The following is a 57671-nucleotide window of genomic DNA, read 5'->3' on the forward strand; positions in this document are numbered from 1 at the left end:
GTACCCTCGGGCACCTGCGTGCACGGCCTCCACCACGAGCCGGTCGTCGAGGAACATCGTCAGCACCAGCAGCCCGATTCCGTTGTGCGCCTTGGCCAGCTGTGCACACAGCGCAAGCCCCTCGTAGTCCGAGCTGGCCGAGAGCTTGAGATCCATCAACACGATGTCGGGCTCGACCCGCGCGACGACGGCCAAACCCTCTTCCCGGGTGGACGCCTCCCCCACGATCGTCAGATCCGACTCGCGTTCGAGCACCGAACGCAGGCCGTCGCGCAGAATCGCGTGGTCGTCGACCAGAACGATGCGGACAGTGGGTGCCGCCACCTGCCCTGCGCCTGTGTGAACCGTCGGAACGCTCACTGTGTTTCGCCCTTCTCGGATTGTTCTCGAAGTGGAATACGCACCGCCACACGCAGTCCCCCAGTTCGGGCGCGGCGGATCTCGAGGACCCCGCCGTGTTCGCGGGTGCGGGCCGCCATGTTCGCCAATCCGCGGTGACGGCCGTCGACGTCGGTAGATTCGGCCATGTGCAGCATCATGCGCAAGTGAGCCGGATCGCCGTCGCCGTCGTCGGCAATCGACAGTTGCACCTGATCGAGCGAATAGGTCAAACGCAGAATTGCTCGCGAGGCATGCGCGTGCACCGCGGTGTTGAACAATGCTTCGCCTGCAATGCGAAGCAAAGCGTGCTCGCACTCGCTGCTCAATTCGACTGGAGTTCCCTCCACACGCAGCGAGACCTGTAACTCGTCGGGCATGTGAACCACGGAGAGCTGTTCGAGCATTTCGGGAAGCGACGTACGGTCGGCGTCCTGTGGGTGATTGAGGGCGTAGATTGCCGACCGCAGCTGGTCCACCGCCCGACGCGTCAGGTCCTTGGCCAAATCCAGCCTGTCACTACGTTCTTCGGCCGAGATGTCACTTCGACACACTTCGATCTGCATCCCCGCGGACAGCACGGCCTGAGTGACGCTGTCGTGCAATTCGCGAGCGATGCGATGCCGTTCGTCGTCGAGCACCTGATGCCGATGCGCGGCACCCAGTTGTCTTTGCGTCAGCAGCAGTTCGGCATTACGGGCTGCGAGGTCGGCTGCCGTTCGATTGGCCTCGGCGTAGGCACTCTCGGTTCGCTCGAGGAGTTGTCTTCGGCTCTGGAAGAGAGCCGAATTCTGCAGGGCCACTGCAGTTTGGCTGGCAAGGATGCTGAGCACCGCGGCGTCGGTGGCGTCCAGCACGCGTTGCTCACCGGTCCACGCTGCAAAAGCGCCCACGACACCTCCGTCGTACGCGATCGGTACGAAGGCGTGATGAGCGGAGATCACCGGAGTCAGCCCGTCGCCGCACGTCGACTGTCGGATCGACTCGAGGCAGTCGACGACGTCGTCCGGCAACGGTGGCCCTTCGACGTTGTCGACCAGAAACGGTGTGGCGTCGGGTCCGAGCACCAATCGACGAGGACCGGCGTCCGGGAACGCACCATCGGCGAGGGCGAAGACGACCCAGCGTGCACTCAGGTGCGCGCGAGCGGCCTCGGCCACAGCGCACACCAATGTTTCCGGACCGTCGACGGTGCGCACCAGTGCCCGTGAGATGAGTTCCAGTGCGTAGACAACACGTTCCAGACGTTCTGCGGCGCCGCGATACTGGGGGTAGAACGTGTTCTTGCCCGAACGCAGCCCCGTCAGCAACGAGAGGTCGGGTCCGGACGTCACAGCGCACTCCGGAACAGTTCGACCATCTCGCGGTGCGTCGCCGAACGCGGGTTGGTGGACATGCAGGCATCACGTAAGGCATTGGTGGCCAACACATCGAGATCGGACTCGCTGACGCCGATCTCGGCCAGGCCGGTAGGAACACCGACCTGACGCGCGAGGCGGTCGACCCGATCGGCCACGGCCATCGCCGCCTCCTCCGGCCTGGCTCTACCCTCGGGCAGTCCGAGGCTCGTCGCGATGGCCACGTACGGCAACGGATCCTCCGCAGCGTTGAAGCGAATGACGTGCGGTAGCAGCACCCCGTTGATCACGCCGTGCGGGAGGTCGAGCAGGCCGCCAACCTGGTGGCTCATTGCGTGCGTTGCACCGAGGATCGCGTTGGTGAAGGCCAGTCCCGCTTCCAGACTCGCCTGGGCCATCGATCCGCGCGCAACCATGTCGGTGGGCTCGTCGATGGTGCGAGCCAACTGTGACATCACCATGGTGATGGCGCGTAGGGCATGGTGATCGGTGAGCTGGTTGTGGCCCAGCGAGACGAATGCCTCGATTCCGTGCGTCAGCGCATCCAAACCGGTTGCAGCGTTGAGCCATTCGGGCATCGTGGTCAGCAACATCGGATCGATCACGGTGATGTCCGGAACGAGCGCCCGGCCGAGGATGGTGATCTTGGTAGAGCGTGCAGTGTCGGTGACGATGCAGAACTGCGAGACGTCGGCTCCGGTGCCGGATGTCGTCGGCACCATCACCAGCGGCGGGATCGGTCGAGTGGCCTGATCGACGCCCTCGTAGTCGAGAATTCTGCCGCCGTTGCCCGCAAGGACGGCAATCCCCTTGGCCGCATCCATGACCGATCCTCCGCCGATGGCCACCAACACGTCACAGCCGAAGTCTGCGTAGTAACCGTGCCCGGCCTCGATCTCGACATCCTTGGGATTGGGTGTCAACGCACTCCAGATCTGGGGCTCCAGTCCCTGCGCAACCAGTAGGTCGACCAGCTGCCCTGCCCAGCCACTGTCGATCAACCCCGAGTCCGTGACGAGCATCGGCCGTACCCCACCCAGGCGGCGCGTCGCGTGCGCTACCTCGCCCAGCGAATCCGGACCGAACACGATCTCGGGCGCATGGAACTTGAGGACTCGTGGTGTCTCGGCTCTGCTGCGCTGCGCATCGAGGTCGTGCAGCGCCTTACCGACGTTCGCCGTAGCTGCCTGGTCCACCGTTCACACCCTCGCTGTCTTCGGCCCACACTATCCAGACCTGTGATTCAGGTTACAACCTTACGAGCGTGACTGGTGCGATCCCACCAGCGCCGGGCCAGGTTCGTACCTACCCGATCGGGTAGGTACCGGTGCGATCAGGTCAGGACAGCGCATGCCCCAGTTCGGCCGCCTGCGCCGTCAACTGCTCCCCGTCCCGCGCGACCACAACCCGGTCGCAGATCTGCTCGTAGTCCTCCATCGAGCACGCGGCCTGCGCCCAGTAACGGCGGGCCTCGGGGGTGATCCACGCGATGCGGTGCACCTTGGACCGAACCTTCTCCAACGCGTCGAGTCCGGACGGCCGTCCGTTGCACCGGCCGTCCCCCACGATGATCACAGCAGTGCGCTTGTTCAGTACATCCCCGTGCGAGTCGAGAAGATCGGTGAAGGTCTTGCCGTAATCGCTGCTGGCTTCGAGGTCCAGTCGGGCATCCGCGAGTACCGCAGCCAGTGCACCATCGCCGGTGCTACCGAGCAAGGTGGTCGTCACGTCCACCGGCGAGTCCACGAATCCCATCACCGTGCACCGGTGCGCGTGCGAATGCATGGCTTGCGCAAGTCTGAGCGTGAATGCGGTGATCGGCCGCACCGAGAGCGAAACATCAGCCAGTACGAGCAGTCGGACCTTGTCGGGTACAGGCGTTTTCGTGACCAGACGGAAAGGGATACCGTCGGTACGCAGACTCGACCGGACGGTGCGTCGCATGTCGAGCGGTCCACGTGAATGCTCGCGTGGCCGCGGGCGCGGAGTACCCCGCATGTGCCGCAACACCTCGTGGCTCGCACGCTCGATCTCGGCATGCCGGCCGATCGCCTGCACCGCACCGTCGACCGGCACCGGCGACGACATCGTCCCGGTCACATCCCCCAGCGCCGCAACGAATGCCTCGACGGCATCGGTGATCCGATCCAACATTGCGGCACTCAGCTCGCCGGAATCGCCGCCGTCACCGTAGACGCTGCTCGGATCGTACGCGTCGAACCAGGCCAGGATTCCGGCCGGATCCTCCCAGTTCAGCTGTCCTGCAACGGCTCCACTCGTGCTCGACGCCAACTCCCCGGCCGCCGTCGACCCGGAACGCTCGAGGTCCACTGTGTAGGTGACGCCCCGTCGGCCCATGTCGCCGTCGGTGTCGATGGACAGATCGTGATCCTCGGACGACAGACTGATGTCGTCGTCGTCCTTGTGCGGGTTGAAACCCTTGTCCGCCTCGGGAGCGTCCAGCAGATCGCCGATCTCGACGGCACGCTCGTTGTACTCGGCGTACTTCGCCGCCTCTTGGTCCGCTCCCACGTCCAGGTCCGTGGGAAGTCCGCCGGCCACTTGCGCGCCGACCGACGAACGATGCTCGTCCACAACGCTTTCTGCCGTGTCCCGAAACATCGACTCGAACGCGAGATCGAAGCCATGCTGTTCATGGTCGTACTTCGCACACGTCGCGCGTAGAGCCGCTCGCAGAACCGTCAGATCACGGGCCCCGAGAAGACCGAGGACACGCCGTACCTCGATGACCTCGGCCGGCGACGCCGCCACTCCGAAGCGCCTGAGCGTCCGCCCGAAGACCGCTGCCAACACATCGAGCACCACCGATACCGAGAACGGTTGGTGCCCGGTCATCGTCGTATTCCGATGCCGCCCTTGTCGCGTCCACCGTGCCCTCGGAAGGCCGTCGCGGTCGTGTTGACGACCGTTCCGAGTGATGTTGCTGCAGAGGGCTTTTCTGCTACCGGTCCGGCCAGCGCGATCTTCATGTCCGACGAGTATTTGACCAGCGCAGCGAGCAGGTACTTGCGCGTCTCGTCGGTGTGGCCGAGGACCGACGCGATACGAGCCGCGTCGATCACTTCCGAGATCGACGGGCTCTTGCGTAGCGGTAGCTCACGCAATTCCGTCGCCAGTGCGACGATCTCGGACACGATGTGTGCGGGCACCTCGGGAGCGCGAGCGGTGACGATCTCTCGTTCGCGCGCCGCGGTCGGGTAGTCGAGGTGGAAGTGCAGGCAGCGCCGCTTGAGGGCCGAGGACAACTCACGAGTGTCGTTGGAGGTCAATATCACCCACGGATCGCTGCGTGCGGTGAACGTGCCGACCTCGGGAATGGTCACCTGCTTCTCGGCAAGAACTTCGAGCAGCAACGCCTCCATCGACTCCTCGGTGCGATCGACCTCGTCGACGAGCAGAACCACCGGCTCCTCGGACAGAACCGATTCCAGTAGGGGACGCACCGACAGGAACGGTTCGGAGTACAAACCGAAGTCTTTGGCCGCAAGCATCTTCGAGGCGTCGTCGATGTCGGTGACGTGCTGGGTGAGCGCGCCGATGTGTTCGCGCAGCATCTGCACGTGCAGGAGCTGTTTGGCGTAATCCCACTCGTACAGCGCCCGGTTGTCGTCGAGACCCTCGTAGCACTGCAACCTCACGAGCTTCCGACCACTCGCCGCAGCCAGGGATTTCGCCAGCTCCGTCTTGCCCACGCCCGCAGGGCCTTCGAGCAGAAGCGGGCGATCGAGCGCTGTCGCCAGATGCACCACGGTGGCGAGGTCGTCGTCGGCGATGTAGTCCTGCTCCCCGAGTGCGCGCTGCAGATCGGCGGCGTCGGTGAATCGAACGGTGCCGGTGTCGTCGCTACGCACTGTCGACAGCGAGGTCATGTGTTTCCCTTCGTAGTGCGGTGGAGCCGCAGTGGTGCGGTTATGCGCCGCCTGAGGCACATAACCGCACCACTGCGCAGCATCAGTACGACTCGTTGATCGCGTGCGAGACGACGGGAATCATCGACTCGACGGTGACCTGACGGGGGTTGCCCGGGGTGCACCAGTCTTCCTGGATGTGCTCGGAGATCTTCAGAACCGACTTCTCGTCGCCCTTGATCACGTCACCCTTGCCTGCGTACTTGCCGGTGTTCATCCGGTTCTTGTCGTAGGTCGCGGAACGGATCGATCCGAAGTTGTCGGGAATGCCGACGTCCTTCGCGAGCCTGATGGCAGCTTCGACGGCCGCGTCGGCCGCCTGGACGGTCGTCATGTTCTTTGTGTCGACACCCATGGCGACGGCGATCTCCGCATAGCGCTCGTAGCGTGAGGGCAGGTTGTATTCCCACACGCGCGGCAATGCGATGGCGTTGTTGAGGCCGTGAGCGCTGTCGTAGAACGCACTGATCGCATGGGAAATCGAGTGGATGACACCGAGTCCGCCGGAGTTGAACGCCTGCGTGGCGATGTACTGGGCGTTCATCATGCCCTCGCGAGCCTTCAGATTGCCCGGGTCGTACACGGCCTCGCGAAGATGCTTGGACACCAGGCCGATCGAGTAGATCGCGTTACCCAGCGACGGCGCGAAATCGAGACGCGAGACGTACGGCTCGGCACCGTGGGCAAGAACGTCGAAGCCACAGAACGCGGTCCACTGCTGGGGGCAGGTGTAGTAGAGCAGCGGATCGTCCAGTGCCAGAGTCGGTGTCGACGCCTCGTCGAAGGCGAGCCACTTGTGCGGCTTCTCCATGTCCGAGGTATCGGTGATGACGTAGGCCCAGGACGTTTCCGAACCTGTTCCGGCAGTGGTCGATACAGCGATGTGCGGCGGGTTCTGCTTGTTCGTCGACTTGGAGAAGCCCTCGAACTCGTTGATGTTGCGGCCGTCATGGGCAACAACGACGCGGATGCCCTTTGCTGCGTCGTGGCTCGAGCCACCACCGACGGAGATGACGCTGTCGCACTTCTCCTTCTGGTAGAGCGCGGCACCGTCCATGACGTTGTAGTCCTTGGGGTTGGACTCGACCTTGTCGTAGAGGACCACCTCGACGCCCTGGTACTCGATCTTGCCGATCAGTTCCTCGATGATGCCCGATCCACGCAGACCGGTCGTCACGAGTAGCGAGCGCTTGAACCCGAGCTCCTTGGCCTCGACACCGATCATGTCGTGGGCACCGACTCCCAGCTTGGCGCGCGGCAGCGGGTGAAACTCCTTGATGGGAAATTCCCAGATCTGATTGAGCTCGATAACCATCGGTGTCTCCTCGGTGAGTGTGAGTCGAAGACGCCTGCCTCTGTGATCGGCGTCTCACTGGTGACCACACTGACCGCCCGGCACCGCAATGGGAACACCCCGCCGGGCGAACTCTGCCAACGACGCACCGAACTACCCGATCGGGTAGGGCTCCCCGCTCATCCTCGGTAGGGGTCACTCCACCGAGATTGCTGCACTAGCGATCTCGACGCTGAGCCATGGAAAACCCGAGAACCGAGATCAGCGCGAGCGTGATGACGAATCCTCCGTACAGTTCCACCGTCGTGCTGAGCCCCAACCGGTGGACGGCCAGTCCTGCGACCACCGCCGGCAGGCTGAACGCGAGATAGCTCATGACGAAGGTCGTGGCGAACACTCCGCCTCGCTCCGCTGCGGGGACCAGCGCGCCGAGCGTGCGCATCGCGCCGAGAAAAGTTGCTCCCCAACCCGACCCGGCAATCACGGCCCCGACGAAATACAACACGATCGAGCCGATCTGTACCGAAACCAGAGTGAGTGCGACGCCGGCCGCCAGCACCGTGGCCCCGATCATCATCACCGAGCGGGGAAATCCGTTGCGCACCACGGCAGCTGCCACTGCTCCCGAGGCGAACAGCGCGAAGATCTCGAGTCCACCGACGATGTGGTTGTCGACGCCGAACACTGTGCCGATGATCGACGGACCGAGCGAAAGGTGAAACCCGCCGAGTGACCAGGTCGCGAAGAGACCGGGAGCGATGAGTAAGAACGGTGCTCTCACGGACTTCGGAATCGACGCTCGCGGCAGCAACGTCGACGCGAGGTGGCGTCGGGAATCGAAGCCGCGCATCGCCGACGTCTCCGGCACGAACAGCAGCGCCACTGCGAGTACGAGCGCCGCGGCGATCAACAGCGCGAACACGAGGATGTCGGGCGCAGGTGCCAGTTGCACCAGCAGCCCGGCACCGAGTGCACCGCCCGCCATCCCAAGGGAGGGCGCGATGCTGTTGAGCAACGGCCCGGTGGATACGTTCGGCTGCAGATCGATGACCGCCGCGCTCATCGCCCCCGTGGCCGCGCCTGCTGCTATTCCCTGCACGATGCGTGCCGCGATGAGGAGCGGCACGCTGTCGGCAACGATGAACAGCACCAGGCTGACAACCAGCAACAGCAGCGACGCAATCAGAATCGGCTTGCGTCCGATGTGATCCGACAGGCTGCCGATGGTGAGCAACGTCGACAACAGTGCGACCGCGTAGACGGCGAAGATGACCGTGAGCGTGATCGCGCTGAATCCCCAGGACTGCTGGTAGACCGGGTACAACGGTGACGGTGCTGCCGAGGACGCCATCAGCACGATGAAGGCGACACCGACCACCCAGAAGGCGTACCGGTGCGGCATCCTCACCGCAGCCCTTCCGGTACTCCCCCGCGTTTCCATGTCGACCATGTGTTGTCCCTCCACTGCAGCGATTGTTACCTCAGTGAAAGACAACGCGTAGGACGGTCTCGCATTCCCGGCGACTCAGAATCGGCGTGCGCCTGCGCCGTCGAGCAGGAGCTGTCCTTCGCGGTAACGCTGCGCACTCGCGGGCAAGTCGCCCTCGACCCCGCTGAGCCACACCGACAGGCGACCGGTTCCGGAGACAGCCGAACCGACCTCGTCGACGCGTCGTACTGTCTGGTTGGCCACGGCCTCGGCGCTGTCGAACATCGTCACCCGGGTGGGCAGCTGCGCCACGATTTCGTCGAGCACCAGCGGATAGTGCGTGCACCCCATCACGATGGACTCGACGTCATCCGGAGTGGACGCCACCGCAGCGGTGATCGCTGCGCTGATACCAGGCGCGTCTCCGCGGTCGATCGCGTCGGCAAGACCGTGGCAGGCCACACTCGTCACCGTCCGATGCGACGCGAACTCCTCGATCAAGCGCGCTTGGTACGCACTTGCCGTCGTTGCTGCCGTCGCCCAGATCGCAATCCGATCACTTACCGCCGCAGCAGGTTTGATCGCCGGTACGGTCCCCACCACCGGCACGGAATCGCCGAGCGCGGCCCGCACGTGGCTCAGCGCAGTCACACTGGCGGTGTTGCACGGGAGCACCACCACCTCGGCACCGAGGTCGACGGCCTGCTGGGCGGTACCGACCACCCGGTCGATGACCCATCGGTCCGGCTTGGGCCCCCATGGGGCGTTGTCGGGGTCCATCATCAGCACCAGATCGAGCTCGGGACGCAGGCTGCGCAGCCGTGCAGAAGTCGGGACCATTCCCAGGCCCGAGTCGATCAGTGCGACGATCATGCCAGCGCTTGCTCGACGTCACCGACCAGATCGGCACCGTCCTCGATACCGACCGACAGCCGCACCAGGTCGTCGGGAACTTCGAGCAACGAACCGGCCGTCGACGCGTGGGTCATTGCGCCGGGGTGTTCGATCAACGATTCCACGCCACCCAAAGACTCTGCGAGCGTGAAGATTTCGGTCTTCGCGCAGAAGTCGAGTGCGGCCTGCTTACCGCCGGCCAGGCGCACCGAGACCATGCCACCGAAGCGTCGCATCTGCTTCGCGGCGACCGCGTGAGACGGGTGCGATTCGAGTCCTGGATAGATGACCTGGGAGATGGCCGGGTGTCCTTCGAGAAATTGAACGATCTTCTCGGCATTGTCGCTGTGCCGTTCCATCCGCAGCGCGAGGGTCTTGATGCCGCGCAAGGTCAGGAACGCGTCGAACGGCCCGGGAACTCCGCCCGCTCCGTTCTGCAGGAACGCGAACGCCGTATCGAGTTCTTCGCTGTCGGTCACCAACGCGCCGCCGACCACATCGGAGTGCCCGCCGATGTACTTGGTAGTCGAGTGCAGCACCACGTCGGCACCGAGGCTCAGGGGCTGCTGCAGGTACGGCGACGCGAACGTGTTGTCGACGACGAGCTTGGCCCCACCCTCGTGCGCGACGCCCGAGAGCGCCTCGATGTCGCCGACATTGAGCAACGGGTTGGTCGGCGTCTCGACCCAGACCAGCTTGGTGTTCGGGCGCATCGCTGCGCGCACCTCGTCGACGTCCGACACCGCGGCCACCGAGTATTCGATGCCCCACTGTGTGAAGACCTTGTCGATCAATCGGTACGTGCCGCCGTAGGCGTCGTTGGGGATGACGAGGTGGTCACCGGGACGCAGCGCCGAACGCAACAGGCAATCCGTCGCCGCCATACCCGAGGAGAACGCTCGCCCGTAGCTGCCGGACTCGATGGCCGCGAGATTGGCTTCGAGCGGCCGACGCGTCGGGTTGCCGGTGCGCGCGTACTCGAATCCGCTGCGCATGCCGCCGACGCCGTCCTGGGCGAAGGTGGAGCTGGCATAGATCGGCACGTTCACTGCGCCGGTCAGCGGATCCGGCTCGTAGCCGGCGTGGACCGCTTTGGTGGAAAAGCCCTGCCAGGACGTGTTGTCTGCCTTGCTGCGCTGCTCACTCATGGCCTCCACCCTAATCGGCCTGCGTCGCCCGGCGGGGGCGTGGGTAACCTGCGAAGACAACCCCCAGCGGAAAGAGGCACCGTGGCCAACTCCCAGAGCGTCGACGAACTGTTCGCGATCGATTCACTCCTCGACGACGAGGAACGCCAGATCCGGGACACCGTGCGCAAGTTCGGCAACGAGCGCATCCGCCCGCACATCGCCGACTGGTTCGACGAGGGCACCGTGCCGGCGCGAGAGCTCGCCAAGGAACTCGGCTCGCTCGGCCTGCTCGGCATGCACCTCGAGGGCTACGGCTGCGCCGGTACATCCGCCACGGCGTACGGCCTGGCCTGCCTCGAACTCGAAGCCATCGACTCCGGCATCCGTTCGCTGGTTTCGGTGCAGGGCTCGCTGGCGATGTTCGCGATCTGGAAGTACGGCTCCGAGGAGCAGAAGCAGCAGTGGCTCCCGGGAATGGCCGAGGGATCGCTGATCGGCTGCTTCGGTCTCACCGAAGCCGATTTCGGATCCAACCCCGGCGGCATGCTCACCCGCGCAAAGCGCGACGGTGACGACTGGATCCTCAACGGCAGCAAGATGTGGATCACCAACGGACCGGTCGCCGACGTCGCCGTCGTATGGGCGCAGACCGACGACAAGATCCGTGGGTTCGTCGTACCGACCGACACACCGGGATTCACCGCGAACACGGTCAAGAAGAAGCTCTCGCTGCGCGCCTCGATCACCGGCGAGCTGGTTTTCGACGACGTACGACTGCCCGCCGACGCGATGCTGCCCGAGGCCCGCGGCCTGAGCGGACCGTTGAGCTGCCTCAACGAGGCCCGCTTCGGCATCGTCTTCGGCGCGATGGGCGCAGCTCGGGACTGCATCGAATCGGCCATCGAGTACTCGAAGACCCGCGCAGTGTTCGACAAGCCGCTCGCCGGATATCAGATCACCCAGGCCAAGCTCGCGAACATGGCCCTCGAACTCGGTAAGGGGCAGCTACTCGCACTGCACCTGGGCCGACTCAAGGACAAGGGCGAACTGCCCGGCGAGCGGGTGTCCCTCGGCAAGCTCAACAACGTGCGTGAGGCCATCAAAATTGCGCGCGAATGCCGAACGATCTTGGGGGCCAACGGAATCACGCTCGAATACCCGGTACTCCGCCACGCCAACAACCTCGAATCCGTCCTCACCTACGAGGGCACATCCGAGGTGCATCAACTCGTGATCGGCCAGGCGCTGACCGGCTCGAGCGCGGTGCGCTGACACGCAATGGTGTGGTTGAGTGCCCCCTGGGGGACTCAACCACACTACTGCCGCTAGGCACCCTTGCTGAGGAATCCGAGCAGGTCGTGGCGAGTGATGACGCCGACGGGCTTGCCTTCTTCTACGACCATCAGCGCATCGGACTCGCCGAGTGCCTTGGTGGCGTCGGAGACGGTTTCGCCCGCACCGATCAGTGGGAACGGCTCGCTCATGTGCTTGGCGACGGGGTCGGCCAACGCTGCGCGACCCTCGAACACGGCGCTGAGCAGATCCCGCTCGGTGACGCTGCCGGCAACCTCGCCTGCCATGACGGGTGGCTCGGCTCCGACAACCGGCATCTGCGAGACGCCGTACTCGCGCAGGATTTCGATGGCGTCACGCACGGTCTCGGACGGGTGAGTGTGCACCAGATCCGGCAGGGCACCGGACTTTCCGCGTAGCACCTCGCCCACCGAGGTCTCGTGAGTCTTGCCATCGAGGCGTGAGCGCAGGAATCCGTACGACGACATCCACGAGTCGTTGAAGATCTTCGCCAGGTAGCCGCGTCCGCCGTCGGGCAGCAGTACGACGACCAACGCGTCGGGACCTTCGCGCTCGGCAACCTGGATCGCAGCAACGGCAGCCATGCCGCACGAGCCGCCGACCAACAGGCCTTCCTCGCGGGCGAGGCGACGGGTCATGTCGAAGGAGTCGGCATCCGAGACGGCGATGATCTCGTCCGGGATGGACGGGTCGTAGGCCGTCGGCCAGAAGTCCTCGCCGACACCTTCGACGAGGTAGGGGCGTCCCGTGCCGCCGGAGTAGACCGAGCCCTCGGGGTCGACGCCGATGACCTTGACCTTGCCGCCGGAGACCTCCTTGAGGTACTTGCCGGTGCCGGAGATGGTGCCGCCGGTGCCGACGCCTGCGACAAAGTGGGTGATCTTGCCATCGGTGTCGGCCCAGATCTCGGGGCCGGTGGTCTCGTAATGGCTGGCCGGTCCGGCCGGGTTGGAGTACTGGTTGGGCTTCCAGGCTCCCTCGATCTCGCGAACGAGTCGATCGGAGACGCTGTAGTAGCTGTTGGGGTCCTCGGGTGCGACAGCCGTCGGGCAGACGACGACCTCTGCTCCGTATGCGCGCAGCACGTTGCGCTTGTCCTCGCCGACCTTGTCGGGGCACACGAACACACACTTGTAGCCACGCTGCTGTGCGACGAGCGCGAGACCGACGCCGGTGTTGCCGGACGTGGGTTCGACGATGGTTCCGCCGGGCTTCAGTTCGCCGGACGCCTCGGCCGCGTCGATCATCTTCACGGCGATGCGGTCCTTGGACGAACCACCCGGGTTGAGGTACTCGATCTTGGCTGCGACCGTGCCGCCGCCGTCGCCGATGACGGTGGACAACTTCACCAACGGGGTGTTGCCGATGAGTTCGGTGATGTGCTGAGCGATGCGCATTCCACCATCTTCCCAGATGCAGGTATTCGACTCTCGGCCACGGCCGTCGACGCCCGCCTACGATGGTGTCGACGGCGCGACGAGAGGGATCGATCTGTGACGGCGAGCGGATGGCGCACCGCTGCGAAAGCGAGCGCCGCGACGGTACTGGCGGGCTCTGGAGCAGGGACTGCGTCCTGGGCCGCCTACCGACATCTCATGGGGCAGGCCGCTGCGGCACGCGGCGTCATCGGGCGCACCACCGCCAAGCCACCGGAGGCCGACGGCGTCTACACAGCGGGCTGCGCAGCCCCCGAACGGTGGCGATTGGGAAGTTCAGCAGATATTCATCTGATGATCTTCGGCGACTCCACGGCCGCGGGAGTGGGCTGCGTCGTTGCCGACGAAGTCCCGGGGGTTCTACTCGCCCGCGGCCTGGCCGAAGAGACAGGGCAGCGAATCCGCTTGAGTACCAAAGCAATTGCCGGCGCCACCTCGAAAGGCCTCGAAGGCCAGGTCGATGCGATGTTCGTCGCCGGACCGCCGCCCGATGCGGCAGTGATCTTCGTCGGCGCGAACGACGTCACCAAGAAGTTCTCCATTCCCGCATCGGCGGCTCGACTCGGCGACGCGGTCGAGCGGTTGACGGCCAAGGGGTGTGTGGTCGCCGTAGGGACGTGCCCCGATCTCGGTGTCGTGACGGCCATTCCGCAGCCGCTGCGCACCGTCGTCCGCAATTGGGGTCGACGCCTCGCGAACGCGCAGACGTCCCGCACCCTCAGCGCCGGCGGACATCCGGTGGCTCTTGCGGACCTGCTGTCCCCCGAGTTTCTCGCCGCCCCCGACACCATGTTCTCGGCGGATCGCTTTCACCCGTCGGCCGCGGGCTACGAACTCGCCGCCCAACAAATTCTGCCGGTACTCGCGTCCGCGCTGGGCGTGTGGCACGGCGGCCCACTGCCCGAGCTACCGACGGTCTCGGCTGCCGCCGAATCACGCAAGGCCATCCCCCGCGCCACAGCCGCACTCGACCGCTTCCTGCGCAGGAGGACCGCCGAGCTCGACGCCGAGATCAGCACTGCGTCGGACGATCTCGTACGTCGTGCCGGCGGTGGATCGGCGGGGTTGTAAGTTCGATCGGGAGACATCGCCTACCCGGCGGTAACACGGCAGTTCCGCAGTATCGATCTAAAGGAGATCTCATGCCAGAGGCAGTCATCGTCGCCACCGCGCGCTCACCGATCGGCAGGGCGATGAAGGGGTCGCTCAAGGACATTCGTCCAGACGACCTCACCGCTCAGATGGTCGCCGCCGCGCTGGCCAAGGTGCCCTCGCTCGACCCGAAGGACATCGACGATCTGCTCCTGGGCTGCGGTCTGCCCGGCGGCATGCAGGGCAACAACCTCGCCCGCATCGTCGCGGTGCAGCTCGGCTACGACTCGCTCCCCGGAACGACGATCACGCGCTACTGTTCGTCCTCGCTGCAGACCACCCGGATGGCCCTGCACGCGATCAAGGCGGGCGAAGGTGACGTGTTCATCTCCGCCGGCGTCGAGAGCGTGTCCAGCTTCATCCATGGCAGCTCCGACTCGCTGCCCGAGAGCCACAACCCGATCTTCGCCGACGCCGAAGCCCGCACCAAGAAGGCGCAGGAAGAAGGCGCGGACAGCTGGACCGATCCCCGTGAGAACGGCGAGCTTCCCGACGCGTACATCGCGATGGGCCAGACCGCCGAGAACGTCGCGCTGCTCACCGGCATCACCCGCGAAGATCAGGACCACTGGGGCGTCCGCAGTCAGAACCGCGCCGAAGAGGCCATCAACGCCGGCTTCTTCGAGCGGGAGATCACCCCGGTGACCCTGCCCGACGGCACCGTCGTCAACACCGACGACGGCCCTCGCGCCGGCACCACGTACGAGAAGATCAGCCAGCTCAAGCCGGTCTTCCGCCCCAACGGCACCATCACCGCCGGTAACGCGTGCCCGCTCAACGACGGTGCCGCAGCGCTCGTCATCATGAGCGACACCAAGGCCAAGGAACTGGGCCTGACGCCGTTGGCTCGCATCGTTTCCACCGGAGTCACCGGCACGTCCCCCGAGATCATGGGTCTCGGCCCGATCGAGGCCACCCGTAAGGCGCTGAAGATCGCAGGCATGTCGATCTCCGACATCGACCTGTTCGAGATCAACGAGGCCTTCGCCGTGCAGGTCCTCGGATCCGCGCGCGACCTCGGCATCGAGGAGGACAAGCTCAACATCTCCGGTGGTGCCATCGCGATCGGCCACCCCTTCGGCATGACCGGTGCGCGCATCACCACCACGCTGCTGAACAACCTGACGACACAGGACAAGACGTTCGGCGTCGAGACCATGTGCGTCGGCGGCGGTATGGGTATGGCCATGGTGCTCGAACGCCTCAGCTGACCTGACTGCTGCAGACGAAAAAAGCCCCGCCCTCCGAAAGGAGTGGCGGGGCTTTTCGCGTGCGTGCTAGTCGTTGTTGAAGTAGCTCAGCAGACGCAAGATCTCGATGTACAGCCACACCAGGGTGATGGTCAGACCGAGGGCGACGCCCCAGGCTGCCTTCTCCGGAGCCTGTGCACGGATCAGCTGATCGGCCTGGTCGAAATCCAGCAGGAAGCTGAACGCCGCGATGCCGATGCAGACGAGGCTGAAGATGATGGCGATGGGTCCGCCGTCACGCAGCCCCAATCCACCGTCCATGAAGAAGCCGGCGACCAGATTGCCGAGCATCAGGACGACGACACCGATGAGGGCACCGACGACCATGCGGGTCAGACGCGGGGTGACGCGGATGGCACCGGTCTTGTAAACGATCAGCATGCCGAAGAACACGCCGAACGTGCCGAGGACGGCCTGGGAGATGAGTGTCCCGGCTCCGACCCCCTGGATGGGGAAGGTGAACAGGAAGGACAGGGCTCCGAGGAAGATGCCTTCGGCGGCGGCGTATGCGAGAACGATCGCCTTGTTGTCCATCTTGCGACCGAACGTGGCGAACATGACCAGACCGAAGCCGATCAGGCCACCGCCGATGACGAACGGCACGGCCAGGTCGTTGTTGTTCTGGACGAGCAGGTACGAGAGGATCGCCGTGACGGTCAGCACACCGAGGGTGATGCCGGTCTTGGTGACGACGTCGTCGATGGTCATGGCCCGCTGCGCGGGCTGCGTGGTGTACGGATCGGCCTGCGTTCCGGGATGCTGGCCGAAGGTTGCGGCCTGCGAGGCTCCAGCCGTCGCAGATCCGAATGTGGCGTATCCGCCGCCCTGCTGCTTGGGCAGGTTGCGGAACACCGGGTTGCTGGAGGTGCGCACCGTGTCTCTTCCCTTCGTAAGTTCTGATCCCCACCGGGGATCTCCCCGCCGGTCATCAGTAGAACGTCTGATATCCGGACAAAAGTTCCCCAACCGAGAACTTCTACGACGGACAAAACGGACTCTACCGGGTACGGCCTCCATACGCGGAGACGACCGCGTGTGTGACACCGAATCGAAACGGGCACTATGAGGAAATGGCAATCGAAGACGGACCCGACCAGACCTTGGACCCCAGCGAAAGCGTCGACTCCGACGAGGTGCGCAACGATGACGGCGACACCGTCGTCGATCCCCCCGACCACTGGAGCGAGGCCAACAGCTTCGGCACCACAGCCCGCGAGGCCGCCGAGGGCGAGAGCCTGGATCTCAAGCTCAGCGAGGAAGAACCCGACATCGCGGTCGAAGAGGATCTCGACCGACCGATCACCGAGACCCCCGACGACGAGTTGACCGAGGAACTGGTCGACCATGTCGTCGAGGAATCCGACGAAGATCCCGACATCGATTACGCGGAGGGCCAGCGTCAGGCCGAGATCGTGGAAGGCACTCTCGTCGAGGACCGCGGACGCAACCGCGGCCAGATCGACGGCTCCCCCGAAGACGGCGGCCCGGTCACCTGACACTCACCGTTGCTCGCTCGGTCGCACCGAGCGAGCGACGGTGAACTTGCCGTTGCGCCCCATCAGGTCGGTGGGGCCCACGGCGTCCGCCAGCTCGCGCCGGTAGTTCAGGTGAGTGTTGAACACCGTCCACAGTTGTCCGCCGGGCCGCAGCACTCGACCGGCGGCAGCGAACAGTTTGCTCGCCCCGCCCGTATGCACGGCAGCACCTTCGTGAAACGGCGGATTGCAGACCACCAGATCGACCGACTCCGATTCGAAGGTGGACATCGCATCGTCCGCGATCACCGCGATCCGAGTCCCGTTCGCCTCCGCCGTCGCCGCTGCCGACGCAATTGCTGCAGCCGAACGATCGGTAGCGATCACTTCTAGATCCGGCCTGGTTCGAGCCAGCTCTGCTGCGAGAATTCCTGTGCCGCAGCCCAAGTCGACGGCTGTGCGAGCACGCGGCAACATCTTCGGAACGAACTCGAGCAGAAACCGCGTTCCGATGTCCAGGCCTGCCCCGGCAAAAACAGCGCCGTGGGCCACGACCGTCATGTCGATGTCCGCGAGACGTTTGCTCACCGGATACGTCATACCCGACGCCACCGCCCCGGCCGCGGTGAGCACCCGAGCTTTCTGCCGGCCGCGTCCGGCCGTGACCGTCGTGAAGGACCGTCGCAGCACGTCGTTCATGGCGGGGGTCATGTGTTTGTCTCGCCCGCCGGCCAGCACCACCACGTCCGCGGTCGCGTGCGCCGCGATGTGCTCGGCGATCTCGGTGAGCTCGGCCAAACCTCGCGGCAACTGCATCAGTACCGTGCCGACGCCGTCGAGCAGTCCTGCACCGAGCGCGTGCTGGGTGTACGTACCCGTCATCGACACCCGTGCGGCGTTCAGCTCGAGCGCCCGCACGCCGGTGACGGCGTCCTGATGGACCCGCACATTCGTGAAGCCCAGCGCCACGGCACCGAGCGTGAGGGCACCGTAACGATCACCGATCACCGCGATCGGTGCCGTCCTGTCGACTCCTGGACGCTCGTCGACGGTATCGAGTACGAGACGGTCTGCAGCGTCGACGGAATGGAGGTTGGGTGCCTCCGCATCGGGCTCGCGGCGCAAGGCGTCGAACAGAGTTTCATGGGGCACCCGAGCAGTATCCCACCCTGGCAGCTGTGCCCTGACCGGTCGTTTCGGCGGTTCACCGGCCCATTTCCGCGCGGCGAGTGGCTATTGCGGTCGATCAGGGGCATGCTCGGGGAATGGAACACAAAGACAAGAACGAGGCGCTCTTCAGCCATCCCGACGACGCCTCGACCGATGCGCACGCCGAGACTTCGAAGCCTGCCGTCTACACCGCCCTCTTCAGCGGCGCGAACGAATAGCCCTCACGACAGGTAGCGCAGGTACTCCAGAGCCTTGGTGGCATGGACATGACCGCGTTCGCTCTGCACCACCATCCGCACCACTCGGTGCCGATCTATCACGAATGTCGTCCGCTTCACGGACAGTAACTGCCGCAGGTAACCACGGTGTGCCGCATGCGCCCGTCCGCGTTCGAGCTCACGAAGCCGCCGCCGCCGGGTGAACCACCCACCTCGCCGCACTCCGAATTGCTCGGCCACCGCGCCGTCGGAATCGGACAGCAACGGAAAGTCGAAGGATCGCTGCAGAGCGAAATGCTGATTCTTGTCGCGGGTGTCGGTGCTGATCCCGACGCGCTGCGCACCGAATCTGCTGAATTCTGTTCCCAGGTCCCGGAAATGGCACGCCTCGGCGGTGCAGATGGGGCTGTTGGCCGCAGGATAGAAGAACAGCACCACTGGGCCCGACGCCGTCAGCTCGGAGAGCGCACGGGATTCACCAGAATGATCGGGAAGCTCGAAATCCGGGGCCGTCTGTCCGATTCGCATGACGCAGAGGCTACCGCTCAGTCCTCGACCAATTCGGCGACGAGCCGTCCGCGCAGATGTTCATCGATACCCAGGTGACTCAGATAGGCCTCGAACGATCCGTGATTGGACGTCACAGACGCCATTCCGCGCTCCAGATAGGACTCACGGACTCCCAACAACGCCTCCCCCGGCATTTCGGCGTCGTCGATACCCGCCCACGTCCGGCGCACATGGGCGAGCAGCGGCTCCACCGCAGCATTGCTGACGAGGTAGTCGGCAAGGATCTCGTCCTCACTCACCCCGACCGCCCGCAGCACAGTCGCGACGGTCCACCCGGCCCGATCCTTACCTGCGGCGCAGTGCACCAGAACTCCGCCTCGGCCGGCTGCGATGGCCTCGGCCACATGCTTGATGGCGTACGCAGCCCCGTCCAGCACCGGAAACGACGCGTACGCGCGCAGGAGGTAGTCGACCTGACTCTGTTCTTCGTGGGTCGGGGCCTCGTGCGGAGCGCGCTCACCGCTGTCGTTGTGGAACGGCACCGAGATCGACTGCACGCCGTCCGGAACTCTGTCGATCCCACTTCGTGCGATCTCGGAGTCACTGCGGAAATCGAACACCGTACGTATCCCGAGATCGACGACGGCGCGTTGTCCGCTCTCGGTGAGAGCACTCAATTCCGATGCGCGATAGAGCTTTCCAGGCCGAATCTTCGCGCCGCCGGCAGTGCGAAGACCGCCGAGGTCTCGAAAGTTCCAGGCCCCGTCGAGAGCGAACTGGTTGTGCACACGCGCGTCGGGCATGATCTCGACTGTATAGAAGCGAGGCTGCGTACCAGCGAGGCCGGGCTCAGGCGCGCGGTACGAGCCACTTCCGCAGCCGGGCGGTGACGAACGGCATCACCACGTAGACCATCAACGGCGTGCACATCATCACCACGACCGCCGTTCGCAGGGCCACGTTCAACCCCGCCAAATGCGGTGTGAGGACGATGTTGACCAGCAAGCTGACGGCATAGAACGCCACACCGATCGAGATCGCCTGCTTCCACCGGGGCGGCGGGCCGCCGATCACTCGAACCGCGTCGGTCAGGTGGGACTGCGGCTCGAACCATCCCTCCACGCCGGAAAGACGATGTGTCACAACGTCGTCGGCGATGGGCCGGCCGCTGCTGAGCCAGCGGCGTCGAGAGTCCGAGTGCAGCCATGCGTCGAGGTTGTCGTGGGTCTCGAACCGGTACACCACGTGGTAGTCGTTGGATCCGCCGGAACTGCGCAACCAACCACCACCGAGGAAACCAGGGAAAGTGCGGACGAGATCGATACCGCGATCGGTCCATTCGACGAAATCTGCTTCGTATCCCTCGCGAACGCGCCGTGCGACCGAGGTCGTGACGTGATCGAGCGTGTCCGTCGTGGTCATGCGGTACCCCCTCTGCACGTGTTCGTCTCGGCTTTCTGTTCTACACAGAGTGCGGTCCGATGGACCAGCTTTCAAATCAGGGGCTCAAATGTAGATCGATGGCCCTCGAGTGCGCCTGATGTGGCATTCTGTCCATACAGACCTCTCGTGAACGACCTGGAGTGGACGGATGGCACAGACCGAGTACGAGCTCGACGACGTGGATCGGCGCATCGTCACCGAGCTGAGCCGAGACGGCCGAATGTCCATGCGTGCCTTGGCAGAGGCAACCCATATCTCCCGGGCACACGCCTACGTACGCGTCGACCGCCTCCTCGACGAAGGCGTCATCGAGGGGTTCACCGCACGCATCGCCTACGAGAAGGCCGGAGTCGGCGCATCCGCTTACGTGGCACTGTCCATCCGGCAGGATTCGTGGCGCGCCGTCGCCGACGACCTGAGTACCTTTCCGTTCGTCGAGCACGTCAGCTTGATGGGCGGCGATTTCGATGCGCTCGTTCTGGTCCGCGCTCCCGACACATCGGCGCTGCGACACCTGGTGCTCGACAAGTTGCAGGGACTCGACGGGATACTGTCGACCCGAACCTGGCTGATCTTCGACGAGGCGGTCGGCCCCGGAGCTCAGTGGACCGCCCAGCCGAGAATCAACCAGCCGAAGAACGGGAGAACTCGATGAGCACGTCCGTTCGAGACGCGCCTACCACCGATGTCATTGTTGTCGGCGGCGGAATCGGGGGTGTCTCGCTCGGATACGAACTCGCGAGCGATCACCGAGTCACCCTGCTCGAACGCGAGGATACCCTGGCCTTCCACACCACCGGACGCTCGGCCGCTCTGTTTCTGGAAACGTACGGCAACAACACGATTCGCGCTCTGACGACGGCCAGCCGAGACTTCCTGGAGAACCCGCCGGAGCACTTTCGATCCGAACTGCTCGCCCCGCGCCCCCTGCTGCAGTTCGCGTCCACCGGGCGAGGCGACGCGCTCGAAGCGATGTACGCGGACGTCAGCCGATTGACGCCCGAAGCACAACTGGTCTCGCCGACCGACGCGCGCACGTTCTTTCCGCCGCTGCGCCCCGAATTGATCGATTGCGCTCTGTACGAGCCGCATTCGATGGAAGTCGACGTGCACGCGCTGCATCAGGGGTTCGTGCGAGGGCTGCGCGATCGAGGTGGACGAGTCCACACCGGGGCAGGTGTGACACATCTGCGACGCATCGACGGACTGTGGCACGTGCACACCACCGACGGGTCTGTCCACACTGCTCCACTCGTCGTCGACGCCGCGGGCGCATGGGCGGATGTCCTCGGTGCGATGGCGGGTGCCGAGCCTATCGGACTCGTGCCCATGCGACGCTCGGTGTTCATGGTGGCCGCACCCGACGACCTCGATACCGCGCACCTGGCGACATTGAGCGACATCGACGAGAAGTTCTACATCAAACCCGAAGGCGCACAACTATTGTGCTCGCCTGCGGACGAGACGCCCATCGAGCCGAGTGATGCCCGCCCGGACGAGTTGGAGATCGCCCGAGCATTCGACGACATTGCCGAGGCGACCACCTTGACGGCCCGGCATGTGCGGTCGTCCTGGGCCGGCCTGCGCAGCTTCGTGCCCGACCGAACTCCGGTCGTCGGATTCGATCCGAACATCGAGGGTTTCTTCTGGTGCGCCGGTCAGGGCGGGTACGGAATCCAGACGTGCGCGGCGCTGGCCAGAGTCGGCGCGGCTCTGCTACGGCGGCAACCACTTCCGATCGATGTAACCGAGCGCGGACTGCGGGCAGGCGACGTGACTCCGCACCGATTCGGGTGAGAGGCGCTTCGCGCCACGTGCACGAGAACTCGACCCCTGCTACGAAGTTCCGCGCACGACGAGAAGCTCAGCCGGCGACGACGCGTCGCAGATCGCTCAGCGTGGTTCGGTAGATATCTACCAGGTCGGCGTCCTGCCCGGCGTCGATGCGCTCGGCCCAGTCGTCGAAGGCGATTCGCATGGCCATCCCGGCCCCCTCGACCAACAACCGCGCATATGAACGTGATTCGTGATCACCTAGCTTGGCGGCCACCGAATCGGTGACGCGGCACAGCGTCATGGCGTCGGCCGTGAAGGCGGCGGCCCGCAGATGGTCGTCGCGACCGATCAACCGCCGGGTACGCAGGAGACGATCCCTGGCCTCGTACGGTGCAGCGGAAAATCGTTCGACGGATCGCTCGTAAAGCGCTTCGATCGCCGTGAGGGTGATGCCTTCCGGTGCCGTCGATGCCAGCCAGGCGTCGATGTCGAGCTCGAACTCCGGGGCGAGGCCGAGAACCGATTCCTCCTTGGATGCAAAGCTACGAAAGAACGTACTCGGCGATACTCCGGCCCGGCGTGCGATCTGGTCGACCGTCGTGGTGGCGCAGCCCTGCGTCTCGAACAGATCGAGCGCAGCACGGGTGATCTCGAGGAGGGTTTCTCGACGACGTCGCTCGCGCAGATCCGGTACTCGATCGTTCATCGTCCTCCATCCATCGTCGACTCCCCTTCGTCTCGCTGTCAACATACCAGCAAAGTTCAAGTTGACAGTCACTGTCACTATGATTCAAGCTGTCTACATACGAATTGCTCCACACCTTGAACCCATACGCGAAAGTTCTCGACACATGACCACATCTGAGACCGACCACAAACCCGACGCGCAACTCGCGCCGGGCAGCAAGTTACTGATCGGCATCCTCGTCATCGCGGCGTTCGTCATGATCCTCAACGAAACGATCATGAGCGTGGCGCTGCCCACCCTGATGGTCGACCTCGACATCTCCGCGACGACGGCGCAGTGGCTCACCACCGGATTTCTGCTGACGATGGCGGTGGTCATTCCCATCACCGGCTTCCTGTTCCAGCGCTTCACTCTGCGTCAGGTGTTCGTGGCGGCCATGACGCTGTTCACTGTCGGCACTCTGTTCGCTGCCTCCGCTCCGGGATTCGAGCTGCTCCTGCTCGGACGCGTCACCCAGGCCAGCGGCACGGCGATCATGTTGCCGCTGTTGATGACAACGGTGCTCACCGTGGTTCCGGCGCACAAGCGCGGCGCGATGATGGGCGTGATCTCCATCGTCATCGCTGTGGCACCCGCGGTCGGTCCGACGATCTCGGGGATCATCCTCGATTCGCTCGACTGGCGTTGGATGTTCTGGCTCGTCCTTCCCATCGCCCTCATCGCGTTCGCCATCGGGACCACTCTGGTGAAGAACGTGACCCAGACCAGTCGGCCGTCCTTCGATCCCGTGTCGGTCGTGTTGTCCGCGTTGGCTTTCGGCGGCATCGTCTACGGCCTGAGCAGCCTGGGACATTCGGCCGAGGAGTCCGTGGTGCCGGTGTGGCTGCCGCTGGTCGTCGGTGCGCTCGCCCTCGTGGTGTTCGTTCTCCGGCAGATCTCGCGTCAGGAGCGCGGCGGCGCACTTCTGGATATGCGTCCGTTCCGCACTCCCACCTTCAGTATCGGACTCGGCATGATCGCGATTTCGATGATGGCCCTGTTCGGCGCACTGATCCTGCTACCGATGTATCTGCAGAACGTCCGCGGCCTCGACACTCTCGACACCGGACTGATGCTGCTCCCCGGCGGACTCTTGATGGGTCTGCTGGCCCCGTTCGTCGGTCGCATCTTCGATCGAATCGGCCCGCGCCCGTTGGTCATTCCCGGTGCCGTCGTGGTGAGCGCTGCACTGTGGTCGATGACCGTGCTCGACGCGCAGACCGCACTGCCGCTCGTGATCGGTATCCACATGCTGCTCTCGGCGGGTCTGGCTCTCATCATGACGCCGCTCATGACTTCGTCGCTGGGATCACTACCCACCCAGCTGTACTCGCACGGTAGTGCCATCTTCAGTACGGTTCAGCAGTTGGCCGGTGCTGCAGGTACCGCACTGTTCGTCACCGTGATGTCCAACACCGCAGCAGCCAGAATCGCCGACGGCGCAACTGCTGTGGGCGGCTCGGAAGCCGGTATCCACACCGCATTCCTCTACGGCGGGGCAGTGTCATTGGTCGCGGTGGCCGCGTCGTTCTTCATCCGGGCACCGGCACGAACCGATAGCGAGGCACTCGCCCCCGCACAACCGGTTCACTAGGTCACTCGACGTCCATCATCCGCATTGCCGCAGCGACGATCTCGTCCTCCGACAGAAGGACGAGATCGGCCGCGCCGCCGAGGGGGACGAACGAATTCTTGCTCGAGACTCGTGCGATGGCACCGTCGTAGCCGCCCTCGACGAGAGCGGTCACGACGCCCTCACCCACTCCCCCGTCGTGCCGGGTCTCGTCGGCGATCAGCACTCGATCGAAGCGTGCCAGCCGGTGCAACAGATCCTCGACCGGCAGGGGCACTATCCAACGGAGGTCCACGACCGTCGCCGCGATCCCGCGTTCGCGTAACCGCGACGCGGCGCGTCGGCTCATCACCACGCCGTTACCGAACGTGACGATGACCAGATCATCTCCGTCGAGATGGCTTGTGATGGTGCCGAAATCGCCCGATAGATTGTCAGCACAGCGCAGTGCGCCGTCGCCGTCGAGCAGATCGGTGCGGTGATAGAGCGCAATGGGCTCCAGAAATACGCACACTCGCCCCTCCTCCACAGCCAGTGCCACACAGGTTCTCAAGAGACCGGCGGCCTCGGCCGCCGAACTCGGAACCGCAACCACGATGCCCGGAATGTCGCGCAGAACAGCGAGAGCATTGTCGTTGTGGAAGTGCCCGCCGAAACCGCGTTGATACGCCAGACCGGCGATACGCACGACCATCCCGTTGGTGAACTGCGCATCGGAGAAGAACTTGAGCGACGCGGCCTCACCGCGCAGCTGATCCTCACCATTGTGCAGGTAGGCCAGATACTGAATCTCGGGTATCGGAACGAAACCAGCGAGCGCAGCACCCAAGGCGGTGCCGAGCACGGTCTGCTCGTCGAGCAGAGTGTCGAAAACTCGTGCTGCGCCGAACTTCTTGCGCAAACCCTTCGTGACGCCGTAGACGCCGCCTTTGACGGCCACGTCCTCGCCGAACACGAGCACGTCCGGTCGTGCCGTCATGATGTCGGTGAGCGTCCTGTTGATCATGGCGGCGAGCGTCAGACCGGGCCCGCCCTGTGCAGGCCGCAGACTGCTCTCGGCGGCAGCCACGGCGGCCGGTCGCCGATCGGCGAGCGGGGCCATCACCGCCTCGGCAGTCGCCAGTCGCGCCGACGCCCCGGAGCGCAGGGAGTCGACCATCGCCGCGGCCTCTGCCATCACCGTCTCGTGCATCGCCTGGTAGCGGCCTTCGACGTCGGCGGCGGTCAGGATCCCGGCGTCGACCAACGCACGAGCGCTGGCCAGCAATGGATCTCGCTCGTAGTCACCGACGATGTCTGCGCTGGAGCGGTAGGCGAGTTCGGCATCCGATCCGGCGTGGCCCATCAGCCGCACCGTCTCGAGGTGGAGCACAACCGGACGCCGCCGATTCCGCACCGTAGCAACAGCGGCGTCGACCGTGCGCATCAGCTCGGCCGGGTCGTTGCCGTCGGCCCGCACGTACTCGATCGACGGGAACCGGCCGAGCGATTGCGCAATCCACCCCCGCGGTGATCGGGTACTGATACCGATCCCGTTGTCCTCGCAGACGAACAGGATCGGCATCGGAACGGACTGATGCGCACAGTAGGCAGCCGAGTTGAGCGCACCCACCGTCGTCGAATGGTTGGCCGAGGCGTCACCGAAACTGCACACCACAACTGCGTTTTCGGGCCATGGAGTTCGATGTCGCAGCGCCTTCGCCCGGCCGAGTGCGAAAGCCAGGCCGACCGCGCGCGGAACCTGGGAACCGATGGTCGACGTCTGCGGGACGATGCCCAGAGCCGGATGCCCGAACACCTTGTGGCGGCCGCCGGACATGGGATCGCGCGTCGAGGCGACCAGACTCGCCAGCACGTCCCGGATCGGGTTCGAGGCCGAATACTGTTGTGCGCGTGCAGCATAGAAACCACCGGAGCGGTAGTGCAGCAGTGCCGGGTCGGTGACCTCGGTCGCTGCTCCGACGACTGCATTGGCTTCGTGCCCGGACGATCCGATGGTGTAGTAACCGAAGCCCTCGGACTGCAACCAACGGGCCGCGAAGTCGAGATGCCTGCTGGCAAGCTGCGCATCGAAGTACCGAAGCAGTCGATCCGGATCGGCGACGACGGACCCACCGGGCCGGGCGGAGCGAACCTGCTTCAGGAAGTACTCGTCGATCGCCTCGGCCACGCGCGCACCCTTGTTTCCATCGACCTGTGTCCATCGAGCCGCGGAAATCAGCTCAGGGCGATCATATCCATCGGAGTGCTGAGCAACCGGCCGACGAGGGCGAGGAATTGTGATCCCTGCTGGCCGTCGACGAGACGGTGATCGAACGACAGTGACAGCGTCGTCACCGAACGCAGTGCGATCGCACCCTCGTGTTCCCAGGGCATGCGGCGGATCGAGCCGAAGCACAGGATGGCAGCTTCGCCGGGATTGAGGATGGGCGTCCCGGCGTCGACTCCGAACACACCGACGTTGGTGATCGTGATCGTGCCGTCGGCGAGGTCGGCCGGACTGCTCTTGCCTTCCTTCGCGGTACGGGTCAGATCTGCCAGCGCACGTGCGATGTCCACCAGCGAAAGTTCGTGCGCGTCCTTGATGTTCGGCACCATCAGGCCGCGCGGGGTCGCTGCGGCGATGCCGAGGTTGACGTAGTGCTTGGTGACGATCTCCTGAGCCGCCTCGTCCCAGGACGAGTTGAGGGACGGATTCGATCTCAGTGCAACGAGAACGGCCTTGCACACCAACGCCAGCGGAGTCAGCCGCACATCCGCGAAGTGGGTCGAGGACCGGAGGGATTCCAGCAGGGTCAGGGTCTCGGTGACGTCCACGGTCACGAATTCGGTGACGTGTGGGGCGGTGAAGGCACTGCGCACCATCGCGTCCGCCGTATGCTTGCGCACCCCCTTGATCGGGGTTCGCTCTTCGCGGCCGCGCTTGCGGGGGTCCTGTTCGGCCGCGGTGGGTTCACCCTGCAGATACGACTCGACATCGTCGCGAGTGACGTCACCGCGGCTTCCTGTTGCCGGCACCTCGGCCAGGTCGACGGCGTTGTCCTTGGCGATCTTTCGCACCGGTGGTGCGGCGAGCGGCTTTCCGTTCTGCCCGTTCGGTGACGCAGTGACGGGCGCAGTTCCCCGGCCGCCTCGTCGACTCGATCCTTCCTTCGCCACGCCGTAACCGACGAGAACAGGGACGCGCTCCTCACTGTCCTCTGCGGGGCTCGCGTCGGCCACAGCGGCGGCGAGCTCGGGGGCAGGCGCGTCGTCCGCGCTGTCGCCACCGACTCGGATGTCGATGATCGGCACCCCGACCTCGACGGTGTCACCCTCCGAGACATGCAGCGCAAGAACCACCCCCGCGAACGGTGACGGAAGTTCGACGGCAGCCTTGGCCGTTTCGACCTCGGCAATGTTCTGATTCAACTCGATCGTGTCACCGACGGCGACGAGCCAGGTCAGCAGGTCGGCCTCGGTGAGACCCTCCCCGAGGTCGGGCAACGGAAAACTCTGGATGGTGGGCATCGTCGAATCCTGTTCGGTGTCTGTCGGCGGCAGTGAACGAAAGGTCAGTGGGAGCGGCAGCGGTCGACCGCGTCGAGGATCCTGTCGACGTCGGGGAGATAGAACTTCTCGAGCTTCGACGCGGGGTACGGAGTCCCGAAGCCGCCGACGCGCAGCACCGGCGCTTCCAGGTTGTAGAAGCACCGTTCGGATATCCGCGCAGCGATCTCGGAGCCGATTCCCATGAACACCGGAGCCTCGTGTGTGACGACCAGACGTCCGGTCTTGCGTACCGAGGCCTCGATGGTCTCGAAGTCGATCGGAGAGAGCGAGCGCAGATCGATGACCTCGATCGAGATCCCCTCGTGGGCAGCAACTTCGGCGGCCTTGCGGGCGGTGGCGACGAGCGGGCCGTAGGCGATCAGGGTGACATCGGTACCCTCGGTGACCACCCGCGCCCGGTGCAGCGGATACGACCCGTCGAGGTCGGCGGAGTCCAGGTCGATCGGGCTCTTCTCCCAGTAACGACGTTTCGGCTCGAAGAACAACACGGGGTCGTCGCTCGCAATGGCCTGTTGGATCATCGAGTAGCCATCTGCGGAATTGCTGCAGGTGACGACACGAAGGCCCGCGGTCTGCGCGAAGTAGCCCTCGGGAGACTCCGAGTGATGTTCGACGGCACCGATTCCGCCGCCGTAGGGCACGCGAATAGTCATCGGAATCTTCACGTTGCCACTCGTGCGGTAGTGCAGCTTGGCGACCTGCGAGACGATCTGATCGAAGGCCGGGTAGATGAAGCCGTCGAACTGGATCTCGCACACCGGCCGGAATCCTCGCATCGCGAGTCCGACTGCGGTGCCGATGATGCCGGATTCGGCCAGCGGCATATCGAGGACACGACCGGGTCCGAAGTCCTTCTGGAGGCCGTCGGTGATGCGGAAGACTCCACCGAGCTTGCCGATGTCCTCGCCCATGAGGAGAACCTTCGGGTCGTCCTCCATCGCTCGTCGCAGACCTGCATTGATGGCCTTGCCCAACGGCAGCGTGGTGGGCCGTTCCAGGGTGGTCATGACGTAGCTCCTTCGAATCCGGCCTGGTACGAGGCAAATTGGGCCCGCTCGTCGTCCAGGAGGGGGTGTGGATCGGCGTAGACGTTGTCGAACACCGACATCGCTTCCGGCTCGACGGTCTCGAGGCACCCACGGCGGAGTTCCGCGGCGACGTCGTCGGCCGTGCGCTTCACCGAAGCGGCGAACGCGTCGTCGAACACGCCGATCCGCTTGAGCAGCTTCTCGATTCGGTCGATCGGATCCTTCGCACGCCATTCGTCGTCGGTGGCACCCGAGCGGTATCGCGTCGGATCGTCGGACGTGGTGTGCGGGCCCATCCGGTAGGTGACGGCCTCGATGAGTGTCGGGCCACTGCCCTCTCGGGCACGCGCCAGCGCTGCTCTGGTCACCGCCAGGACGGCGAGAACGTCGTTGCCATCGACACGCACCGATGGAATGCCGAAGCCCTCGCCGCGGGCCGCGATCGTCGTCTTGGTCTGTACCGTCACCGGTTCGGAGATCGCCCACTGATTGTTCTGGCAGAAGAACACCACCGGCGCATGGAAACTGGCGGCGAAACCGAGCGCTTCGGAGATGTCGCCCTGACTGGTCGCGCCGTCGCCGAAGTAGGTGATGGCCGCACCCTCGGCACCCTCGAGCTGCATACCGATGGCGTATCCGGTCGCGTGCAGACCCTGCGATCCGACGATGATCGCCGGTGTGGTCATGCGGTACTCGTACGGGTCCCAGCCGGACAGCGTCGATCCGCGCCAGAAGCGCAGCATCTGGGTGGGATCTACACCGCGGCAGTAAGCGACGCCGTGCTCGCGGTAACTGGCGAACACGAAGTCCTCGGTGTCGAGCGCACGAGCGGATCCGACCTGCGCCGCTTCCTGACCGAGCAGCGGTGCCCACAGACCCAATTCGCCCTGCCGCTGCAACGCGGTGGCCTCGGCATCGATGCGCCGGACGACGACGAGATCGCGATACATCTCCATCATCGCGGCGGTGTCGATATCGGCGACGAGAGGCGAGTAGGTCTCGTTGCGCACCACGGTTCCTGACTCTTTGATCAGCTGAACCAGCGAGTTGGTGTTCATGGTCCTGGCACTCTCCGTCCTGATGTGATGTCCTTCACAAGGACACCACCGACATCCAGACTGCACAAGTGATGACTTCGAAACTGCGCAACGTGCACAATATTGGGTGTCGACCGAGCTACAGGAAGTGCGCAATGACCGATTTGGACAAGACCGACGCCAAGCTTCTCCTCGCCCTCTGCTCGAAGCCACGCGCCACCGGGGTCGAACTCGCCACGACACTGGGCTTGTCCCGAAACACCGTCCAGGCGCGCCTCGGTCGATGGGACGACAAGGGCTCACTGACGCCGATCGATCACCGAATCCCGCCGAAGTCGTTGGGGCGACCACTGCAGGCGTTCGTCACCGCACGGGTCAATCAGCACATGTTGGCCGCGGTCACCGAGAATCTCCGCACCATCCCGGAGGTGCTCGAGGTGTTCGGCCTGTCCGGAGCTGCAGATATGCACATCCGCATCGCCGCCGTCGACGCCGACGACCTGTATCGCATAGCCGGTCTGATTCTCGAGATACCCGGAGTCGAGCGCACCAACATGTCCATCGCCATGTCGGAACTGATCCAATACCGCACCAAGCCGTTGCTCGAACAGCTCGCAGACGAGGGCCGACGCTGAGCAGCGAGACCAGCTCTGCCGGACCGATTCGGTCGTCACCGTGCAACATGCACGATCTCGACGACGACGGTTGACCAGCGTGCACGTTCACGGCACTCTTCGACGGACATGTTCCCGGATACCATCCATTTCCGGGTACCGCCGCCTCATCACCGAAAGAGACAGCCTGTGTCCGTCGTTGCCGACCACCCCGCCGCCGTCACCAGCACCCCGCCCCGCTCCCTCTCCTCGACGGCAGGCGTCTTCGACCGTCCCGACATGCCGCGCGACTCCGCGCACGAACGCGTCGTGTTCTGCCAGGACCGCGATACCGGGCTGCGCGCGATCATCGCCGTCCACTCCACCGTTCTCGGGCCGGCCCTCGGCGGAACTCGCTTCTACCCCTACGCATCCGAGCAGGACGCGTTGACCGATGTACTGCGACTCTCCCGAGGAATGACCTACAAGGCCGCTGTTGCGGGCGTAGATCTCGGCGGCGGCAAGGCCGTGATCATCGGCGATCCCACCGCCATCAAGACCCCGACGCTGCTGAACGCGTACGGCCGGTTCGTCGAATCGCTCCGCGGAACCTACGTCACGGCAGGTGATATGGGCACCAACAGCAACGATCTCGACATCATCGCCGAAGAGACGGCGCACGTCGTCGGCAAGAACACCACCGCGGGCGGCACCGGAGACAGCGGTCCGCAGACCGCGCTCGGGGTCTTTCTCTCGCTCCGTGCCTCAGCCGAATCGACATGGGGCTCCGACGATCTGACCGGCAAGCGCGTCGGCGTCGAGGGTGCGGGCAAAGTGGGCTACAACCTCGTCGCTTTGCTTCGCGAGGCCGGTGCCGAGGTGATCGTCAGCGACTCCTACGCGCCCGCGCTCGATCGCATCGCTCTGGACTTCCCCGGAGTCACCATCGGATCCGACATCATCGGTGCCGACGTCGACGTCTACGCACCGTGCGCCATGGGTGCCACCCTCGACGCCTCCTCGGTGGCCCGATTGACGGCGTCCATCGTCTGCGGCGCGGCCAACAACCAGCTGCTCACACCCGACGTCGAAACGATGCTGGCGGCGCGCGGAATCGTCTGGGTGCCTGATTACGTCGCCAACGCCGGCGGACTGATTCAGGTGGAAGGCGAACTGCGCGGCAAGGATTCGGACCAAGTGATGGCCACGATCGGGAGGATTCGCGACACGGTCTCCGGCATCTTCGCCATCGCGCGTGCCGAGGGCATTCTGCTGGGAGCCGCAGCCGATCGCATGGCCGAAGACCGGATCGCAGCCGCGCAGAGCTGAGAACGGACCGGCACGAATCGCTCCACTCTCGGCCGTCGATCGGGAATTCCCCCGCTGACGGTCGCAGAGTGGAGCGCTACGTGCACCGGCTACTGCAGCGCGATGTACTTGGTCTCGAGGTATTCCTCGATGCCCTCCGACCCGCCCTCGCGCCCGAAGCCCGATTCCTTGACGCCACCGAACGGGGCGGCCGCGTCGGAGATCGCACCGCGATTGACCCCGACCATGCCGGTGTCCAGAGCCTCCGACACCCGCAGGGCCCGGTCGAGGTTCTCGGTGTAGAAGTACGCCACCAACCCGTAGCGGGTGTCGTTCGCGGCGGTCACCGCCTCGTCCTCGGTGTCGAATCCGATGATCGCTGCCACCGGGCCGAAGATCTCGTCCTGCAACAGGTTCGCGTCCGCGGGGATGCTGTCGAGAACCGTCGGCGTATAGAAGAATCCAGGTCCATCCGGTGCCGTGCCGCCGGTGCGCACCCGAGCACCCTTCGCGACGGCATCGTCGACCAGTGCGGTGACCGTTCCACGCTGTTTGTCGTTGATGAGCGGCCCGATATCGGTGCCCTCTCGGTCACCCGGACCGACCACCAGGGCCTCGATTCGCGCCGTCAACTTCGCGGTGAATTCCTCACGCACGGAGTTCGCGACGTACAGGCGGTTGGCTGCGGTGCAGGCCTCGCCGCCGTTGCGCATCTTGGCGAGCATCGCCCCGTCCACGGCCGCGTCGATGTTCGCGTCGTCGAACACGATGAAGGGGGCATTGCCGCCGAGTTCCATCGATGTCCGTAGCAGTCGGTCGGCTGCGTTGCGTACCAACAGCTTTCCCACTCCCGTCGAACCGGTGAACGTGACCTTCCTCAGCCTGGGGTCGTCCATCAGCGGTCCGGTGACCGCCGCGGCATCGGAGGCCGGGAGGATCGAAAGCACCCCACTGGGCAACCCCGCGTCGGCGAACACCTGTCCGAGAAGAAGCATCGTGAGCGGAGTGTCCTCGGCCGGCTTGACGATGACGGTGCACCCGGCAGCAAGAGCGGGCCCGATCTTCCGCGTTCCCATGGCCAACGGAAAGTTCCACGGTGTGATGGCCAGCACCGGACCGACGGGCATCTTGGTTACCAGGATTCGGCCGTTTCCTGCCGGCGCCGGGGTGAACCGGCCGCCGATCCGAACGGCTTCCTCGCTGAACCAGCGCAGGAATTCGCCGCCGTAGTTCACTTCACCACGGCTCTCCGCCAACGACTTCCCCATTTCGAGGGTCATCAGCAGAGCGAAATCGGCGGCGCGAGCCTGCAGCAGGTCGAAGGCGCGCCGCAGAATCTCTGCCCGCTCGCGGGCAGGCGTTGCTGCCCATTCACCCTGCGCGGCAGCCGCGAGATCGAGCGCGGTGATCCCGTCGGCCGCGGTGGCGTCGGCGACGGTGGTCAGTTCCTCGCCGGTCGCCGGGTTCAGTACCGAGAACCGGGCACCCGACGCCGACGGTGTCTGCGCACCGCCGAGCCAGAGATCGGTGGGAAGCGAGGAGATCAAATCCTGGGCCGACATGTCAGTTCCCCTGTGCCACAGCGCGAAGCGCGCCTTCGAGGACGGTGAGCGCGTCGTCCAACAGCTCGTCGGAGATCACGAGCGGCGGCAGCAAGCGGATGACGTTGCCGTAGGTTCCGCACGTCAGCACGATCACCCCGGCCTCGAGTGCCGCAGCCGCAACGGCTTTGGTTGCTTCGGGATTGGGCTCACGTCCACCGGGTACGACCAGTTCGACGGCCAACATGGCTCCGCGTCCGCGAAGGTCACCGATGATGGAGACGTCAGGAGCCAACGCGTGCAGCCGGTCGAGCACGATGCGTTCGATGTCGCGGGCGCGGGCGTTGAGGTCGAGAGTCTCCATCTGCTCGATGGATGCCAGTGCGGCAGCGCAGGCAACCGGGTTGCCGCCGTACGTTCCACCGAGTCCGCCGGGGTGCACGGCGTCGATCAGGTCTGCGCGGCCGGTGACCGCGGCCAGCGGCATTCCGCCCGCGATGCCCTTCGCCATGGTGATCAGGTCCGGGACGACGCCCTCGTGCTCACTGGCGAACCAGGCACCGGTTCGGGTGAATCCGGATTGCACCTCGTCGGCGATGAAGACGACGTCGTTCTCGCGCGCCCAGTTCGCCAGGGCAGGCAGGAACCCCTCGGCCGGCACGACGAAGCCGCCCTCACCCTGAATCGGCTCGATCAGGATGGCCGCGAGATTGCCTGCACCGACCTGCTTTTCGATGACGGAGATCGCCCGTGCTGCAGCCTGGGCACCGGTGACCGCGGAACCGTCCGCGTTCAGGCCTTCACGGAACGGATACGACATCGGAGCACGGTAGACCTCCGGAGCGAACGGTCCGAACCCGCTCTTGTACGGCATCGACTTCGAGGTCAGTGCCATAGTCAGGTTGGTACGGCCGTGGTAGGCGTGGTCGAACACGACGACCGCCGAGCGGCCGGTGGAGTGCCGCGCGATCTTGACCGCGTTCTCCACAGCCTCGGCACCGCTGTTGAACAGGACGGTGCGCTTGTCGTGATCTCCGGGGGTCAGTTCGGCCAACTTCTCCGCGACTGCGATGTATCCCTCGTAGGGCGCGATCATGAAGCAGGTGTGGGTGAAGTGAGCGACCTGATCCTGCACGGCGGCGACGACAGCGGGATTCGAGGCACCGACGGTCGTCACGGCAATTCCGGCACCGAGATCGATCAGCGAGTTGCCGTCCACATCGACGACGACGCCGCCGTCTGCGTCGGCAACGTAGACCGGCAGGGTCGACGCCACGCCTGCACCGACGACAGCCTTGCGGCGCTCCGCCAATGCCGACGACTTCGGTCCGGGGAACGCGGTGACGATCTTGCGCTCCTGTGGAAGTCGGTACTCGATCGAGGCCATGGTCGCACCTTTCGTCTGGGCTGGTTCAGCAAGTATGCGACTGCTCGTTCGCCGAGTCGGCTGCCATTTCGTCCAACCTGTGAGCCGATCGCACTCCGTTTCGTCGACCCCAGGATTACAGTGCGATATGTGAGCGTGCAGATGTCCTGGCTGCTGAGGCAGCGACACCTTCGACTGAGTCATCGCGGCGGACCCGAGCGCAGTTCTGCGTCCATCACCTTCGCGCAGGCAACCGAGCTCACCGACCCCAGCCCCTGGCTGTCGGGCGGCGAGTTGATTCTGACGACCGGGCTGGGCTTCGACTCCGACGGTCCCGCGCTCGACACCTACGTTCGCACCCTCGCGAACGCCGGTGTCGCCTGTCTCGGATTCGGAATCGGTTTGTCTCACAGCGTGATTCCCCAGCATCTCCTCGACGCCGCAGACGAGGTAGGCCTTCCGGTCGTGGAAGTTCCCTACGACACTCCGTTCGCAGCCGTCATTCGGGCGGTCATGAAGCGAATCTCGGAGCAGGAGTACGAGCAGGTCGTTCGTGCTGCGTCGGTACAGAACCGCATCACGCGAGCAGCTCTGCACGGCGGCGTCGACGCGATCGTCCGGGAACTCGCCGTTGCCACGTCGACATCGGTGGCACTGATCGGTAGGCGCACCGAATCGTTCCATCCGACGGACGCATCGAGCCTCGTCGAGCAGGCCCGCGACATCGCTGGCAGCATTCGTCCGTCGGCGTCGCCTGCCACGGTCTCGGTGAGCGAACCGGGCCGCACCGTGAGTCTGCATTCCGTCCCGATCACCGGCAGCGCGCCGACTTTCCTGGCCATCCGCACCGCTGGTCCGATGACCGGGGTCGAGCAGATCCTGCTCGGCCATGCCGTTTCGCTGGTGACCCTCGAACTCGAGAAGCCGGCGCGCCTGCGCGCCGAGCAGTCCAGGCTCAACACCCTGGCGCTCGGGCTGCTCCTCGACGGGCATCTGACCACCGACGAGGACGCGCTGCTGCCCAGCTACCTCACCGATGCTGCCGACGACGACTCTCACATCAGGGTTGCGGTGGTTCGCGGACCATCCGAACGCATCGTCGACGCGATCGATGCCGAGTCTCGGCTCCGGGCGCGGCCCACCTTCGCCCGGACGACCGACACCGGCTGCACACTCTTGCTCCGCGGCTCCGACGACGCCACATTTGTTGCACGCCTGATGGATTCGTTGCCCCGATCGACGTGCGTAGGCCTCAGTTCCCGCCTTCGGATCACCGAGTCCCCCGCGGCGCTCCGACAAGCCTCGCTCGCCTGCGCGGCTGCCGGATCCCACGATCGCATCGTCGAATTCAGCGGATCGATGTTGCTGGCCTCCGAACCGGTGCAGGAGTCGTTGCGCGCCATGGCTGCGGTGACCATCGCCGTGCTGGCCGAATACGACCGCATCCATACCGCCGATCTGGTGGCGTCACTTCGGGCTTTCCTCGAGGCCAACGGGCACTGGGAAACCGCTGCGGCACAACTGTCCGTTCATCGACACACGCTGCGAAACCGGATCACGCGGTGCGAGGAACTACTCGCGGTGGATCTCACGTCCGCGCGCGTGCGCGCGGAATTGTTGCTCTCACTGATTTCCGCAACGACGTGAATATCGGCAATCGTGTCAGGATCTGTCGATGACCACGCCACGTCCTGAACCCCACATCGCTGTCGCTACCGCGAAGTCGGTTCGACTCGGGGTACTCCTGGCCGCAGTCGGGGGCTTTCTCGACGCCTACACCTACGTCACTCGAGGCGGAGTGTTCGCAGGTGCCCAGACCGGCAACGTGGTGCTGCTCGGCGTCGATATCGCCGGCGGGCGTTGGATCGACGCGCTGGCGTTCCTACCGCCGTTGGCGGCGTTCGTGCTGGGAGTCGCGACAGCGGAGTTCATCGCGTTGCCCGCGGTGGCAAAGGTCGTACGGCGGCCGGTCCGTGCGGTGCTCGTCTTCGAGATCGTCGTGGTTCTGGTCGTCGGATTTCTGCCGGCAACCGTGCCCGACGCCGTCGTCTCGGTCATCCTCGCGCACGTGGCCGGTGTGCAGGTGACCACCTTTCGCGTACTGGTGGATTCGCCTTTCAACACCACGATGACCACCGGAAATCTACGCAGCATGGCGATGGCAGCTTTTCATCGTGTTGTCGACCACGATCGCGAGGCAGGCACGCGGGCACGACGGTTCGGCGCGGTGATCTCCGGGTTCCTCGGTGGCGCGCTGCTGGGCGCAGCTGCGGTCGAGCTGTTCGGACTGCGAGCCATCTGGGTCGTGGCGCTGATGCTGACCATCGCCCTGGCGCTGTTCGTCTTCGACGAGCGCACGCCCCGGTCACTCCATCCGAAGTCTCAGTCGCCCAATCGAAGCGGCGCGATGGACTCGAAGACGTCGCCCGGTCCCGGATTGCCCTCGGCGGACGAACCGCCCAGATGATGCACGACGCCCCACACTGCGTTCAGTGCCGTATGAATCGCACCCTCGGCCCAACCCGCGGTCCACGAGATGTCGTCGCCGGCCAGGAATATCCCCCGGTGTCGGGGCTCGAGCTCGTCCTGCATGAAATGGGTGAACAGCCTCTCCTGGTATCGGTAGTGACCCGGCAGGTTCGCTTTGAATGCACCCATGAAATCGCGTTCGGTCTCCCAGGACAGTGTCACCGGGGTCGAGATGATGTGGCTGCGGAAGTCGACGCCGGGGTAGATCTCCTCGAGCGAGCGCAACATGATGTTCATCCGCTCGGTCGGGTCGAGGGCCAGCAGCTTGAGCGAATCGTCGGACCAGGTGTAGGACAGGCAGATCAGACCCGGCTTGCCCTCGCCCTGATCGAGTAGGTAGGTGCCGCGGCTCATTCGGTCGGTCAGCGTCATGCTGACCAGGTCTCGTCCGGTGGCTGGATCCTTGTCCTTCCAGAACGGCCGATCGACGAGTGCGAACACTTTGGTCGACCCCATGTAGTGGGTGCGTTCGATGGCGGTCCAGTGATCGATGGGAAACAGGCCGTCGTCACATCTGATGTTGCTGAGCAGCATCCAGCTCTGGGCCGTGACGACGGCGGCCGCATAGGTGCGGATGTTGCCGCGATCGTCGTGGATCGTGGTGCCGCCGTCGGTGCGCCTGATCTCGGTGACGCGCGACATCGTGGTGCCGCCGTTCAGTGAGGCCACCGATGTGCCTGCAGGCCAGTGCACCATGTTCGCAGGTGAGTCGGTCCACAGCCGCATCGGCAGTTGCTGTGAGCCTCCGACGATTCCGCGGTGGTGGTCGTCCGCTGCCGTACTGACGACGCGAAGGATCTCGAGAATCGAGTTGGGATAGTCGGTATCCCAACCACCCGTTCCGAAACCGACCTGGCCGAACAGCTCTCGCATGCGAAACGACGAGAAGTGCTCGGACGCAGCGAGGAAACCGTAGAAGGTCTGGTCGTCGAATTTCACGATCAGCTCGTTCCAGATCCTCTTGATCTCGGCCGCGTCGCGTCTTCGGATGGCGCGCTGTAGCGGAACCAGTTCGGCATGCTCCTCGAGTGTCCGGTTCCACGCGTCGGCAACCTCGGCGAAGATAGGCGGAAGCTCGTCGAGCTTGCGTGCGTAGTGGCTCTCGCCCTTGAGGTCGATCACCGTGCTCGGTGTCACCTCTGCCAACGGATTCGGAAACGGCGTCGTCTCGAGCCCGACGGCGTCGAGGTAGTGGAACAGCGTGGTCGACGACGGCGGAAACCGCATCGCACCCATCTCGGCCACCACTCCTGGGTACCCGTCGAACGGTACCGAGCGCATCCTGCCGCCGATTCGATCCGATTCGTACACAACGGGTTCGAACCCGAGACGCAGCAGCTCATGGGCGACGACCATGCCCGCCAGTCCGCCGCCGATCACGGCGACCTGGGTACCGAGGGCCGCGTCGGGAATGCTGCCGAGACCGGCCGGATGCGCGAGGTAGTCGTCGTACGCGAACGGGAAGTCCGGGCCGAACATGGTGAGTGGCTGTTCGTCCTCGGATTCGATCGAGCTGTCCGGGGTGACGGGTGTGGTCATCGGTCGGTCTCCTGCTCGGGCCTCGAGGACCCTGTCGGGTAAAGATCATGGCGCCGATCGGCCAGATGCGTGTTGACGGCGCGGGATCGAGCGAGCTCGGCCGGATCCAGCGCGACCGTCAGAAGTCGTTCGTGCGCCCCGGCTCGCGCTATGTCGTTGCCACCGGGCGCGACGGCGCAGGTGAGTCCGCAGTACGTCAGGCCGGCCTCGGCACCGCAGCGATTCACGTAGGTGATGAACAGTTGACTCTCGTACGCCCTCGTCGGGACTACGTGGGTTGCGATGATCTCGAACGGCGTCATCAAACCGGTCGGGACGAGCAACCACTGCGTTCCGGCATCGGCATGCGCACGCACTGTTTCCGGAAATTCGACGTCGTAACAGGTGAGCAGACCGCAGCGCAGACCTCCGAAGTCGAACTGCACCAACAGTTCCGGCCCAGGAGCGAAGTGCGTGCGATCGAGTTCACCGAAGAGGTGGGTCTTGCGGTATCGGGCGATCGACAACCCGGATGCGTCGACCACCTGGACCGAGTTGAACACCGTTTCACCGCTGCTCTCGGGATACCCGTACACGATTGCGACATTTCGAGATCGCGCGATAGCGGCGATGCGCTCGAAGATCGGACCGTCGAACGGTTCGGCGCGCTCCCGCACGAGATCTCCGATGTCGTAACCACTGACCGACATCTCCGGCGTGATCAGGATGGACGCCCCTGCGGCAGCCGCGCCCTCTGCGGCAGCATCGATCGCCGCGAGGTTCGTATCCACATCGGCGGAGAACTCCGGTCCTTGAAACAACGCGACGGTGACAGTCATGCGGAAAACTCCTGTTTCATCACAGGCAACTGCTCTGGCAACGCCGGAGCGAGTACCCACAGAACCTGCGCACCGTCGCTACCCTCGCTGCGAAAACTGTGCGGTCGCCTGGGCGAGAAGGTGAACGCATCGCCCGCCCCGAGCAGGACGTCGTCGCCGCCGAAGTTGCCGTCGGGGTCGGCCTCGAAGGTCACCCGCACCTCGCCGGACAACACGTGCACGAACGTGACGTCCAACGGCAGGGTGTACGCCTCCGCCCCACTGCCGCCGCCCTCCTCGATATGCCCCAGCAACACCTGGACGCGCCGCTCTCCCACCGGAGTCAACAAATACTCCGTCATCGCCTCGCCGCCGAACACGATGCGCGGCAACGACTGTGCGCGTACGACGTCACCCACCGGGGCATCGTCGAACAGGGAGCCGACCGGTACGTCGAGCGCAGCGCATACCCGCACCAACGACGCAACCGAGGCGTTCACCTGATCGCGCTCGAGCTTGGACAGGTACCCCTTGGTCACCCCACACGTCTCGGCGAGCGCATCCAGAGTCAACCGCTTCTTCTGCCGAGCCTCCCTGAGCCGCGCACCGATACGCGGTGCATCGCCTACGACCGAGGTAGCAAGGGACACTGCTCTCGCCTTTCAGGAAACTCGTGTTGACAAGATCGAGCATCAGAGTAACGCTTGCCGGGCGAACTGGTCGACCGACCGTGACCGGACTCCTGAAATTCGGAAGGAATTGTCGATGAACCCGAGCAATCCCGAGCACCCACCGATCGGTCCGGTCGACGCCACCAAGGTCCCCCGCTTCGCCGAGCCGACCACCTTCGCGCGGCTGCCCCGTCTCGACGAGGTGTCCCGCGCCGACGTCACCATCCTCGGCGTCCCGTTCGATTCCGGCGTGAGTTACCGCCCGGGTGCACGTTTCGGCCCGGGGCACATCCGAGCAGCCTCGAAACTGTTGCGGCCGTACAACCCTGCGCTGAAGGTCTCGCCCTTCGCCCGTCAACAGGTGGCGGACTTCGGCGACATCGGGGTCAATCCGTTCGACATCGCCGAGGCACTGACCACGGTGCACGACGCCGTGACGGACCTGCGCGCCGACGGCTCGTCGGTTCTCACCCTCGGCGGTGACCACACCATCGCACTGCCGATCCTGCGTTCCCTCGCGCGCGACCACGGGCCGATAGCAGTGCTGCACTTCGATGCTCACCTCGACACGTGGGATACGTACTTCGGTGCGCCGTACACCCATGGCACACCGTTTCGGCGGGCCAGCGAGGAAGGGCTCATCGACCTCGAACGCTCACAACACATCGGTATCCGCGGCCCTCTCTACAGCGAGCAGGACCTCGAGGACGACCGGGTGCTCGGCTTCCAGGTCATCCGCTCCGACGACTACGAGGTCGACGGCGTGGCCAGCATCGTCGAGCGGATGCGCCGTCGCCTCGACGGTGGCCCGGTCTACGTCTCGGTCGACATCGACGTACTCGACCCAGCACACGCTCCGGGCACCGGCACTCCCGAAGCCGGGGGAATGACCACTCGCGAACTGTTGAACACGCTGCGCGGACTCGTGGGGCTGAACGTGGTCGGTGCCGACATCGTCGAGGTTGCGCCCGCATACGACCACGCCGAAATCACCGGAATCGCCGCGGCGCACGTGGCCTACGAACTGCTCTCGGTGCTGGCCCTGAACCGATAGAACGTCACCGACGCGGCAACACCAAGATCGGTACCGGTGAATGACGAATGATCTTCGTTGCCCGCGAACCGAGGAACACACGAGCGATGGGCCCCAACGGTCCGGACGATCCGATGGTCAGTACTTCGCCGTCCTGCCAGTGCAGTTCGTCGAGGGCTTCGCGCCAACTCCCGGCCGAGGCCAACTCGGTTGTCACCTGTTCGGCGGGAAGACCCACCGCAACGGCGTCGTCCACCGCCGCGGTGAGTGCCTCGCTCAGCCCGCGGGCGAGTTCGGCGGCAACGTCGTCCTCGGCTTTCAGTCCGATCTCGGGTGGGTACATCGTTGCCCCGCGCACGACGAACGACGCCAATCGGAGTGGAATACCTGCATCCCTGGCCAGTTCCGCGGTGGGTCCCACCACGCGCGAGGCTTCGCTGTCGCCGGAGAACGCGCAGGTGATCCGCGTCAGCGTCGCACGTTCACGCATGCGATAGCCGCGCGGAGCGAGCGCTACCGTCACCGGCGAGGAGTGCAGGAGCTTGTCCGCGGTCGACCCGACGACAACTTGCCCGAGCGCCCCGTCGCCCGAGGAACCGAGAACCAGAACCGAAGCCGAGAAGTTCTGTGCCGCTTCGGTCAGCGCGGTCGACACCGAGCGATGCGCCACGCGATGGAACGAGGCGGTGATGTCGGGAGCCCGGTCCTCCAGATAGTGCCGCGCCTTCGCCTCGGACTCGGCTGCCGTCACCGCCGCCCAATCCGCGAACTCGGCATCGACGCGTGCCATCGACGGCGTGGACCACGGCTTCGGCACCACCGTCGCAACGTCGATGTCGGTACCCGACGACCGCGCGAGCTGGGCACCCAAATCGAGGGCACCGACACTGCCTTTTCCCGGCGCGAAGGCGATCAGAACGCTCATTCCGCGTCCTTTCCAACCGATCGGAGCGCCGAATGATGCCGACCCCACACGAAGTAGAACGCGAGAACCACGGCGAGCCACAGCCCGAACCAGAACCACGTGGTCCACCGCAGACCGGACAGGATGTACACGCACGCGGCGACCGACAACACCGGCGTCACCGGGTAGCCCGGGACCTTGAACGGACGCTCCAGGTCCGGCATCGTCCGACGAAGCACGATCACCCCGATCGCCACGACTATGAACGCGACGAGGGTTCCGATCGACACCAGATCGGCCAGCTTGTCGAGCGGAATGAACGCAGCGAGAATCGAGATGATCACCGCGACCACGATCGTGTTGTTGACCGGGGTGTGCGTGCGCGGACTGACTTTGGCAAACGCCTTCGGCAACATGCCGTCTCGGCCCATGGCGAACAGAATGCGAGTCTGCCCGTACATCGTCACCAGGGTCACCGAGAAGATCGAAATGACCGCGCCGGCAGCCAGAATCGTTGCCGGCCAGGCCTGCCCGGTGACGTTGCGAAGAATCTCGGCCAAGCCGGCTTCCTCCTGCCCGGCGAAGGCGGTCCACGGCTGAGTCCCCAGCGCTGCCACGGCGACCACGAGGTAGAAGACGATGACGACGATGAGCGCAGCAATGATGGCTCGCGGCATGGTCTTCTGTGGATTCTTCACCTCGTCGCCCGCGGTGGACACCGCGTCGAGTCCGATGAACGAGAAGAAGATGGTGCCTGCGGCCGCGGTGACACCGGCAGTACCCAGCGGCATGAAATCGGAGAAGTTCCCCGAGTCGAAGGCGGAGAATCCGACGACCGCGAACAGTGCGAGCACACCGAGTTTGATGACGACCATGACCGCATTGACTGCTGCGGATTCACTGGCACCGCGAATGAGCAGCACGGCGCACAAGACGATCAGGACCACAGCGGGCAGGTTCATGACTCCAGGGTCGGCGTCACCCGGTGCAGCGGACAACGCATGCGGGATGGTGAAACCGAAGAGGTTGTTGAGCAGTTCGTTCAGATACCCGCTCCACCCCACGGCGACGGCGGCACTCGACACCCCGTATTCGAGCAACAGGCAGGCCGCGACCCCCATCGCGACCACCTCACCCATCGTCACGTAGGCGTACGAGTAGGTAGAGCCGGAAACCGGCACTGCCGACGCCATTTCGGCGTAACAGATGGCAGCGAGTCCGGCCGCGATACCTGCCGCCAGAAACGAGAGCACGACCGCGGGACCGGCCTCGGGAACGGCCAGCGACAGCACGAAGAAGATACCGGTGCCGATGGTGGCACCGACGCCGAACATCGTCAGCTGAAATGTGCCGATGGTGCGTTCCAGACCGCCACTGCTCTGCTGGTCCGGGTCCACGATCGGTTTCTTGCGCAACAGCTGTGATCGCAGACTCGATGCGGGTCTGTTCGACGAAGTCATGGTCGGCTCTCCCAACGTGGAGGCGAACGTGCGGATCGGCTGATTGTGCTCCCAGATAGTGCCTGTCGCATATCGAACACGCCGCGAGATGTCTCGATTCACGCAGCGACTCGTTTCGGGACTGCCACTGCGATGCCTACCATTGACCTTCGATCGGATGGGAGACGAGCGAACACATGGCCACACAGGAGGGCGGGGCACGGCTCGACACGGTCGCTGCGCTGGCTGCGTCGGACGCCGGCGGCCTCGACGTCGTGTTTCTCGGCAACTTTCTCGACGTCCTCACCGACGCCGTGAACGCGGGCGTCCCGCTCAGACGACAACAGCTCAGAGCGTTCCGAGCTCAGGGTGATGCTGCCGCGCGCGCCGGAGTCGCATTGCGAGCACTCCTCGACCTGTATCTCTCCTCGGCTTGGCGGCTGTGGCGAGAACTGCCCGCAGTGACGGCAGCCGCCGACAATCCGGCCGGCGTCGTGACGGCAGGCGAGGTGATGCTGCGGGCCGTCGACGACGCGGTGGCCGAGCTCGCCGAAGGGTTTCAACTCGCCCGTCGCACGCTCGTTCGGGCCGAGGTACTCGCCCGCCGTGAGTTCGTCGACGATCTGCTGTCCGGAACGTCCGACGTCGCCGGCGTACTCGGACGCGCCCAGACGTTCGGGCTGGACCTGTCGAGTCCGCACGCGGTAGCGGTGGTCACGTCGAGCAAGCCGTTCACGGACGCGAGTTCGGCGATCGGGCTCGTCGAACGCAGCGTGCAAGGCAGCAAAGGTGACGCCGAGTTGCTCGTCGCAACCAAACAGGGCCGGTTGATTCTGGTCTTCCCTGCACCCGACCGCGATGCCGTCGAGCATGTTCTCACCAAGGCGGGACGTGTCCTCGGTACGTCCGCACACATCCCGACCGACTCCGTCGACCTCCGTCGCGACGGCGAGTACGGCAGGACGCAGATCGGGGTCGGTCGCCCACGCGGAGGAGCAGCAGGGGTCGCCGCGTCGTACCGCGAGGCGCTCGATGCTCTCGAACTCGCCTCCTCGCTCGGACTCGACACGCCGGTAGTCGATGCGCGAGATCTGCTGGTCTATCGAGTTCTCATCAGTGACCGGGCCGCCATCGCCGATCTTGTCGACACGTTGCTGACGCCGCTTCTGGTCGCCCGCGGTGGTGCGGGTCCGTTGCTGGAAACGTTGCAGGTGTACTTCGACACCGGCGCGAACTCTGCGTCCACCGCGCGACGCATGCACTTGTCGGTGAGGGCGGTCACGTACAGATTGTCGCGAATACATGATTTGACCGGTCAGGATGTGGGCAACCCGGTCGAGGCATTTGCGCTGCATACAGCCGTACTCGGTGCCATGCTGCTCGACTGGCCTGGCGGTCGCCTGTCGTCATGACAGGTACGATCGCCTAACTTGCCGGATTCCGGCAACCAATTCCGACGAAACATGTCCGCAAAACGACCCTGCCTGCACGAAACTGAACAGTCACACTGGAGTAGTCGCGGTCGGACCTACTAGCCGTGGGGCCCCGTGGAGTGACCCACGATTCCCGTCGAGCAGAACGCTCGGCCAGAACGCCACCGGCATCATACGAACGAGAACGCAAGGAGCATGTGACAGATGTCGTCATTGGTACAGAAGTTGACCACATTCGCTCGCAGCCCACAGGGCAAGAAGATGGTCGATCAGGCGCGTAGATACGCAACCAAGCCGGAGAATCAGGCGAAGTTGAAGCAACTCGGTAGCAAGTTCACCGGTAAGGGTGGTCGTTCATGAACGTCGTTCCGTGGTGGGCGTGGGCGGCATTCGGTGCCGTCGTCCTCATCCTGCTGGCAATCGACCTGCTCGCGCACCGTGGTGCCCACATCATCGGCTTCAAGGAGGCCGCGTGGTGGAGCGCACTGTGGGTCGGCGTGGCCATAATCTTCGGCATCGTCGTGTTCTTCACGCTCGGCACGACGGCAGGCGTGGAATACACCACGGCGTGGTTGCTGGAGAAGAGTCTGTCCGTCGACAACCTGTTCGTCTTCGCGCTGATCTTCGGCTACTTCAAGGTTCCCCGTGAGTACCAGCACCGCGTGCTGTTCTTCGGTGTGATCGGCGCCCTTGTCTTCCGTGCCATCTTCCTGGCCGCCGGTGTGGCCATCGTCAGCAAGTTCGCTGCCGTTCTGTTCGTCTTCGCAGCCATCCTCCTCTACAGCGCTTACAAGTTGATGAAGGACGAGGACGACTCGTACGACCCCGGCACCTCCATCGCAGTGCGCTTGCTCAAGAAGATCGTCCCCGTTCAGGACGAGTACTCCGGTACCAAGTTCTTCGTCAAGGAAGCAGGCAAGCGAGTGGCCACGCCACTGCTCGCCGTCGTAGTAGCGATCGAGGCCGCCGACCTGGTGTTCGCAGTCGACAGCGTTCCTGCTGTTCTGGCGGTTACCGACGACCCGTTCATCGTGTATTCCTCGAATGCGTTCGCGATCCTCGGACTGCGTGCCCTGTACTTCTTGCTCGCAGGGTTGCTCGAGAAGTTCCACTACCTGTCCAAGGGTCTGGCGATCATCCTCGCCTTCATCGGCGTCAAGCTGATCCTGCAGGCCGGACACAAGGTGATCAGCACGTCGATCCCCGAGATCCCCTCTCTGGTCAGCCTGGTGGTCATCATCGTGGTCCTGGCAGGCTCGATCATCCTGAGCCTGAAGAATCCTCCGGAGGAAGACAGCGCCGACGCGATCGACAAGGCCGCGGCCGACAGTCCGATCGTCGATCCGACGGACGGAACATCCACCGCCGGCTCCTCGTCGACGGGAACGTCGGGTACGGATTCACCGAGACTCGACAAGTCCTAGCACCGCACGACACATGCCCCGCCGATCAGTTCGGCGGGGCATGTTTGTGTTCCGGGGCGTTGGGGCAAACACTGATCATGGCTGAAAAGAACTCGTACACCGTTCCCGGACTCACCTCGGAAAAGGGCGCGCGCGTCGCCGAGATCTTGCAAGATCGACTGAACGCGTACAACGACCTACACCTGACGCTCAAGCACATTCACTGGAATGTCGTCGGACCCAACTTCATCTCGGTGCACGAGATGCTCGACCCGCAGGTCGAAGCGGTTCGCGGTTTCGCAGACGACGTCGCCGAGCGCATCGCAACCCTCGGCTCCTCGGCCAAGGGCACGCCCGGCACCATCGTCTCCGAACGTAGCTGGGACGACTACTCGATCGGACGCGCGACGGCCATCGAGCACCTCGGAGCTCTCGATCTCGTCTACACCGGCGTCATCGAGACCACTCGTAAGAACATCGACGAGGTCGGCGAGATCGACCCCATCACCGAGGACATGCTGATCGGCCAGAGTGCCCAGCTCGAACTGTTCCACTGGTTCGTTCGCGCACACCTGGAGAACTCCGGCGGCCAGCTGTCCACCGCGAGCGCATCCACCGAGGTCGACGCGGCAATTCAGGCAGGCTAGACCCTCTCGACCACAACACCGACCTCGCCGTTACCGGCGGGGTCGGTGTTTTTCGTCCGAGCGAGTTCAGTCGGTCGGCCTGGCCTCGTGCCCGCGGCGGCCGTGCGTACGACGCTGCTCCTTCATCTCTGCCTCGAAGACGTGGCGGCGACCGTCGAGCAGTTCGTCTCGCACCGCCCGCTCGTGATCGCGCAGAGGACTCCAGTAGCCGTCGTCGAATTCCTCGACGAGCTGGAACGTCCAGCGTCCGGGCGCGATGTTCCTGCCGATCATGTCGTCGTCGATTCGCTGTGCGATCGCATCGTGGTCGGCTTCGGCGAGTGCCTCGACGGCTTCTCCGAGCAGCAGGTCGGAGTGACCCATCAGTTGGTGGAACGAGTAAAGGTGCCCGCGGGCCCGCTCGACGCATTCGAGCGCTTCGGACATCTTGCCCACAGCGGCCACGGTCGCATCGTCCACACCGCTCGGACGCCGATGCTCCGGGGACGGTGTCTCGTGGGCGGGCTGGGCGTCGGTATCTGAGTTCATGGTCGACGGTTACCCGGATGGCATCTGTACAACCGCCACACAATCGCACGCACAACGGGGATTACCGCGTCCGATCGTGGGTATAGCTCTCTCCGAAAAGGTAGGACAATCTATTTCGAGGAGTTCACATGGCTGATTTCATCGACAAGGCAAAGCACAAGGCCGAAGAGCTGGTGGGCGAAGCCAAGGAAAAGATCGGCCACAAGACCGACAACGACGATCTTGCTGCCGAAGGCGCGAAGGATCAGGCCTCGGGCAAGACCAAGCAGGTCGGCGACGACGTCTCCGACGCTGCAGGCAACATCAAGGACAAGTTCACCAACTGATTCTTCGGTTCGGTCGACCAGGACCCCGCATCTCGAGTTGTTCGAGATGCGGGGTCCTCGGTCTGTGTGCCATCACCGGCCTCAGATCGGCGGATTCGGCAGCGGCATCGGCCGGCCGAACAGCCAGCCCTGCCCCAGGGTCGCGCCCAACGCCATGGCGCGACGCAGATGCCGACGAGTCTCGATTCCTTCCGCCAGCAGAGTTGCGTCGCTCGTGTCCAGGTAATCCCGTACCTGCTGGACCGCGGCGCGCGATCGGTACGGCGACCGAACGATCGACGCGTCGAGTTTGACGATGTCCGGCCCGACCGACGCCAGCAGGCCGAGCGTCGCCGGGGTCGCCCCGACGTCGTCCATCGCCACCGACATTCCACGCGCCCGTGCACCCCGAACCAGCGCCATCAGCATCGGTACGTTGCGGTCGAGGTCTCTCTCGGTGATCTCGAGGACCACGTCGAGGTCGTTGCCGATCGCATCGAGATGGATGTCGACATCCCGTTCGTCGACGAAGCAACCGGGCTCGATATTGAGAAAGAACCGCACTCTGCGTGAGAACGCGCGCTCGCGAGCCGCCCGCAGCGCGGCCGCCCGGCATGCGACGTCCACCCGACCCACCATGCCGCGCTCACGGGCGAGGGCGAACACTGCCTCGGGAACAGCCAGGCTGGGAGACGGCCACCTGGCGAGGGCCTCGTACCCGACGACCGCACCGGTCGACAGTTCGACGACGGGCTGAAACATCGCAGCCACCGACTCGACCGAATCGAGCGCTGCCGATGCTGCCAGTACCGCGCCGTCCGACACGGTCACGATATTCGCTCGTCCACCGGAGCACGACGTGCCTCGAGGCGGTCGGCGATCAAAGCCGCGTGCAGTCGGCGCAGTCCCGACGGCTTCATCGGATCCAGTCCGGTGAGCTGCTCCACGCGCTTGAGGCGATAGTCGACCGTGTTGGGGTGCACCGTCAGCCAGGTGGCCGTCTTCTTCCGGTTGGAGTCCGATTCGACGAAGGCCTGCAGCGTCGGCAACAGATCGACCGAATCGCGGAGCGGATCGATCAACGTCACGAGATGCTTGCGGCCCAGACCCGGCCTGCTCACCTGATACTCGAACACCAGATCCGCAATCCGATACGTTCCCGGGGCGTATCGCAACCTACGAACGAGACTCAGCAGCTCGTACAGATGCGGTGCAGTAGCAGCGATGTCGTCGATCGCTGCCGATGCGGTGGTCGCGGTAACGGCTATCTGCCCGCCGTCTGCGAAACGGCCGACCAGTTCGTCGACGTCGACTCCTGGGAGGTCGGGCAGCAGAACGGTTCCACCGGTAGCGCTGACGGATGCGATCGGCGCACATTCTGCGTCGAGCGTTGCCAGGGCCGCATGGATTCTTCGCAGCTTGCGCGCAGCCATCATGCCGGCGTCACCTCTGCGGGACCCTTCGTCGGCGTGGGCCGGGAAGTGCAGGGCCACCACGTGATAGTCCTCGGCGAGCAGTGCACCCATTCGATCAGCGATCTTGCGGGCCGTCCCATCGCCGGTCAGCAGCGCGTCGAGCAGTTCCGCGTCGTGTCGGGGACCGTTCTGAGTCAGCGTGCGAAATTCCGCGAGGTAGGCATCGGAGACGGATTCGGTGACGGCGTCGAGAAGCTCCATGATCAGCACTGTGCCGTCGATCGGATCATCGACGTTCTCGTCGACCGAGTGCGGAGCGGTGCGCAAACCCAGTGCGCAGCCCTCGTTTATCGCGTGCTGGATCCGGCCGAGCGGAACACCGTCACGGGCCCACCTCGTTGCAGCATCACGAAAAATGTCCATCGCACCCGCTATCGGTAGACGACCCGATTCCAGGACCCCCGCTGCGAGCTCGCAGCAGGTGGTCGTCATGTCGTCGAGCTCGCCGCGAGCACAGTCCCGCGGCGGTGGAGTGTCCTCCGGTTCCCCGATGTACTGATCCAACATCCGGGCTGCCGTCTCCCGCGGCGTCCGCAAGCGATCGGATGCACGTCGCCCGCCCACGTAATCCTCCTGTGGCACGTGCACGCTCTCTGTCGCGGTCACCCGACTCAACCCCTCGCACTCGAAACCTGGTTCAGGTTTGTCTGTCGTTTCGGCCCGACACCCACCTGGCTGTGGCACCGACCTCGTGCGTCGCTCCACTGCGCCCTGAGCTGAACTGCCGAACGGAGAAGCAACATACGAACCGTAGAACAATAATCAAACCTACGGATTGTTTTTGCCAATATATCCGGCAACTCATCTTGAAACGAGGTGGCTCACGTCACTTGTGACGCCCTCTCACAAATGACGCAGCAGTTGCGGGCAGATTCCAAACGCCAGGCCGGAGGCCGTAATCGACCGAAATCCGCGCCTACTGTTCCGGCTTGTCCATCAACCCTCGTCGAAAGTCAGGCTCCATGACCACTTCTCGGTCCACTTTCCGCGCAACGCGGAAAGCCACCACGGTGCGCGCTGCAATGATCGCGGCAATGGCGTGCTCGCTTGCCCTCGGTACCGGTGTTGCAGCACATGCCCAGCCCACTACCGCTCCCGCTCCGCCCGCCACCGTGCAGGGCGACGACGTCATCCCGCCCGCACCGACCGAGGCGTCACCCAAGGCCTCCGACCAGGGCATCGTTCCCCCGAGTCTCGATTCTGCTCTCCCCGCGACCAGCACCTACGATCCGAAGACCGAGACGAAGGGAACCGGTCCAGTATTCACCAACTTCATCGCCGGCTTCCTGTACAGCGTCGTCAACCCGGACATCGCGCCGCAGGGTGCCAACGACTGGAACTGCAAGCCATCGGCAGCACATCCACGACCGGTTGTCCTGCTGCACGGCACCTGGGAGAACGCATTCAACAACTTCGCCCGGATGTCGCCCGCGCTGAAGAAGGAAGGCTACTGCGTCTTCGCGCTGAACTACGGTGACACGGACGCCAGCATCGCCGGTCACCTCAAGTCGCTGCGCGGCACCGACTCCGTCGCCTCAAGCGCCAAGGAAATCGCTACCTACATCGACGCTGTGCGCACCGCCACCGGCTCCGCGCAGGTCGACATCGTCGGTCACTCGCAGGGTGGTCTCGTCACCCGCCAGTACCTCCGCTTCGAGGGTGGCGCAAATCCGGCCGATCCCACCAAGAACAAGGTGAACACCGTTGTCAGCGTCGCCGGCTCGAACCACGGCACCACGCTGGTCGGAATCGGCACGCTCGGTCGCACCATCAACAACATCGGCCTGAACGTGCTCGGTGTCGTGGGTGCAATCGCCGGTCCCGCGGCCTCCGACCAGGTCATCGACTCCCCGCTGGTCAAGGCATTGGCTGTGGGCGGTGACACCGACCCCGGAATCAAGTACACCGTGATCGGCACCAAGTACGACGAGGTGGTCACCCCCTACAAGACGACGTTCCTCACCGCAGGCCCCGGTGCCACGGTCAACAACGTCACCCTGCAGGACGGCTGCGGAATCGACCTGTCCGACCACCTGTCGATCTCGGTCTCGCAGCGCGCGATCGGAATCGTGAAGAACGCACTGGATCCGAAGGGCTTCCCCACGAAGTCGATCCCGTGCGCGTACAACTCCCCCATCACCGGCGGATAGTCACCCGCTCGGCACTGCACCGATGAGGACGATCGGCCATACGGTCGGTCGTCCTCATTGCTGTGCGGGCCTCATCGTTGTGCGGGCCTCATCGTTGTGCGGGCCTCCAGCCCAGGGCCGGACCCAGCTCGAGCGCCATGTCGGTGAGGATCTGCACATAGTCCTCGTGGTCGAAGCTGAACGGCAATGCGAACGCGACCTCGTCCACCTCGCAGAACGACTTGTTGGCATACAACTGCTCTGCGATGCGATCCGAGGTACCGACGAGGTCGGGTGCGAACATCATGCGCGCCGGGCCCTGCGGCTCGCGCGTGCGCGCCGATCGGCCCCGCGCGTACTCCTCGTACTTGGCGATCTGACCGGCACTGGCGCTGTCTGTCGGAATCACGACCAGTCCCTGCGACACCCTCGCATCGCGCCCTGCCGGATGGAACTGCCGGAACCTGTCGATGTGCGAGAGCTGAATCTCGTCGAACTCGGTCGACTCCTCGGCACGCACCACGCTGCTCACCAGAAGATTCATCTCGTTCTCACCGGCCCACTGCGCCGACCGGAGGCTTGCGCCGCCGTACCACATCCGACTGCGCAGCCCGGGTGAATGCGGTTGCACACGATCGGAATACGATTCGATTCCCTCGGTCCCCGCCCACGTCGACGCCGGCTCACCGGCCACGAAACCGAGCAACCTCGATACCCGTCCGTACCCGAAATCCTCGTCGTCAGCGGTCTCCGGATACAGCGAGTGCTTGACGCGCTCGAACTGCATCGGTGGACCCACACTGACGCCGGGATTGATCCGTCCACCCGAGAGCACGTCGACCGTCGCGAGATCCTCGGCCAAGCGCAGTGGGTTCTCCCAACCCAACGGGGTCACCGCCGTGCCGAGCGCTATCCGATGGGTCCGTTGCGAGGCCGCAGCCATCACAGCGATCGGTGACGAAATTCCGTACTGCAGATGTCGGTGTCGAAGCCACGCACTGTCGAAGCCCAGCCGCTCGCCGAGTTCGATGATGCTCAGCGTCGATTCGTGCCCCCTCGCGGGATCGGCTTCGTCGAACAAGCCGATCGTGAGGAAGCCGAGCGAACGCAGCGGCTGAGAAGGTTGGGGCACTGGGCTACTCCTCGGTCCGAATGTTCGACCAGCCTAGGCGAGGTGACCGGATGTGCGCCGAATGCCGGAGTCGCCGAACTCGATGAGACCGCGGGCCGCGAACGCGTCGAGCCAGCCGATCATCGGCCATCGACCCCACCGATCGAAGAACCTGCGCGCATTGGCAACGATGTCGTCGAGATGCTCCACTGGAGGATCGGAGACGGCATGCCACTGGTGATACGCGTGCGCTCCGCCCACCCACCGCAACCCGATGCCCGACGCCACCGCGGTGGCTGCGAAATCGGTGTCCTCGCCTCCGTAGCCGGTGTAGTCCTCGCAGAAACCACCCAGTTCGGTCCAGGTCTGCGTGGTGACGGCAAAGGACAGCGACCAGAAGAGGTCGAAGTTGTCCCCGTCCGCGACGGTTCCGGCGGGCGGATTCGGGCGCGCCGGATGTGGCGCGGTCAGTGCCGCCAAAGCCGGACCCTCGGCACCGGCGTCGCGTTCTTTCAGGTAGGTCACCGGACCGCACAGCAGGGATCGTTCGTTACCCGGTACGGCCGCCGCACAACGGTATCGCTCCAGCAATCCCGGCCCCGGGATGCAGTCGACGTCGAGGAACACCAACAGTTCCGCACCACGGTCGACTGCAGCAGCCGCGCCGAGGTTGCGCGCACGGGCCAGCGGTAGCGTGCCGTCCGCGGGGATCTCGATACATGTGGCGGCCGAACCGGTTCGGGTGAGTACGCCGGCAATCGCGTTGTCGCCCATGGACACGACGATGTGGTCGACCTGTTCCACGGCGGCCCCTCGCAGGCCGCGTACCTGAGCGCCCAGGTGCTCGTGTCGACCGGCCACCACGGTGACCACCGCGATCTTCACTGCCGGCTCCGTCGAGGTACGGATTGCTCGATGGCCCGCGCGGCTCTCCCGGGGGCACCGCCGGTGTGCAGCGCCGACCACCCGGCACCCCCGAGATCGAGAGCGCGGTCTGCCGTGGCATGCCACTGGGCTACCGACGGCCATGTATCGCACACCTCGGCGACGTACCCGTCCAACAGAGCGCGTCCAGTGGCCGACTGCTCGCCGAAGGGCCTGACCTGCGGGACGACGATGGCGGGCGCACCCGCCGCAGCGACGTCCGCGACGGCGTTCTGCCCGGCGTGTGTCACGACGAGAGCGGCCGAACACAGCACCGGCCATACGTCGTCGATCCAGTCGCCGCCTGCGACGCCGAGGGGGCGAAACTCGAAACGGGCGTCCACCGCGGACCACGAGTCCACCAGATCGCGGGTGAGCGACGTCCCGCCCGCCGCACCCAACACCACGACCGTCGGATCGCCCGGGAGCGAGGTTCGCTCGCGTCCGGCGAATCGGCTGATCGAGCCCGAGAACGTCGTCTTGTCCGCGTAGGGCAGCAGCCAGCCGGGGTCGTAGACCTCGCGTGACCACGGCGCGAGGATGTGGGTCGCTGCCCGGTAGGCGAGGCCGTGGATCGGATCGGTGCGCTCCCCCGGTATAGCCATGACGACAACCCGAACTCCCATGAGACGCACAAACATCGCCACTTCCACCGATACGTCCACCACCACCGCCGACGGCTTCTCACGCGCCACCCACTGCGCGATGATCGCCATCCGCTCGGTCAGACCGACCACGTCGTGCGGTGCCCAGTGCAGCACTCCGCCTGCCGAACTGTCCTGTGCCACAGCGTCCGTGGAGTCGTCCACATCGAGTGGTAACGAGAGCCATTCGGCCGCCGCATGCCCCGGAGGTCGAGTCCTCGACGACAGAACGGTCATCGGTTCCGACAACGAGCGTGCGATGGCGTCGGCGCGGGTGACGTGACCGACCCCGTGATGGTGTGCGTAATAGCCGATCATGCGATCGCGAGCCGATCGTCGACCGGGTCTCCGACCGCCTGGAGCGTCGAGCGGTACAGCGCCTCGTACTCGTCGACCATCCGATCCATCGAGCACACCGCTTCGGCGCGCGCCCTGACGTCGCTTCTCCTCAGAGCGGCTGCTCGAGGGATCGCCGCAGCGAGGCCCTGCACGTCGTCGGCCGGTACGAGAACTCCCGACGATGCGTCGACGATCTCCGGAATACCGCCTCGTGCGAACGCGGCGACGGGAGTGCCGCAGGCCAGCGCTTCCGCCACCACCAGGCCGTACGGCTCGGACCACACCGGCGACACCAGCGCGACCTCGGCACCGGCCACCAACGCCGCCAACGCCGGCTGGTCGAGGTGCCCGACGTAGCGAATGTCCTCGTCGAGCAGCGGTTCGACGACGTCGTGGAAGTAATCGAGATTACTCAGCGGACCCGCGATGCGCAGCGAGCGTCCTGCTTGCTTCGCGGCGGCGATGGCCAGGTGCAGTCCTTTCTCGGGAACGACCCGGCCGGACCACACCACGTAGTCACCACCGCTGCCGAAGGGCCACTCCTCCAACGAAATTCCGTTACGGATGACGACGGTGCCGCTAGTGACATCGGCCCACTGCGAGGCCGCGAACTCACTCACCGCGGCGAAGGTGTTGGCCCCGGCAGGGGCCAGCGCCACGGCCGACTCCAACCATGCGAACGGCGGGGTGTGCAGAGTCGTCACCATCGGCACCGACAACGTCGAGGACATGGCCAGCGGCAGGTAGTGCAGGCTGTGATTGTGCACGATGTCGAAAGACTCGGACAAAGTCCCGGCCAGCTCCATCATGACCGCGAGATAGGCGTGGTGTTCGCGAATGGCGGTCGGAGTGATCGAGACGTCGGCAATGGATATCGGCGTCAGATCCAATGTTCGGACCGGCAGCAACGTCGCGTCCAGATCGGCGCTCGAGCCGTCCGCTGCGAACAAACTCACCCGGTGTCCACGCTCGGTGAGCGCACGCACCAGATTGTAGACATGTGCCTCCAGACCGCCCGCGAAAGGCTGGGCCACCGGAAAACTCGATGACGCCAGCACCGCGATGCGAAGTGGGTTCTCGTTCAACGCATCTCCTTTGTCACTGCTGAATAGATTGCTGCGTGGGTTTCTGCGATCGTTCGTCTCTGCCTCGCTCGAACGTCTGGATCGAGTGCCGGAGTTCGATCGTCGTGCGCTGCCTGGACGGCGGCAACGAGGCTGTCCGCGTCGAACGAGTCGGTTCCCATCCGGAAGCTGTGCACCGGGGCTTGGTCTGCGTAGAAGCCACAGTCCGACGCGACCACGGCCGTCCCGAGATCGCGGCATGCCTCCAGCCAGCCCGAGTGGGTGCCGAACCGGTACGGCAGCAACGACACGTCGATCTCGGTGAGATAGTCCCATAGCGCGTCGTCGTCGAACCGCTGATGGACTCGCACGTCGACGTCGGGAAACGTGTTGTAATCCAACAGCTTTGCCCCGATCGTGGGGCTGTACCAGTGGCTCGTCGACTCGAAGACATCCTGATCGATGTCCAACCGCACCGTCGCATCGGGGAGAGATCTCGCGGCCTCGACAACCGCGTCCATCACCGCCAGCGGGTCCATGTTGGATCGCAGATTCTTGGCGTGAACCCCGATGACGAACGAGTCCGACAGGGGGCGAGCGCAGTTCATTCGCTCGAGCGGCACCACGTGAGGATGCTTCACCACTGTCGGGCGCACCCCCCACCGATCGTGGATCCAGGCGGCTGCGCCCTCGGTCAGGGTGATCACCGCATCGGCACCGCGAACCAGGACGTCCAGCTGCCGCAGATGATCGGTGTTGTCGGCGACATGGGGATTGTGCAGATCATGGACGGTCAGAACCAACGCCTGACTGTGGGCACGTAGGTGTTCGACGGTGCGAGCGAGCTCATCGGGACCGAAGGACTCGAACCCGAAATGCACGTGCAGAACGTCGAACCGAACGTCGGTCTGCTCGGCGAGCCACTCGGCATCGAGAAGCCGCGGCGGCCACCACTGACCGGGTACATCCACGCGGACGGGAGGAGGGTCGGGCAGCAACGTGACGGACCCGGGGGTGGACGGCGACGAGTCGCCGAGCACCGGCTGCAGGTGCTGAACGTAGACGTGCGAGGACGGAACCGAGGCAACACGAATCATGACTTCCTTCGGGTACAGGCAGGGCAATCGTGCCTGGTCCCGACACGCGATACGTGTCCAGTACCCACTTTCGCCGTGGTTCAATCGGGGTTGGCGCAGCAGGTCTTCCGGGGCTACCTTGACGAGGAAATGTTCCATTACGAACGAGCACACGACGTCGGGGCAAGCATGGACGGGCGCACCCGCCACTACGGCGAATTCTACGAGGTAGCCGAACGACAACAGGGCCGTGACGCCCCTGAAGACGACGACCGGCCGCTCCTTCTGGTCTGGGGAAATTGTCAGGCCGAAGCACTGCGCATTCTCCTCGATTCCGATCCGGCCATGCCGCTGCGGACGGTGCGCATCCCACCCGTCCACGAGCTCGAGTCCTCGGACCTGCCCTACGTCGACCGGCTCGTGCGCCAGGCGTCGATCCTTCTCACACAGCCGGTTCGGGCCGGCTATCGTTCGCTACCGCTCGGAGTACCCGACCTTGCCGAGACCCTGCCGCCCGACGCCACCGTTGTACGGTGGCCGGTGCTCAGATATGCAGGGCTGCATCCCTTTCAGGTGATCGTTCGACATCCGAGCGATCCTGCCGCCGTTCCGAGCCTGGTGCCTTACCACGACCTGCGCACGATACTTGCCGCTGAGAGCGGACTCGGCGAAGACGACGACTGGGACCGCTCCGTCTCGGACGACGGTCTCCGACACGCAGCCGAGTCGAGCCTCGACGAGTTGCGTCGGCGCGAGAGGCGAGATACCGACATCGCAGCGTCCGACCTGTTCGCCGATGC

General features: G+C 64.8%; 55 protein-coding genes (1 of these 55 cut by a window edge). 20 read left to right on the forward strand and 35 right to left on the reverse strand.

Translation table 11 applies throughout. The annotated features are described in order from the left end of the window. The 9 genes from O4220_RS25645 to O4220_RS25685 form a co-directional block, all read right to left on the reverse strand. Positions 1-360: response regulator (locus O4220_RS25645; RefSeq protein WP_269608371.1), on the reverse strand; the 360-nt coding region annotated here is incomplete at its 3' end. After that, positions 357-1712, reverse strand: coding sequence for a MadS family sensor histidine kinase (locus O4220_RS25650; RefSeq protein ID WP_269608372.1), 1356 nt, complete (start codon positions 1710-1712; stop codon positions 357-359). The genes O4220_RS25650 and O4220_RS25645, both read right to left, overlap by 4 nt. Further along, on the reverse strand, positions 1709-2896 hold the full coding sequence (locus O4220_RS25655) for an iron-containing alcohol dehydrogenase (protein ID WP_269608440.1): 1188 nt from the start codon (positions 2894-2896) through the stop codon (positions 1709-1711). Before O4220_RS25655 ends, O4220_RS25650 begins: the two co-directional genes overlap by 4 nt. A gap of 178 nt (positions 2897-3074) precedes the next feature. After that, a complete protein-coding gene (gene madC, locus O4220_RS25660; protein WP_269608373.1) occupies positions 3075-4592 on the reverse strand; it encodes a MadC family VWA domain-containing protein in 1518 nt (505 codons plus the stop codon). Beyond that, positions 4589-5626 (reverse strand): MadB family AAA-type ATPase, encoded by a 1038-nt coding sequence (locus tag O4220_RS25665; protein ID WP_269608374.1) that lies wholly within the window; start codon positions 5624-5626, stop codon positions 4589-4591. Before O4220_RS25665 ends, madC begins: the two co-directional genes overlap by 4 nt. A gap of 82 nt (positions 5627-5708) precedes the next feature. Further along, complete coding sequence (mdo, locus tag O4220_RS25670; protein WP_269608375.1) at positions 5709-6980, reverse strand: NDMA-dependent methanol dehydrogenase; 1272 nt, start codon at positions 6978-6980, stop codon at positions 5709-5711. A gap of 196 nt (positions 6981-7176) precedes the next feature. Next, complete coding sequence (locus tag O4220_RS25675) at positions 7177-8409, reverse strand: MFS transporter (protein ID WP_269608377.1); 1233 nt, start codon at positions 8407-8409, stop codon at positions 7177-7179. A 75-nt stretch (positions 8410-8484) separates the two neighbouring features. After that, entirely contained in the window at positions 8485-9261 is a 777-nt protein-coding gene (locus tag O4220_RS25680) for a glutamate racemase (RefSeq protein ID WP_269608378.1), read from the reverse strand. Then, positions 9258-10430 carry a cystathionine gamma-synthase gene (locus O4220_RS25685; protein ID WP_269608379.1) on the reverse strand — a complete coding sequence of 391 codons (1173 nt, stop codon included), beginning with the start codon at positions 10428-10430 and terminating at the stop codon, positions 9258-9260. Before O4220_RS25685 ends, O4220_RS25680 begins: the two co-directional genes overlap by 4 nt. A gap of 81 nt (positions 10431-10511) precedes the next feature. Here O4220_RS25685 and O4220_RS25690 point away from each other — a divergent pair, with 81 nt between their 5' ends. Next, complete coding sequence (locus O4220_RS25690; protein WP_037176497.1) at positions 10512-11684, forward strand: acyl-CoA dehydrogenase family protein; 1173 nt, start codon at positions 10512-10514, stop codon at positions 11682-11684. A gap of 53 nt (positions 11685-11737) precedes the next feature. On the opposite strand, the gene O4220_RS25695 is transcribed toward O4220_RS25690, so the two are convergent. Then, on the reverse strand, positions 11738-13123 hold the full coding sequence (locus O4220_RS25695; RefSeq protein WP_269608380.1) for a cystathionine beta-synthase: 1386 nt from the start codon (positions 13121-13123) through the stop codon (positions 11738-11740). Between the two features lie 96 nt (positions 13124-13219). Between O4220_RS25695 and O4220_RS25700 the strand changes: the two genes are divergently transcribed. Then, positions 13220-14233, forward strand: coding sequence for an SGNH/GDSL hydrolase family protein (locus tag O4220_RS25700; protein WP_269608381.1), 1014 nt, complete (start codon positions 13220-13222; stop codon positions 14231-14233). Positions 14234-14304: 71 nt separating this feature from the next. Continuing rightward, positions 14305-15525: an acetyl-CoA C-acetyltransferase gene (locus O4220_RS25705; RefSeq protein WP_269608382.1), complete on the forward strand. Its 1221-nt coding sequence runs from the start codon at positions 14305-14307 to the stop codon at positions 15523-15525. A 66-nt stretch (positions 15526-15591) separates the two neighbouring features. On the opposite strand, the gene O4220_RS25710 is transcribed toward O4220_RS25705, so the two are convergent. Then, a complete protein-coding gene (locus O4220_RS25710; RefSeq protein ID WP_269608383.1) occupies positions 15592-16437 on the reverse strand; it encodes a Bax inhibitor-1/YccA family membrane protein in 846 nt (281 codons plus the stop codon). 197 nt (positions 16438-16634) lie between these two features. On the opposite strand from O4220_RS25710, the gene O4220_RS25715 reads away from it, so the two are divergent. Further along, positions 16635-17060, forward strand: a complete 426-nt coding sequence (locus O4220_RS25715; protein WP_269608384.1) for a hypothetical protein — start codon at positions 16635-16637, stop codon at positions 17058-17060. Positions 17061-17063: 3 nt separating this feature from the next. Here the strand turns inward: O4220_RS25715 and O4220_RS25720 are convergent, their stop codons facing one another. Then, complete coding sequence (locus O4220_RS25720) at positions 17064-18191, reverse strand: class I SAM-dependent methyltransferase (RefSeq protein ID WP_269608385.1); 1128 nt, start codon at positions 18189-18191, stop codon at positions 17064-17066. A 113-nt stretch (positions 18192-18304) separates the two neighbouring features. Here O4220_RS25720 and O4220_RS25725 point away from each other — a divergent pair, with 113 nt between their 5' ends. After that, positions 18305-18427, forward strand: a complete 123-nt coding sequence (locus tag O4220_RS25725; RefSeq protein WP_254923930.1) for a hypothetical protein — start codon at positions 18305-18307, stop codon at positions 18425-18427. A gap of 3 nt (positions 18428-18430) precedes the next feature. Here the strand turns inward: O4220_RS25725 and O4220_RS25730 are convergent, their stop codons facing one another. Genes O4220_RS25730 through O4220_RS25740 form a run of 3 tightly spaced genes read right to left on the reverse strand, consistent with a single transcriptional unit; the run spans position 18431 to position 20359 of the window. Further along, entirely contained in the window at positions 18431-18955 is a 525-nt protein-coding gene (locus O4220_RS25730; protein WP_269608386.1) for a peroxiredoxin, read from the reverse strand. Positions 18956-18972: 17 nt separating this feature from the next. Then, positions 18973-19740 (reverse strand): tyrosine-protein phosphatase, encoded by a 768-nt coding sequence (locus O4220_RS25735; protein ID WP_269608387.1) that lies wholly within the window; start codon positions 19738-19740, stop codon positions 18973-18975. A gap of 46 nt (positions 19741-19786) precedes the next feature. Beyond that, a complete protein-coding gene (locus tag O4220_RS25740; protein ID WP_269608388.1) occupies positions 19787-20359 on the reverse strand; it encodes an antibiotic biosynthesis monooxygenase in 573 nt (190 codons plus the stop codon). A gap of 169 nt (positions 20360-20528) precedes the next feature. On the opposite strand from O4220_RS25740, the gene O4220_RS25745 reads away from it, so the two are divergent. Next, positions 20529-21035 carry an Lrp/AsnC family transcriptional regulator gene (locus O4220_RS25745; RefSeq protein ID WP_269608389.1) on the forward strand — a complete coding sequence of 169 codons (507 nt, stop codon included), beginning with the start codon at positions 20529-20531 and terminating at the stop codon, positions 21033-21035. Next, a complete protein-coding gene (locus tag O4220_RS25750) occupies positions 21032-22177 on the forward strand; it encodes an NAD(P)/FAD-dependent oxidoreductase (RefSeq protein WP_269608390.1) in 1146 nt (381 codons plus the stop codon). Before O4220_RS25745 ends, O4220_RS25750 begins: the two co-directional genes overlap by 4 nt. A 67-nt stretch (positions 22178-22244) precedes the next feature. On the opposite strand, the gene O4220_RS25755 is transcribed toward O4220_RS25750, so the two are convergent. Further along, entirely contained in the window at positions 22245-22862 is a 618-nt protein-coding gene (locus O4220_RS25755) for a TetR/AcrR family transcriptional regulator (protein ID WP_269608391.1), read from the reverse strand. A 145-nt stretch (positions 22863-23007) separates the two neighbouring features. Between O4220_RS25755 and O4220_RS25760 the strand changes: the two genes are divergently transcribed. Beyond that, the gene (locus O4220_RS25760; RefSeq protein WP_269608392.1) at positions 23008-24477 is read left to right on the forward strand and encodes an MDR family MFS transporter; all 1470 of its coding nucleotides are present in this window, start codon (positions 23008-23010) and stop codon (positions 24475-24477) included. A 1-nt stretch (position 24478) separates the two neighbouring features. Here O4220_RS25760 and O4220_RS25765 read toward each other — a convergent pair whose 3' ends face one another. From O4220_RS25765 to pdhA, 4 genes are read right to left on the reverse strand one after another with little or no spacing between them, the layout of a single operon-like run. Then, the gene (locus tag O4220_RS25765) at positions 24479-26626 is read right to left on the reverse strand and encodes a thiamine pyrophosphate-dependent enzyme (RefSeq protein ID WP_269608393.1); all 2148 of its coding nucleotides are present in this window, start codon (positions 26624-26626) and stop codon (positions 24479-24481) included. A 47-nt stretch (positions 26627-26673) separates the two neighbouring features. Beyond that, complete coding sequence (locus O4220_RS25770; RefSeq protein ID WP_269608394.1) at positions 26674-27966, reverse strand: dihydrolipoamide acetyltransferase family protein; 1293 nt, start codon at positions 27964-27966, stop codon at positions 26674-26676. A gap of 44 nt (positions 27967-28010) precedes the next feature. After that, positions 28011-29015, reverse strand: a complete 1005-nt coding sequence (locus O4220_RS25775; protein WP_269608395.1) for an alpha-ketoacid dehydrogenase subunit beta — start codon at positions 29013-29015, stop codon at positions 28011-28013. Beyond that, entirely contained in the window at positions 29012-30094 is a 1083-nt protein-coding gene (pdhA, locus tag O4220_RS25780) for a pyruvate dehydrogenase (acetyl-transferring) E1 component subunit alpha (RefSeq protein ID WP_269608396.1), read from the reverse strand. The genes O4220_RS25775 and pdhA overlap by 4 nt, the downstream gene beginning before the upstream one ends. A 134-nt stretch (positions 30095-30228) precedes the next feature. On the opposite strand from pdhA, the gene O4220_RS25785 reads away from it, so the two are divergent. Together O4220_RS25785 and O4220_RS25790 are read left to right on the forward strand one after the other, a co-directional pair. After that, positions 30229-30708 carry an Lrp/AsnC family transcriptional regulator gene (locus tag O4220_RS25785; protein ID WP_269608397.1) on the forward strand — a complete coding sequence of 160 codons (480 nt, stop codon included), beginning with the start codon at positions 30229-30231 and terminating at the stop codon, positions 30706-30708. Positions 30709-30966: 258 nt separating this feature from the next. Next, on the forward strand, positions 30967-31995 hold the full coding sequence (locus O4220_RS25790) for a Glu/Leu/Phe/Val family dehydrogenase (protein ID WP_269608441.1): 1029 nt from the start codon (positions 30967-30969) through the stop codon (positions 31993-31995). An 89-nt stretch (positions 31996-32084) separates the two neighbouring features. Here O4220_RS25790 and O4220_RS25795 read toward each other — a convergent pair whose 3' ends face one another. Together O4220_RS25795 and gabT are read right to left on the reverse strand one after the other, a co-directional pair. Then, positions 32085-33536 carry an NAD-dependent succinate-semialdehyde dehydrogenase gene (locus tag O4220_RS25795; RefSeq protein ID WP_269608398.1) on the reverse strand — a complete coding sequence of 484 codons (1452 nt, stop codon included), beginning with the start codon at positions 33534-33536 and terminating at the stop codon, positions 32085-32087. A gap of 1 nt (position 33537) precedes the next feature. Then, positions 33538-34902 carry a 4-aminobutyrate--2-oxoglutarate transaminase gene (gabT, locus tag O4220_RS25800; protein ID WP_269608399.1) on the reverse strand — a complete coding sequence of 455 codons (1365 nt, stop codon included), beginning with the start codon at positions 34900-34902 and terminating at the stop codon, positions 33538-33540. A 129-nt stretch (positions 34903-35031) separates the two neighbouring features. Here gabT and O4220_RS25805 point away from each other — a divergent pair, with 129 nt between their 5' ends. Next, on the forward strand, positions 35032-36528 hold the full coding sequence (locus tag O4220_RS25805; protein ID WP_269608400.1) for a PucR family transcriptional regulator: 1497 nt from the start codon (positions 35032-35034) through the stop codon (positions 36526-36528). Between the two features lie 28 nt (positions 36529-36556). Next, entirely contained in the window at positions 36557-37348 is a 792-nt protein-coding gene (locus O4220_RS25810) for a YoaK family protein (protein ID WP_269608401.1), read from the forward strand. Here O4220_RS25810 and O4220_RS25815 read toward each other — a convergent pair. Genes O4220_RS25815 through O4220_RS25825 form a run of 3 tightly spaced genes read right to left on the reverse strand, consistent with a single transcriptional unit; the run spans position 37264 to position 40396 of the window. Then, complete coding sequence (locus tag O4220_RS25815) at positions 37264-38949, reverse strand: flavin monoamine oxidase family protein (protein WP_269608402.1); 1686 nt, start codon at positions 38947-38949, stop codon at positions 37264-37266. The two genes, O4220_RS25810 and O4220_RS25815, sit on opposite strands and share 85 nt — an antisense overlap. Further along, on the reverse strand, positions 38946-39767 hold the full coding sequence (locus O4220_RS25820; protein ID WP_269608403.1) for a carbon-nitrogen hydrolase family protein: 822 nt from the start codon (positions 39765-39767) through the stop codon (positions 38946-38948). Before O4220_RS25820 ends, O4220_RS25815 begins: the two co-directional genes overlap by 4 nt. Continuing rightward, a complete protein-coding gene (locus O4220_RS25825) occupies positions 39764-40396 on the reverse strand; it encodes a helix-turn-helix domain-containing protein (RefSeq protein WP_269608404.1) in 633 nt (210 codons plus the stop codon). Before O4220_RS25825 ends, O4220_RS25820 begins: the two co-directional genes overlap by 4 nt. A gap of 115 nt (positions 40397-40511) precedes the next feature. Between O4220_RS25825 and speB the strand changes: the two genes are divergently transcribed. Beyond that, positions 40512-41471: an agmatinase gene (speB, locus tag O4220_RS25830; RefSeq protein ID WP_269608405.1), complete on the forward strand. Its 960-nt coding sequence runs from the start codon at positions 40512-40514 to the stop codon at positions 41469-41471. A 4-nt stretch (positions 41472-41475) separates the two neighbouring features. On the opposite strand, the gene O4220_RS25835 is transcribed toward speB, so the two are convergent. Both O4220_RS25835 and O4220_RS25840 read right to left on the reverse strand, forming a co-directional pair. Next, positions 41476-42375 carry a universal stress protein gene (locus tag O4220_RS25835; RefSeq protein WP_269608406.1) on the reverse strand — a complete coding sequence of 300 codons (900 nt, stop codon included), beginning with the start codon at positions 42373-42375 and terminating at the stop codon, positions 41476-41478. Continuing rightward, positions 42372-43814: an amino acid permease gene (locus O4220_RS25840; RefSeq protein ID WP_269608408.1), complete on the reverse strand. Its 1443-nt coding sequence runs from the start codon at positions 43812-43814 to the stop codon at positions 42372-42374. Before O4220_RS25840 ends, O4220_RS25835 begins: the two co-directional genes overlap by 4 nt. Positions 43815-43990: 176 nt before the next feature. Between O4220_RS25840 and O4220_RS25845 the strand changes: the two genes are divergently transcribed. From O4220_RS25845 to O4220_RS25860, 4 genes are all read left to right on the forward strand, one after another. After that, a complete protein-coding gene (locus O4220_RS25845) occupies positions 43991-45205 on the forward strand; it encodes a PucR family transcriptional regulator (protein ID WP_269608409.1) in 1215 nt (404 codons plus the stop codon). Between the two features lie 225 nt (positions 45206-45430). Then, on the forward strand, positions 45431-45586 hold the full coding sequence (locus O4220_RS25850; protein WP_269608410.1) for a hypothetical protein: 156 nt from the start codon (positions 45431-45433) through the stop codon (positions 45584-45586). After that, positions 45583-46650, forward strand: a complete 1068-nt coding sequence (locus O4220_RS25855) for a TerC family protein (RefSeq protein ID WP_032376563.1) — start codon at positions 45583-45585, stop codon at positions 46648-46650. Before O4220_RS25850 ends, O4220_RS25855 begins: the two co-directional genes overlap by 4 nt. A gap of 77 nt (positions 46651-46727) precedes the next feature. After that, on the forward strand, positions 46728-47276 hold the full coding sequence (locus O4220_RS25860) for a Dps family protein (RefSeq protein WP_094680590.1): 549 nt from the start codon (positions 46728-46730) through the stop codon (positions 47274-47276). A gap of 66 nt (positions 47277-47342) precedes the next feature. Here O4220_RS25860 and O4220_RS25865 read toward each other — a convergent pair whose 3' ends face one another. Further along, positions 47343-47804, reverse strand: a complete 462-nt coding sequence (locus O4220_RS25865) for a hypothetical protein (protein ID WP_269608411.1) — start codon at positions 47802-47804, stop codon at positions 47343-47345. A 128-nt stretch (positions 47805-47932) separates the two neighbouring features. Between O4220_RS25865 and O4220_RS25870 the strand changes: the two genes are divergently transcribed. Continuing rightward, entirely contained in the window at positions 47933-48130 is a 198-nt protein-coding gene (locus O4220_RS25870; RefSeq protein WP_027496220.1) for a CsbD family protein, read from the forward strand. 81 nt (positions 48131-48211) lie between these two features. Here the strand turns inward: O4220_RS25870 and O4220_RS25875 are convergent, their stop codons facing one another. Further along, positions 48212-48940, reverse strand: coding sequence for an EAL domain-containing protein (locus O4220_RS25875; protein ID WP_269608413.1), 729 nt, complete (start codon positions 48938-48940; stop codon positions 48212-48214). Beyond that, a complete protein-coding gene (locus O4220_RS25880; protein WP_269608414.1) occupies positions 48937-50190 on the reverse strand; it encodes a PucR family transcriptional regulator in 1254 nt (417 codons plus the stop codon). The genes O4220_RS25875 and O4220_RS25880 overlap by 4 nt, the downstream gene beginning before the upstream one ends. A gap of 356 nt (positions 50191-50546) precedes the next feature. On the opposite strand from O4220_RS25880, the gene O4220_RS25885 reads away from it, so the two are divergent. After that, positions 50547-51734, forward strand: coding sequence for an esterase/lipase family protein (locus O4220_RS25885; protein WP_057475753.1), 1188 nt, complete (start codon positions 50547-50549; stop codon positions 51732-51734). A gap of 88 nt (positions 51735-51822) precedes the next feature. On the opposite strand, the gene O4220_RS25890 is transcribed toward O4220_RS25885, so the two are convergent. From O4220_RS25890 to O4220_RS25910, 5 genes are read right to left on the reverse strand one after another with little or no spacing between them, the layout of a single operon-like run. Continuing rightward, on the reverse strand, positions 51823-52845 hold the full coding sequence (locus O4220_RS25890; protein ID WP_269608415.1) for an LLM class flavin-dependent oxidoreductase: 1023 nt from the start codon (positions 52843-52845) through the stop codon (positions 51823-51825). Between the two features lie 33 nt (positions 52846-52878). Then, the gene (locus O4220_RS25895) at positions 52879-53709 is read right to left on the reverse strand and encodes a glycosyltransferase family 2 protein (RefSeq protein WP_269608416.1); all 831 of its coding nucleotides are present in this window, start codon (positions 53707-53709) and stop codon (positions 52879-52881) included. Further along, a complete protein-coding gene (locus O4220_RS25900) occupies positions 53706-54710 on the reverse strand; it encodes a glycosyltransferase (RefSeq protein WP_269608417.1) in 1005 nt (334 codons plus the stop codon). Before O4220_RS25900 ends, O4220_RS25895 begins: the two co-directional genes overlap by 4 nt. Beyond that, the gene (locus O4220_RS25905) at positions 54707-55816 is read right to left on the reverse strand and encodes a glycosyltransferase (protein ID WP_269608418.1); all 1110 of its coding nucleotides are present in this window, start codon (positions 55814-55816) and stop codon (positions 54707-54709) included. The genes O4220_RS25900 and O4220_RS25905 overlap by 4 nt, the downstream gene beginning before the upstream one ends. After that, entirely contained in the window at positions 55813-56892 is a 1080-nt protein-coding gene (locus O4220_RS25910; RefSeq protein ID WP_269608419.1) for a glycosyltransferase, read from the reverse strand. The genes O4220_RS25905 and O4220_RS25910 overlap by 4 nt, the downstream gene beginning before the upstream one ends. Before the next feature lie 75 nt (positions 56893-56967). On the opposite strand from O4220_RS25910, the gene O4220_RS25915 reads away from it, so the two are divergent. Then, positions 56968-57671 carry the 5' portion of a WcbI family polysaccharide biosynthesis putative acetyltransferase gene (locus O4220_RS25915; RefSeq protein WP_269608420.1) on the forward strand. 337 nt of this gene lie beyond the right edge of the window, so the window shows 704 of its 1041 coding nt (coding positions 1-704); its start codon is at positions 56968-56970; the stop codon falls past the right edge of the window.

It is taken from the genome of Rhodococcus ruber (assembly GCF_027270735.1).
Lineage (GTDB): Bacteria > Actinomycetota > Actinomycetes > Mycobacteriales > Mycobacteriaceae > Rhodococcoides > Rhodococcoides rubrum_A.

Bases quoted from the DNA above. Each gene is read 5' to 3' on its own strand.
- O4220_RS25865 (WP_269608411.1), bottom strand. From the start codon at position 47,804: ATGAACTCAGATACCGACGCCCAGCCCGCCCACGAGACACCGTCCCCG.
- O4220_RS25770 (WP_269608394.1), bottom strand. From the start codon at position 27,966: ATGCCCACCATCCAGAGTTTTCCGTTGCCCGACCTCGGGGAGGGTCTC.
- O4220_RS25840 (WP_269608408.1), bottom strand. From the start codon at position 43,814: ATGACTTCGTCGAACAGACCCGCATCGAGTCTGCGATCACAGCTGTTG.
- O4220_RS25735 (WP_269608387.1), bottom strand. From the start codon at position 19,740: ATGCCCGACGCGCGTGTGCACAACCAGTTCGCTCTCGACGGGGCCTGG.
- pdhA (WP_269608396.1), bottom strand. From the start codon at position 30,094: ATGAACACCAACTCGCTGGTTCAGCTGATCAAAGAGTCAGGAACCGTG.
- O4220_RS25745 (WP_269608389.1), top strand. From the start codon at position 20,529: ATGGCACAGACCGAGTACGAGCTCGACGACGTGGATCGGCGCATCGTC.
- O4220_RS25715 (WP_269608384.1), top strand. From the start codon at position 16,635: ATGGCAATCGAAGACGGACCCGACCAGACCTTGGACCCCAGCGAAAGC.
- O4220_RS25820 (WP_269608403.1), bottom strand. From the start codon at position 39,767: ATGACTGTCACCGTCGCGTTGTTTCAAGGACCGGAGTTCTCCGCCGAT.
- O4220_RS25695 (WP_269608380.1), bottom strand. From the start codon at position 13,123: ATGCGCATCGCTCAGCACATCACCGAACTCATCGGCAACACCCCGTTG.
- O4220_RS25855 (WP_032376563.1), top strand. From the start codon at position 45,583: ATGAACGTCGTTCCGTGGTGGGCGTGGGCGGCATTCGGTGCCGTCGTC.
- O4220_RS25885 (WP_057475753.1), top strand. From the start codon at position 50,547: ATGACCACTTCTCGGTCCACTTTCCGCGCAACGCGGAAAGCCACCACG.
- O4220_RS25740 (WP_269608388.1), bottom strand. From the start codon at position 20,359: ATGACCACGACGGACACGCTCGATCACGTCACGACCTCGGTCGCACGG.
- O4220_RS25810 (WP_269608401.1), top strand. From the start codon at position 36,557: ATGACCACGCCACGTCCTGAACCCCACATCGCTGTCGCTACCGCGAAG.
- O4220_RS25900 (WP_269608417.1), bottom strand. From the start codon at position 54,710: ATGATCGGCTATTACGCACACCATCACGGGGTCGGTCACGTCACCCGC.
- O4220_RS25790 (WP_269608441.1), top strand. From the start codon at position 30,967: ATGCCGCGCGACTCCGCGCACGAACGCGTCGTGTTCTGCCAGGACCGC.
- O4220_RS25795 (WP_269608398.1), bottom strand. From the start codon at position 33,536: ATGTCGGCCCAGGATTTGATCTCCTCGCTTCCCACCGATCTCTGGCTC.
- O4220_RS25910 (WP_269608419.1), bottom strand. From the start codon at position 56,892: ATGATTCGTGTTGCCTCGGTTCCGTCCTCGCACGTCTACGTTCAGCAC.
- O4220_RS25665 (WP_269608374.1), bottom strand. From the start codon at position 5,626: ATGACCTCGCTGTCGACAGTGCGTAGCGACGACACCGGCACCGTTCGA.
- O4220_RS25750 (WP_269608390.1), top strand. From the start codon at position 21,032: ATGAGCACGTCCGTTCGAGACGCGCCTACCACCGATGTCATTGTTGTC.
- madC (WP_269608373.1), bottom strand. From the start codon at position 4,592: ATGACCGGGCACCAACCGTTCTCGGTATCGGTGGTGCTCGATGTGTTG.
- speB (WP_269608405.1), top strand. From the start codon at position 40,512: ATGAACCCGAGCAATCCCGAGCACCCACCGATCGGTCCGGTCGACGCC.
- O4220_RS25725 (WP_254923930.1), top strand. From the start codon at position 18,305: ATGGAACACAAAGACAAGAACGAGGCGCTCTTCAGCCATCCCGACGAC.
- O4220_RS25815 (WP_269608402.1), bottom strand. From the start codon at position 38,949: ATGACCACACCCGTCACCCCGGACAGCTCGATCGAATCCGAGGACGAA.
- mdo (WP_269608375.1), bottom strand. From the start codon at position 6,980: ATGGTTATCGAGCTCAATCAGATCTGGGAATTTCCCATCAAGGAGTTT.
- O4220_RS25685 (WP_269608379.1), bottom strand. From the start codon at position 10,430: ATGAGTGAGCAGCGCAGCAAGGCAGACAACACGTCCTGGCAGGGCTTT.
- O4220_RS25730 (WP_269608386.1), bottom strand. From the start codon at position 18,955: ATGCGAATCGGACAGACGGCCCCGGATTTCGAGCTTCCCGATCATTCT.
- O4220_RS25835 (WP_269608406.1), bottom strand. From the start codon at position 42,375: ATGAGCGTTCTGATCGCCTTCGCGCCGGGAAAAGGCAGTGTCGGTGCC.
- O4220_RS25705 (WP_269608382.1), top strand. From the start codon at position 14,305: ATGCCAGAGGCAGTCATCGTCGCCACCGCGCGCTCACCGATCGGCAGG.
- O4220_RS25775 (WP_269608395.1), bottom strand. From the start codon at position 29,015: ATGACCACCCTGGAACGGCCCACCACGCTGCCGTTGGGCAAGGCCATC.
- O4220_RS25675 (WP_269608377.1), bottom strand. From the start codon at position 8,409: ATGGTCGACATGGAAACGCGGGGGAGTACCGGAAGGGCTGCGGTGAGG.
- O4220_RS25760 (WP_269608392.1), top strand. From the start codon at position 23,008: ATGACCACATCTGAGACCGACCACAAACCCGACGCGCAACTCGCGCCG.
- O4220_RS25845 (WP_269608409.1), top strand. From the start codon at position 43,991: ATGGCCACACAGGAGGGCGGGGCACGGCTCGACACGGTCGCTGCGCTG.
- O4220_RS25860 (WP_094680590.1), top strand. From the start codon at position 46,728: ATGGCTGAAAAGAACTCGTACACCGTTCCCGGACTCACCTCGGAAAAG.
- O4220_RS25680 (WP_269608378.1), bottom strand. From the start codon at position 9,261: ATGATCGTCGCACTGATCGACTCGGGCCTGGGAATGGTCCCGACTTCT.
- O4220_RS25755 (WP_269608391.1), bottom strand. From the start codon at position 22,862: ATGAACGATCGAGTACCGGATCTGCGCGAGCGACGTCGTCGAGAAACC.
- gabT (WP_269608399.1), bottom strand. From the start codon at position 34,902: ATGGCCTCGATCGAGTACCGACTTCCACAGGAGCGCAAGATCGTCACC.
- O4220_RS25870 (WP_027496220.1), top strand. From the start codon at position 47,933: ATGGCTGATTTCATCGACAAGGCAAAGCACAAGGCCGAAGAGCTGGTG.
- O4220_RS25785 (WP_269608397.1), top strand. From the start codon at position 30,229: ATGACCGATTTGGACAAGACCGACGCCAAGCTTCTCCTCGCCCTCTGC.
- O4220_RS25850 (WP_269608410.1), top strand. From the start codon at position 45,431: ATGTCGTCATTGGTACAGAAGTTGACCACATTCGCTCGCAGCCCACAG.